The sequence below is a fragment of the Bacillus sp. PAMC26543 genome (assembly GCF_014250375.1).
Taxonomy (GTDB): domain Bacteria; phylum Bacillota; class Bacilli; order Bacillales; family Bacillaceae; genus Bacillus; species Bacillus halotolerans.
Map to the genome: position 1 here is coordinate 3,457,984 of NZ_CP060193.1, position 57,671 is coordinate 3,515,654.

The 57,671-nt window shown below is 43.4% G+C and carries 48 protein-coding genes, 2 tRNA genes, 3 rRNA genes, 1 pseudogene and 2 riboswitches (2 of these 56 only partly in view); of the genes and pseudogenes, 13 read left to right on the forward strand and 41 right to left on the reverse strand.

Translation table 11 applies throughout. The features are described 5' to 3' along the window. The 12 genes from purS to H7F27_RS17485 all read right to left on the reverse strand — a co-directional run. Positions 1-61: the 5' portion of a phosphoribosylformylglycinamidine synthase subunit PurS gene (purS, locus tag H7F27_RS17430; RefSeq protein WP_010333246.1), read on the reverse strand. Its footprint begins 194 nt before the window's first position; 61 of the gene's 255 nt are visible here — the first part of the coding sequence; it begins with the start codon at positions 59-61; its stop codon lies off the left edge, out of view. Further along, positions 54-779: a phosphoribosylaminoimidazolesuccinocarboxamide synthase gene (gene purC, locus H7F27_RS17435; RefSeq protein ID WP_095714332.1), complete on the reverse strand. Its 726-nt coding sequence runs from the start codon at positions 777-779 to the stop codon at positions 54-56. Before purC ends, purS begins: the two co-directional genes overlap by 8 nt. 74 nt (positions 780-853) lie before the next feature. Then, positions 854-2,149 (reverse strand): adenylosuccinate lyase, encoded by a 1,296-nt coding sequence (gene purB, locus H7F27_RS17440; RefSeq protein WP_024120441.1) that lies wholly within the window; start codon positions 2,147-2,149, stop codon positions 854-856. Further along, positions 2,146-3,288: a 5-(carboxyamino)imidazole ribonucleotide synthase gene (gene purK / locus H7F27_RS17445; protein ID WP_185848218.1), complete on the reverse strand. Its 1,143-nt coding sequence runs from the start codon at positions 3,286-3,288 to the stop codon at positions 2,146-2,148. The genes purB and purK overlap by 4 nt, the downstream gene beginning before the upstream one ends. After that, positions 3,281-3,769, reverse strand: coding sequence for a 5-(carboxyamino)imidazole ribonucleotide mutase (purE, locus tag H7F27_RS17450; RefSeq protein ID WP_024120439.1), 489 nt, complete (start codon positions 3,767-3,769; stop codon positions 3,281-3,283). The genes purK and purE overlap by 8 nt, the downstream gene beginning before the upstream one ends. Before the next feature lie 140 nt (positions 3,770-3,909). Continuing rightward, positions 3,910-4,011: riboswitch (purine riboswitch) on the reverse strand. A 79-nt stretch (positions 4,012-4,090) separates the two neighbouring features. Then, positions 4,091-4,288, reverse strand: coding sequence for an NETI motif-containing protein (locus H7F27_RS17455; protein WP_044152785.1), 198 nt, complete (start codon positions 4,286-4,288; stop codon positions 4,091-4,093). Further along, positions 4,288-4,842: a DUF2179 domain-containing protein gene (locus tag H7F27_RS17460; protein WP_024120437.1), complete on the reverse strand. Its 555-nt coding sequence runs from the start codon at positions 4,840-4,842 to the stop codon at positions 4,288-4,290. Before H7F27_RS17460 ends, H7F27_RS17455 begins: the two co-directional genes overlap by 1 nt. A gap of 214 nt (positions 4,843-5,056) precedes the next feature. Beyond that, entirely contained in the window at positions 5,057-5,224 is a 168-nt protein-coding gene (locus H7F27_RS17465) for a Fur-regulated basic protein FbpA (RefSeq protein ID WP_010333239.1), read from the reverse strand. A gap of 129 nt (positions 5,225-5,353) precedes the next feature. Further along, a complete protein-coding gene (locus tag H7F27_RS17470) occupies positions 5,354-6,151 on the reverse strand; it encodes a hypothetical protein (RefSeq protein WP_024120436.1) in 798 nt (265 codons plus the stop codon). A gap of 215 nt (positions 6,152-6,366) precedes the next feature. Further along, positions 6,367-7,689 carry a hypoxanthine/guanine permease PbuG gene (gene pbuG, locus H7F27_RS17475; RefSeq protein WP_024120435.1) on the reverse strand — a complete coding sequence of 441 codons (1,323 nt, stop codon included), beginning with the start codon at positions 7,687-7,689 and terminating at the stop codon, positions 6,367-6,369. A gap of 135 nt (positions 7,690-7,824) precedes the next feature. After that, positions 7,825-7,926: riboswitch (purine riboswitch) on the reverse strand. A 121-nt stretch (positions 7,927-8,047) separates the two neighbouring features. Beyond that, a complete protein-coding gene (locus H7F27_RS17480) occupies positions 8,048-9,538 on the reverse strand; it encodes a DUF4179 domain-containing protein (RefSeq protein ID WP_185848219.1) in 1,491 nt (496 codons plus the stop codon). Continuing rightward, the gene (locus H7F27_RS17485) at positions 9,520-10,053 is read right to left on the reverse strand and encodes a sigma-70 family RNA polymerase sigma factor (RefSeq protein WP_010787821.1); all 534 of its coding nucleotides are present in this window, start codon (positions 10,051-10,053) and stop codon (positions 9,520-9,522) included. Before H7F27_RS17485 ends, H7F27_RS17480 begins: the two co-directional genes overlap by 19 nt. A 174-nt stretch (positions 10,054-10,227) precedes the next feature. Between H7F27_RS17485 and H7F27_RS17490 the strand changes: the two are divergent. After that, positions 10,228-11,379, forward strand: a pseudogene (locus H7F27_RS17490) (IS3 family transposase). A 71-nt stretch (positions 11,380-11,450) separates the two neighbouring features. Here H7F27_RS17490 and guaA read toward each other — a convergent pair. From guaA to mneS, 5 genes are all read right to left on the reverse strand, one after another. Further along, positions 11,451-12,992, reverse strand: coding sequence for a glutamine-hydrolyzing GMP synthase (gene guaA, locus H7F27_RS17495; RefSeq protein WP_010333236.1), 1,542 nt, complete (start codon positions 12,990-12,992; stop codon positions 11,451-11,453). A gap of 162 nt (positions 12,993-13,154) precedes the next feature. Then, complete coding sequence (locus H7F27_RS17500; protein WP_185848220.1) at positions 13,155-15,359, reverse strand: DUF4129 domain-containing transglutaminase family protein; 2,205 nt, start codon at positions 15,357-15,359, stop codon at positions 13,155-13,157. A gap of 20 nt (positions 15,360-15,379) precedes the next feature. Further along, positions 15,380-16,576: a DUF58 domain-containing protein gene (locus tag H7F27_RS17505; protein WP_101861360.1), complete on the reverse strand. Its 1,197-nt coding sequence runs from the start codon at positions 16,574-16,576 to the stop codon at positions 15,380-15,382. Next, entirely contained in the window at positions 16,576-17,538 is a 963-nt protein-coding gene (locus tag H7F27_RS17510) for an AAA family ATPase (protein WP_024120431.1), read from the reverse strand. The genes H7F27_RS17505 and H7F27_RS17510 overlap by 1 nt, the downstream gene beginning before the upstream one ends. Before the next feature lie 159 nt (positions 17,539-17,697). Next, complete coding sequence (gene mneS / locus H7F27_RS17515; RefSeq protein ID WP_024120430.1) at positions 17,698-18,570, reverse strand: manganese transporter MneS; 873 nt, start codon at positions 18,568-18,570, stop codon at positions 17,698-17,700. Between the two features lie 414 nt (positions 18,571-18,984). Here mneS and gabP point away from each other — a divergent pair, with 414 nt between their 5' ends. The 6 genes from gabP (at position 18,985) to H7F27_RS17545 (ending at position 24,576) form a co-directional block, all read left to right on the forward strand. Further along, positions 18,985-20,394 (forward strand): GABA permease, encoded by a 1,410-nt coding sequence (gabP, locus tag H7F27_RS17520; RefSeq protein WP_185848221.1) that lies wholly within the window; start codon positions 18,985-18,987, stop codon positions 20,392-20,394. A gap of 86 nt (positions 20,395-20,480) precedes the next feature. Next, complete coding sequence (cotA, locus tag H7F27_RS17525; RefSeq protein ID WP_185848222.1) at positions 20,481-22,022, forward strand: outer spore coat copper-dependent laccase CotA; 1,542 nt, start codon at positions 20,481-20,483, stop codon at positions 22,020-22,022. 103 nt (positions 22,023-22,125) lie between these two features. Further along, the gene (locus H7F27_RS17530; protein WP_185848223.1) at positions 22,126-23,112 is read left to right on the forward strand and encodes a DUF4003 family protein; all 987 of its coding nucleotides are present in this window, start codon (positions 22,126-22,128) and stop codon (positions 23,110-23,112) included. A 13-nt stretch (positions 23,113-23,125) separates the two neighbouring features. Next, positions 23,126-23,941 (forward strand): alpha/beta fold hydrolase, encoded by an 816-nt coding sequence (locus H7F27_RS17535; protein WP_024120426.1) that lies wholly within the window; start codon positions 23,126-23,128, stop codon positions 23,939-23,941. A gap of 82 nt (positions 23,942-24,023) precedes the next feature. Beyond that, entirely contained in the window at positions 24,024-24,233 is a 210-nt protein-coding gene (locus tag H7F27_RS17540; protein WP_003234008.1) for a cold-shock protein, read from the forward strand. Between the two features lie 184 nt (positions 24,234-24,417). Beyond that, a complete protein-coding gene (locus H7F27_RS17545) occupies positions 24,418-24,576 on the forward strand; it encodes a hypothetical protein (RefSeq protein ID WP_038954158.1) in 159 nt (52 codons plus the stop codon). Positions 24,577-24,608: 32 nt separating this feature from the next. Here H7F27_RS17545 and H7F27_RS17550 read toward each other — a convergent pair whose 3' ends face one another. Continuing rightward, positions 24,609-25,655, reverse strand: coding sequence for a PD40 domain-containing protein (locus H7F27_RS17550; RefSeq protein WP_101861365.1), 1,047 nt, complete (start codon positions 25,653-25,655; stop codon positions 24,609-24,611). 65 nt (positions 25,656-25,720) lie between these two features. Beyond that, complete coding sequence (gene walM, locus H7F27_RS17555; RefSeq protein WP_081638245.1) at positions 25,721-26,092, reverse strand: cell wall metabolism protein WalM; 372 nt, start codon at positions 26,090-26,092, stop codon at positions 25,721-25,723. Between the two features lie 441 nt (positions 26,093-26,533). On the opposite strand from walM, the gene bdhA reads away from it, so the two are divergent. After that, entirely contained in the window at positions 26,534-27,574 is a 1,041-nt protein-coding gene (gene bdhA, locus H7F27_RS17560; protein WP_024120423.1) for a (R,R)-butanediol dehydrogenase, read from the forward strand. A gap of 49 nt (positions 27,575-27,623) precedes the next feature. On the opposite strand, the gene H7F27_RS17565 is transcribed toward bdhA, so the two are convergent. After that, the gene (locus tag H7F27_RS17565) at positions 27,624-29,045 is read right to left on the reverse strand and encodes a sugar porter family MFS transporter (RefSeq protein WP_185848224.1); all 1,422 of its coding nucleotides are present in this window, start codon (positions 29,043-29,045) and stop codon (positions 27,624-27,626) included. 637 nt (positions 29,046-29,682) lie between these two features. Here H7F27_RS17565 and H7F27_RS17570 point away from each other — a divergent pair. Then, positions 29,683-30,678: a potassium channel family protein gene (locus H7F27_RS17570; RefSeq protein WP_101861367.1), complete on the forward strand. Its 996-nt coding sequence runs from the start codon at positions 29,683-29,685 to the stop codon at positions 30,676-30,678. Between the two features lie 64 nt (positions 30,679-30,742). Here the strand turns inward: H7F27_RS17570 and H7F27_RS17575 are convergent, their stop codons facing one another. The 3 genes from H7F27_RS17575 to gutB all read right to left on the reverse strand — a co-directional run bounded on the left by H7F27_RS17575 (position 30,743) and on the right by gutB (position 34,351). Next, positions 30,743-31,711, reverse strand: a complete 969-nt coding sequence (locus tag H7F27_RS17575) for a carbohydrate kinase family protein (protein WP_024120420.1) — start codon at positions 31,709-31,711, stop codon at positions 30,743-30,745. A 106-nt stretch (positions 31,712-31,817) separates the two neighbouring features. Further along, entirely contained in the window at positions 31,818-33,206 is a 1,389-nt protein-coding gene (locus tag H7F27_RS17580) for a glycoside-pentoside-hexuronide (GPH):cation symporter (RefSeq protein ID WP_101861368.1), read from the reverse strand. 83 nt (positions 33,207-33,289) lie between these two features. After that, complete coding sequence (gene gutB / locus H7F27_RS17585; protein WP_185848225.1) at positions 33,290-34,351, reverse strand: sorbitol dehydrogenase; 1,062 nt, start codon at positions 34,349-34,351, stop codon at positions 33,290-33,292. A gap of 233 nt (positions 34,352-34,584) precedes the next feature. On the opposite strand from gutB, the gene H7F27_RS17590 reads away from it, so the two are divergent. Then, positions 34,585-37,071, forward strand: coding sequence for an NB-ARC domain-containing protein (locus H7F27_RS17590; protein WP_185848226.1), 2,487 nt, complete (start codon positions 34,585-34,587; stop codon positions 37,069-37,071). A gap of 189 nt (positions 37,072-37,260) precedes the next feature. Here H7F27_RS17590 and H7F27_RS17595 read toward each other — a convergent pair whose 3' ends face one another. From H7F27_RS17595 to groES, 4 genes are all read right to left on the reverse strand, one after another. Then, the gene (locus tag H7F27_RS17595) at positions 37,261-37,650 is read right to left on the reverse strand and encodes a hypothetical protein (protein ID WP_024120416.1); all 390 of its coding nucleotides are present in this window, start codon (positions 37,648-37,650) and stop codon (positions 37,261-37,263) included. A gap of 1,295 nt (positions 37,651-38,945) precedes the next feature. Beyond that, positions 38,946-41,261 (reverse strand): glycoside hydrolase domain-containing protein, encoded by a 2,316-nt coding sequence (locus H7F27_RS17600; protein ID WP_024120414.1) that lies wholly within the window; start codon positions 41,259-41,261, stop codon positions 38,946-38,948. Positions 41,262-41,760: 499 nt separating this feature from the next. Continuing rightward, complete coding sequence (gene groL, locus H7F27_RS17605; RefSeq protein WP_185848227.1) at positions 41,761-43,395, reverse strand: chaperonin GroEL; 1,635 nt, start codon at positions 43,393-43,395, stop codon at positions 41,761-41,763. 46 nt (positions 43,396-43,441) lie between these two features. Beyond that, on the reverse strand, positions 43,442-43,726 hold the full coding sequence (gene groES / locus H7F27_RS17610; protein ID WP_003155970.1) for a co-chaperone GroES: 285 nt from the start codon (positions 43,724-43,726) through the stop codon (positions 43,442-43,444). A 238-nt stretch (positions 43,727-43,964) separates the two neighbouring features. Between groES and H7F27_RS17615 the strand changes: the two genes are divergently transcribed. Together H7F27_RS17615 and H7F27_RS17620 are read left to right on the forward strand one after the other, a co-directional pair. Continuing rightward, positions 43,965-44,699 (forward strand): CPBP family intramembrane glutamic endopeptidase, encoded by a 735-nt coding sequence (locus H7F27_RS17615; protein ID WP_024120411.1) that lies wholly within the window; start codon positions 43,965-43,967, stop codon positions 44,697-44,699. Then, positions 44,696-44,887, forward strand: coding sequence for a DUF4305 domain-containing protein (locus H7F27_RS17620; protein ID WP_024120410.1), 192 nt, complete (start codon positions 44,696-44,698; stop codon positions 44,885-44,887). The genes H7F27_RS17615 and H7F27_RS17620 overlap by 4 nt, the downstream gene beginning before the upstream one ends. A 44-nt stretch (positions 44,888-44,931) precedes the next feature. Here the strand turns inward: H7F27_RS17620 and tatC are convergent, their stop codons facing one another. From tatC to moaC, 4 genes are read right to left on the reverse strand one after another with little or no spacing between them, the layout of a single operon-like run. Then, positions 44,932-45,690: a twin-arginine translocase subunit TatC gene (gene tatC, locus H7F27_RS17625; RefSeq protein ID WP_081638244.1), complete on the reverse strand. Its 759-nt coding sequence runs from the start codon at positions 45,688-45,690 to the stop codon at positions 44,932-44,934. 6 nt (positions 45,691-45,696) lie between these two features. After that, the gene (tatAY, locus tag H7F27_RS17630; protein ID WP_010333210.1) at positions 45,697-45,870 is read right to left on the reverse strand and encodes a sec-independent protein translocase protein TatAY; all 174 of its coding nucleotides are present in this window, start codon (positions 45,868-45,870) and stop codon (positions 45,697-45,699) included. 21 nt (positions 45,871-45,891) lie between these two features. Then, positions 45,892-46,539, reverse strand: coding sequence for a redox-sensing transcriptional repressor Rex (locus H7F27_RS17635; protein WP_010333209.1), 648 nt, complete (start codon positions 46,537-46,539; stop codon positions 45,892-45,894). Beyond that, positions 46,536-47,048, reverse strand: coding sequence for a cyclic pyranopterin monophosphate synthase MoaC (gene moaC / locus H7F27_RS17640; protein WP_010333208.1), 513 nt, complete (start codon positions 47,046-47,048; stop codon positions 46,536-46,538). Before moaC ends, H7F27_RS17635 begins: the two co-directional genes overlap by 4 nt. Positions 47,049-47,174: 126 nt before the next feature. On the opposite strand from moaC, the gene H7F27_RS17645 reads away from it, so the two are divergent. Continuing rightward, positions 47,175-49,103: an ABC-F family ATP-binding cassette domain-containing protein gene (locus tag H7F27_RS17645; RefSeq protein ID WP_185848228.1), complete on the forward strand. Its 1,929-nt coding sequence runs from the start codon at positions 47,175-47,177 to the stop codon at positions 49,101-49,103. A 227-nt stretch (positions 49,104-49,330) separates the two neighbouring features. On the opposite strand, the gene tsaD is transcribed toward H7F27_RS17645, so the two are convergent. The 10 genes from tsaD to H7F27_RS17695 form a co-directional block, all read right to left on the reverse strand. Beyond that, positions 49,331-50,371, reverse strand: coding sequence for a tRNA (adenosine(37)-N6)-threonylcarbamoyltransferase complex transferase subunit TsaD (gene tsaD, locus H7F27_RS17650; RefSeq protein WP_059335927.1), 1,041 nt, complete (start codon positions 50,369-50,371; stop codon positions 49,331-49,333). Next, positions 50,364-50,819 (reverse strand): ribosomal protein S18-alanine N-acetyltransferase, encoded by a 456-nt coding sequence (rimI, locus tag H7F27_RS17655; protein WP_024120406.1) that lies wholly within the window; start codon positions 50,817-50,819, stop codon positions 50,364-50,366. The genes tsaD and rimI overlap by 8 nt, the downstream gene beginning before the upstream one ends. 9 nt (positions 50,820-50,828) lie before the next feature. Continuing rightward, positions 50,829-51,518, reverse strand: a complete 690-nt coding sequence (gene tsaB, locus H7F27_RS17660; protein ID WP_024120405.1) for a tRNA (adenosine(37)-N6)-threonylcarbamoyltransferase complex dimerization subunit type 1 TsaB — start codon at positions 51,516-51,518, stop codon at positions 50,829-50,831. After that, a complete protein-coding gene (gene tsaE / locus H7F27_RS17665) occupies positions 51,499-51,975 on the reverse strand; it encodes a tRNA (adenosine(37)-N6)-threonylcarbamoyltransferase complex ATPase subunit type 1 TsaE (protein WP_101861374.1) in 477 nt (158 codons plus the stop codon). The genes tsaB and tsaE overlap by 20 nt, the downstream gene beginning before the upstream one ends. 14 nt (positions 51,976-51,989) lie before the next feature. Then, positions 51,990-52,967, reverse strand: coding sequence for a thiamine-phosphate kinase (thiL, locus tag H7F27_RS17670; protein ID WP_185848229.1), 978 nt, complete (start codon positions 52,965-52,967; stop codon positions 51,990-51,992). A gap of 180 nt (positions 52,968-53,147) precedes the next feature. Beyond that, positions 53,148-53,224: transfer RNA gene (locus H7F27_RS17675), tRNA-Asp, on the reverse strand. Between the two features lie 54 nt (positions 53,225-53,278). Then, positions 53,279-53,355, reverse strand: a tRNA-Met gene (locus H7F27_RS17680). 22 nt (positions 53,356-53,377) lie between these two features. Next, a 5S ribosomal RNA gene (gene rrf / locus H7F27_RS17685) occupies positions 53,378-53,493 on the reverse strand. Positions 53,494-53,547: 54 nt separating this feature from the next. Further along, a 23S ribosomal RNA gene (locus tag H7F27_RS17690) occupies positions 53,548-56,475 on the reverse strand. 169 nt (positions 56,476-56,644) lie between these two features. Continuing rightward, positions 56,645-57,671 (reverse strand): 16S ribosomal RNA (locus tag H7F27_RS17695) (it continues 523 nt past the right edge of the window). Together the 16S, 23S and 5S rRNA genes with 2 tRNA genes alongside form the textbook arrangement of a ribosomal RNA operon.

Genomic DNA, 57,671 nt, shown 5'->3' on the forward strand with positions numbered 1-57,671 from the left:
CGCTCCCTTGTGGATCCAGTACACTTTCTTTTAAGCTGACATAAACTTTTACTTTATACATGATGAATGCCTCCCAGTCTATTGAAAATCTCTTCGTATGCGTCGGTTAAGCTTCCCAGATTGCGTCTGAATAAATCTTTGTCCAGCTTTTCGTTCGTGTCTTTATCCCACAAGCGGCATGTGTCAGGTGAAATTTCATCCGCCAAAAGCACTTTCCCGTCTGCATCTAAACCGAATTCAAGCTTGAAATCTATTAATCTGACGTGACAATCGTCAAAAATGCTTTGAAGCTCTTCATTTACTGTTTTTGTAATGGACTTAATGGTTTCTACCTGTTCAGGAGTCGCCGCTTTCAGCAGCCAAATATGATCTTCTGTGATGAGCGGATCACCCAGCGCGTCATCCTTGTAGTAAAACTCGATAATCGGCTGTTCAAGCTTCGTGCCTTCTGGAATGCCGAGACGTTTGGACATGCTTCCTGCCACCACATTTCTGACAACGACTTCCAGCGGCACAATCGTTACCTTTTTAATGAGCTGCTCTGTTTCCGAAATGCGCTCGATAAAGTGGTTGTTAACCCCTTTTTCGTGAAGGTGTTTGAAAATCAGGCTTGAGATCTCATTGTTTAAGCGCCCTTTGCCGCTGATTTCCGCCTTTTTTTCTCCGTTAAAGGCAGTTGCAGAATCTTTATACACCACATACAGCGTGTTTTCGTCGTCGGTTTTGTAAATCTTTTTCGCTTTTCCTTCATATAAAAGTTCATTCTTCACAATATTCACGGAAGGCCTCCTAACCCGAATGTTGGGAATTTTCAAACTAAGGCAGCAGGGAAGAAGCCGCCTAAAAGCTTCTTCTATGCTAAACCTAAACGTTCAAAGATCAGATCCACATTTTTCAGATGGTAATGATAATCAAAGCAGTCAGCAATTTTTTCCGGAGAAAGACGGGAAGTGATTTTCTCTTCCGCTTCCACAAGCTCACGGAACGGTACTTGCTTTTCCCATGCCTCCATTGCTTTCGGCTGCACTGTGTCATAAGCTTCTTCACGAGTCAGGCCTGTGTCAATCAATGCCAGCAGCACGCGCTGAGAGTAGATCAGCCCCAATGTGCGGTCCATGTTGCGCTTCATGTTTTCCGGGAAGACCGTTAAGTTCTTCACGATGTTGGAGAAGCGGTTCAGCATGTAATTCAGCCCAATTGTCGCATCCGGAAGAATAATCCGCTCCGCTGAAGAATGAGAAATATCGCGCTCATGCCATAATGGAACATTTTCGTAAGCTGTCATCATGTAGCCGCGAATGACACGCGCTATACCTGTCATGTTTTCAGAACCGATCGGATTCCGTTTATGCGGCATAGCTGATGAACCTTTTTGCCCTTTCGCAAAAAATTCCTCGACCTCGCGTGTTTCACTCTTTTGCAGTCCGCGAATTTCAACCGCGAATTTCTCAATGCTTGTCGCAATCAAAGCAAGTGTCGCCATATAATCAGCATGGCGGTCACGCTGAAGCGTTTGTGTTGAAATCGGTGCGGCTTTCAGGCCAAGTTTCTCACAAACATACTGCTCTACAAACGGCTCAATGTTCGCATATGTGCCGACAGCACCGGAAATCTTACCAACCTCGATGCCTTCCTTCGCTTGTTTAAAGCGTTCCAGGTTGCGTTTCATTTCTTCGTGCCAAAGCGCCAGTTTTAAACCAAATGTTGTAGGCTCTGCGTGTACGCCGTGTGTACGGCCCATCATGACGGTGTATTTATGTTCTTTCGCTTTTTCTTTTATAATGTCAACAAATCTCTCAAGGTCCTTGAGCAGAATGTCATTTGCCTGTTTTAATAAGTAAGAAAGAGCGGTATCTACGACGTCAGTTGACGTTAAGCCGTAATGCACCCATTTTCTTTCTTCGCCCAGTGATTCGGATACAGCGCGCGTAAAAGCAACTACGTCATGGCGCGTGTCCTGTTCGATTTCTAATATGCGGTTGATATCAAATGACGCATTTTCGCGCATCAGCTTTACGTCTTCTTTTGGAATAACGCCAAGCTCCGCCCACGCTTCACAGGCAAGAATTTCAACCTCTAACCATGCTTGAAATCTGTTTTCATCCGTCCAAATCGCGGACATTTCAGGTCTTGAATAACGTTCGATCATTCTGCTTGTCCTCCGTCTCTATTTCTCCATTTATTTGTGATCTCCTGAATCCATTCGTCTTCAGGCTGCTTCATAAAAGTAATATGCCCCATTTTGCGGCCTTTTTTGATTTCATGTTTTCCGTATACATAAAGCTTTGCTTCTTTTAAAAGCTCTGGCTCTTCCTCTGGGATCTTCACTTCATCGCCGAGAAGATTCACCATCATGCCAGGCTTCAGCAGCTCCGTTTTTCCAAGCGGAAGGCCGCAGACCGCTCTGATATGCTGTTCAAACTGGCTTGTTTCGCAAAGATCCAGCGTGTAATGTCCTGAATTGTGCGGTCTTGGCGCCAGTTCATTAACCAAAAGCTCATCGCCCTCTGTCAGGAACATTTCAACAGCAAGCGGTCCGACAAGGTTCAGCTCATCTGCGAGCTTAACGGCCAGCTCATCAGCCTTTTCCTGAATCCTTTCTTCAACCCGTGCAGGCACGATGCTTTGGAACAGAATATTATTGTGGTGAATGTTTTCTGCGGCCGGGAACGTCGAAATTTCTCCGTTTACCGATCTGACAACAATCACGGACAGTTCCATTTTAAAAGAAACCCAGCTTTCGAGAATGCAGGTTCCGTGCTCTAAAAGAGCTGAAGCCTCTTCTATTTGTGACGTTTCCTTGATGACAAATTGGCCTTTGCCGTCATATCCGCCGCGGCATGTTTTCAGCACTGCGGGAAGCCCCAGCGACTGAACCGCCTCTTTCAGCTCATCCTTTGTTTTGACGATGCGGTAAGGTGCAACTTCACAGCCTGCGGATTGAATCGCTTTTTTCTCTGTTTCACGGTTTTGGGTAATGAGCAGCAGCTCACTTCCTTGCGGGAGATACGCATGATCTTTCAGCCAATGCAGCGCATCATAATCGATGTTTTCAAACTCATACGTGATAATATCGCTGATCTCAGCCAATTTCCGAATCGCTTCGCGGTCGTTGTATGAAGCGGTGATTTCAATATCCGCCACCTGCCCGCACGGCGAGTCTTTTACCGGATCGACGACCGCGACTTTATACCCCATTTGTTTTGCGGAGACAGCCATCATTTTTCCAAGCTGTCCGCCGCCGATAATGCCGATGACGGCTCCCGGATAGATGATTTGATTAGACAAGCTGATCACTGCTTTCTAACACTGTTTGTTTTGTATTTTCTCTTCTTTCATCTAACTTTCTGGCCAGATCCTCGTCAAAAGCTGACAAAATTTGCGCCGCTAACAGACCTGCGTTCACAGCGCCCGCTTTTCCGATGGCTGTTGTGGCAACCGGCACGCCTCCAGGCATTTGCACGATGGAAAGAAGTGAATCGAGTCCGTTCAGCGCCTTGGATTGAACCGGAACACCGATGACCGGCAGCGTCGTTTTAGCAGCTGTCATCCCCGGCAGGTGCGCCGCTCCTCCAGCACCGGCGATAATGACCTTGATGCCTCTTTCTCTGGCTGTTTCAGCGTACTCAAACATGAAATCAGGCGTCCGGTGAGCGGAAACCACCTTCTTTTCGTACGGCACTTCAAGTTCTTCAAGTATGTCGCATGCGTTTTTCATTGTCTCCCAATCGGAAGTGCTTCCCATGATGATTCCTACTAGCGGCTGCATTCTGTTCCCACCTTCTAATGCTTTAGTTTTCAGAAAATAAAAAATACCCGGCTTTGTATTGTCTTATGAGGAAGCAATACAAACCGGGCATGGTGCATGTATCGGCAGTCGTTCGCTTCTGCGATATATCCATGTCAGTTTTATCGATCACTTTCCTGCATAGTCCGGCAATTTACGGTTGCCGGGTAGAAACTTATGGGCCATATTCCCAAGATTATATGAGGTCGTGTTTTGATTTCATGTTTATCTTAACAACGGACTTGGATAATGTCAACGATATTATCGAACGATACAAAAATTCATTCTTCTAATGTTCGTGTTTTAGATCAATTTCCCTTCAAATACGATTTTTTTTCCGCACGGAACGATCTGAATTGACCCATTTTCCATCTTTTCCTTGAAAATCGGTTCTTCCATTCGACGTACAGGCATATATCCTTCTTCTTTCATTTGCTGAAGCACTGCTTCTATCGTTTGCTGTTCTGTCACTTCAAACTTTTTCTTCTTCGGCTTTGCCATTATTCTTTAATTCTCCTCTTCTTCACCGCTTTGACCCAGAAGCCGCCGTGGATCGTTTTTGGTTCATACGCAATAATAAAAGCTTTCGAATCAAGCGTTTTAATCGTATCATACAGCTGCAGCTCATATCTTCTCGGCGTCAAAATCTGCAGGGCCGTGCGGTCGCCTTCAAGCCCGCCGGCCACCCAATTCGTTACGCCGTAGCCTTTTTCACGAAGCTGCCTAGGAAGATCGAGGTCAAGCTCTTTTGTAATCACATTGACCATAATATAGCCAAGCGCCAGTTTTTCTTCGATTTTCATGCCGACAATAACGCCCAAACCATAGCCGAGTGCGTACGCAATCACGTTTTGAATCTGGTCTAAGTTATCAAGCACAAGGCTCAGCCCTGTCACATAAACCAGAATTTCAATGGTGCTGATTCCGGCCGCTAAATACCGCTGGCCTTTCAGTGTTAAAATCATTCTTATCGTAAAAAATGATACATAAACAACATTGATAATCAGAATAATGAGAACCATTGCTAATCCGTTTGATAATAAGGTTTGCATCATTTTATAAAACCTCCTTACTCATTCAACTTACGTAAAGCATTCATATTCTACTAGAGAAATGAACCCTTTACAATCAGCTATGGCCGTCATCGCAGGCAAAATTTTTCGACACACTCTCTTCATCACTCAGCAATAGTTTACCCTCTTTCTGTCCTTTTCAAAATCCAAACAAAAAAGCCTGCTTTTCAGCAGACTCATTTTTCTTTATCTATTGTCACATCTCTTTTTTCATTTTCCGAAGGGACTCATATTCTTTCTCAAGTTCACTCAGCGTATAATCAGCGAGCTGTTCCCCTCTTCCGCGATAAAATTCTGAGAGCATTAATTTGGTTTTTAAAAATTCCTTCTTTTGATAAATCGCCTGACGAAGTAAATGGGCCATGTCCATCATCCTCCACCGCATTTTCCTCATCATACACGGATTAATCCTACAATTCAACTGTGTTTTTTAGATATATTTGTAAAAACTGTGACATCAAAAAAACCGGCCTTTTCAGCCGGTTTTTTTACATTAAAGCGGGATAAGCGATGCCGTAAAATATTCAGAAATAAACGGCCAAGTCACTGCCGCAAACAGCAGCGCAACGGCTAAAACAGCAAACACACAATAGATATAGTCAATCGGTGCCTCGCTTGCCGCCTGATACAGACGCTGTACATATAACGCCATCATAAAGAAGATCGAAAACAGCATTAACACTGTAAAAAGGACAGTCAGCATCGGTACATTCACGATCGCAAATATCATCCAAATGATTGAAACGGCGATCACCGGAACAAGCAATGAGCCAAAACCAGCCGCAGCTTCCTTGAATGATACCTTTTGCTTCATCATATACCGAGACACGGCCCATATGGAGAAGACCATAACAGCAAAAAAGACGAGCATATACACAAGAACAACAAAAAATCCGTCATAAAACGCGTGATGGCGCTCTCCAAAACCAAGCGGCCTGTTCCAGCTCGCCTTTAACTGAAACCAGTTTCCGATTGAAAAAACGATACTGAATATGAGCATTGAAATAAGACCATATTTATAATGAGAGAAACCATCTGCCACAACAGTTTTCGCCGGAGACTTTAATATTGAAAAAGCAAAGCCGCAATATCTGTTAATGGCTGCCCAAACAGAGGATAGCTTTTCTTTCACAGACGATTCTACGCGTTCCTTATGTTGTTTCTGCTTTTGTTTCTGCTTTTGCTTGCTTTGGCGGCTGGCTTTTCTGGACATCCGCGAAAGCGGCTCTTCATCTATTCCTTCATTCTGGTTAACTTCTTCTTCAAACGTTTCTTTTCTTTCTTCCGTCATGTTAGCAACTCCTATCAAAAATATACGGCGGAATACCATTCAGTAAGAAAATAAAACACTTATATAAGGTACCGAAGCCTTCCTGAACAGTCAAGTCATTTCCATTTAAGTAAACAATGGCGGCACATCTACATGACGGTATATGATATGAAATGGTTTTGCCTTTCGCAACAAAATAAAAAACCAGCCGCAACATCGCAGCTGGTTTTCATTCATTATTTCAAGAAAATAAAGTAAAGAATAAATACAACAAACAGTCCGTACATGATCGGATGAACCTCTTTGGCTTTACCTTTGCACACCATTGTAATCGGGTAGAAAATAAATCCGATCGCAATCCCAGTCGCAATGCTGTACGTTAGCGGCATCATGATCATTGTAAGGAAAGCGGGAACCGCCACTTCGAACTTATCCCAAGCGATTTTGCCAAGCGGCGCTACCATTAGTGCACCGACAATGATCAGTGCCGGAGCTGTTACATTTGACGTAACGACTGATAGAAGCGGCGAGAAAAACATAGCGAGTAAAAAGAGAAACCCAGTTACAATTGCCGCAAATCCGGAACGAGCGCCCGCAGCAACACCCGAGCTTGATTCCACATAAGACGTTGTTGTAGACGTCCCAAGCACGGAGCCGATAACGATGGAAGTTGAGTCAGCTAAAAGCGCACGGCCCGCACGCGGCAATTTGTTTTCCTTCATTAAACCAGCCTGTGTTGCCACAGCAACCAGTGTACCAGCCGTATCAAAAAATCCGACAAACAAGAATGTTAAAATGACGATCAGCATTTGCACAGAGAAAATATCCGGCAAGTGAATCCAAGCTTGTCCAAAGGTCGATTCAAGGCTCGGCACACTTCCGACGATTTGAGACGGAACCGGAACCAAACCGAAAATCATCCCGGCAATCGCCGTTAACAGCATCCCGATAAACACGCCAGCGTTTACGCGAAGCACCATCAAAATAACCGTTACGATGACACCGAAAATCGTTAACAGCACAGGACCGCTGTGAATGTTTCCGATTGTGACAAGGGTTGAAGGATTCGATGCAATGATTCCTGAGCCCTGCAAGCCGACAAATGTAATAAATAGGCCAATCCCCGCTCCGACTGCCAATTTCAGCTCAGGCGGAATAGCGTTAATGATTTTTTCACGAAAACCTGTTAAAGAAAGAGCAACAAAGATCAGTCCTGAAATGAAAACACCAGACAAAGCGGCCTGCCAGGAAATCCCCATACCGAGAACGACAGAAAACGCAAAAAACGCGTTCAGCCCCATACCGGGCGCAATGGCAATCGGATATCTCGCAATCAATCCCATTAAGATACAGCCTGCTGCAGACGCCAAAGCTGTCGCCGTAAAGACCGCGCCTTGATCTATTCTCAATGCTTCCGGAAAATCTTTTACACTTTCCAAAGCAAGCGTAATCGGATTGACGAACAGGATATACGCCATGGATAAAAAGGTCGTTAATCCGCCGATGATTTCGTTGCGATAGCTGGTACCCAGCTCATCAAACTGAAAAAACTTTTTCAAGCTATATGACTCCCTTCACTCTTTGCTATTTATCCTGCCCTGAAATCGCCAAATAAAAAACGCCCCAATACATTTTGGGACGCTTGACTACAGACGGATTTCAGTTTGAATAAATAAACCTGTTTTATTTATATCAAACGAAAGAAATGTTTACGTAGTCAAGCCATTTACGGTAGCTTGGTAGAAACTTGCGAGCCATATCCCCGCGATTATACGAATTCATCTTATTTGATTTCTGAGTCTATTGTACCAACTTCAATTTGAAATGACAATATAAATAACGAACATTACTTATTAAAAAAATTGGTTTATTCGTCTATTGACTAATGGGCAACAAAGATAAAAACCGTATGCATGACTACATACGGCTTTTCAACTTTTGATTATTTTTTTCGGCAGGCTGACTCACTTGATGCACTGGTACAGTAAACGAGAATGGCTTTAGTTGAATCAGGTGATTTAAAACGCCGTTATCAATATACAGACCGTACTCACTAAACTCAAAATGCTTTAAAGACAGCTTATCATTATAATCATCATCCAGTTCAAAAGTAGATACCATTTCGGCTGTGTTCATATTTTTCACTTTAGCTATATTTGTTTTCAAATAATAACCTTCTTCATAATCACCCACTGGATCAGGCCAAGATTGCATTTTTTTCGTATCACCAAGGCCAATCGTTTCACCTATATTCACTAAATCATTTTCATTCATGCTTGAGGTATCAATTCCAGTGAAGCGGTAATGAACCATTACTTTCCTCCCTTTTTGGTTAATGTTATTGATTTCAATCCCTATGTTTTGATGGTTTGTTTCTGAAACATGAAATGGCATCTCTGCATTTAGCGGGACGATTTCACTGACCTCTGCCTCAGATTTAATGTTTGCTATTAATGTTAGCTTTTTCGCTTTTGAATTGATTGGTGATTCTAGCAGTGTTTGTCCTTTTGCTCTTACCGTTCTCTCGTTTACTTTTTTGCGGTCTCCAAGTTCGATGTTTGACGATGTCATCTCATATGTGTTTCCTAAATCATCTTTGACTTCGTTAATTTCAACCGTATCATGCTTTGCTATGCCTTGATAATCTATTGTAAATTGAAGGACAGAACCGAGCTTTCCGTTCTCTACTTGAATATTGGAAAATTGATAACGATTGTGATGCACTGATACCACTTTTGAGCTTTCTAAATAACTCGCATTCTTTTTGGTAATAGGCAGTTTGAAACTCCAATTCCCCTGTATTTCATTGATATGAGTAATCACAAAAGGCGTGGTATCCCCATTTTTTATTTCGGCTCCTTTTGTATAAAGCCTTAATTGACCAGCGTATTGTTTGTTATTTAATTTTTTGAGCATTAAGGAATCAAAGTCGATTGAAAAATTATCGTTAAAACTCGCTTTGCTCACATTATAGCTGAGCTCTTTTTCATCAGACTGGAGGTTATCAACAGTAAAGTTATAGACAAGCTGTCCGGCATCGTAGTATGAACTGTTCACAGATATAGTAATGCCTCGCGACTCCGCTTTTTCATTCAGATTTGTGACCAAATTGCTTTTAAACAATGATAGGCCAACTTTATCTTGAAACTCCTTATAAATTTGGCCGACAATGGGTATGCTTCCCATCGCTTTGTTTACAGAAGGCAGAAAAAGACCGGACGTTAAATACAGTATACCTACCACAGCAGCAACAGCCATTCCATTTGTAATGGTTCGTCCCCATTTAAAACGGCGCTTTGTGTTACTTTCATTTTCAGCACGAACGACAGCTTGATGTATTGCTTTTTTGAGTGCTTTCTTTGGCACTTCTATGTCATCATACAACTGCTTTACTTGGTGTTTTTCCATATTTTTTTATCCTCCTTTTCCAGCTCCTGTTTTAGTGATTTTCTTGCTCTATGTAAATGTGTTTTAATTGTGCCTTCTGCCATTCCTGTTTGTTCAGCTATCATTGAAATCGAATAATCTTGAAAATAATAGAGCTGAATTGTTAACTGAACATGTTCATCAAGTGTATCCAGCGCATTGCGCAAGTCTATATATTCTTCAATATTCCTTTGGTCCGTGCCAGTGTCATGATGGCTTTCAAACGGAACCAATTCTCCCTTCTTTTTCTTCATTGCAAAAATTGAATTAATAAGAATTCGGGTGAGCCACGTTAAAAAGTACTTTGGCTCTTTTAGTTTTTCTATACCTATAAAAGCTTTATAAGCCGTTTCCTGTACAGCATCAAGTGCATCTTCTTTATTTCTTAAATAGAGATAGGCTGTTTTATATAGAGTCTCCTGATGTGCCAGCATAAGCTTTTCAAAGGCTCGAGTATTTCCTTTTCTCGCCTTTGTAATCAATCTTTCTTCCTTCACCTTATCCACCTCCTATGTTGTTAGATATAAGAACTGCCAAAACGGTTTCAAAAAGTTAACAAAAAAACGCCCCTTTTATGGGACTGACCCCATAAGATGAGACAAATAAAAAACACCTTCAAATTTGAAAACGGATAGTTGTTATCCGAAATAAGACTTGGAGGTGTTTTTTGTATGGGAACAAGAATGAGTTATCCGATTGAAGTCAAACAGAAGGCTGGAGAAATGAGATTGGCAGGCGTGCCTATGAAAGAGATCATGCAGGAATTGAATATCAAGAATAAGACGCAGGTTCAGACATGGGTTAGATGGCATAAAGCTGGGGATACACATCGATTTGAACAGCCTGTTGGTAAGCAATACACTTACGGAAAAGGTCCGGAGTATTCTTCCGAATTAGAGAAACTGCAGGCAGAGAACCGTTATCTGAGACAACAAAATGAAGTTTTAAAAAAGTACAACGAATTGGAAAGGAAGTTGATAGCCAAACGTCAGTCGAACTTGTAGAAGTATTGCACGGCACAATGACCGTACAGAATATCTGTGTTCATTTAGGTATCTCACGAGCGTCTTATTATCGTTGGAAGAAGAACCTGATGAAAGATCATCCCAAGCGCCATTTGGAAAAACAAATCGGCACGTTGTGCCGAGAGCACAAGTATCGATATGGATATCGAAAAATTACAGCTATATTAAAAAAGGGAATGCGTATTAACCATAAAACGGTTCAGCGTATCATGCAGAAAAATCAGTGGCAGTGCCGGGTTAAGGTGAAAAAACGCAAGAAGAATGGGCAGCCATATGCCGTGGTCGATAACATATTGAATCGGAACTTTCAGTCCGATCATCCTCTTGAAAAACTAGTAACGGATATCACGTATTTGCCTTATGGACAGAAACAATTGTACCTTTCCAGTATATTGGATGTATACAATGGAGAAGTAATTGCTTTCACGATTGGAGATAAGCAGGACACAGACTTTGTCTTAAACACACTTGATCAACTGCCAACACTGCCTCAGAACTGCGTGTTACATAGTGACCAAGGATCTGTGTATACATCTTATGAGTATCAGAAAGCTGTTAAAACAAAAGGCATTACCATGAGCATGTCCCGCAAAGGGACGCCCGCTGATAATGCCTCCATCGAATCGTTTCATTCCTCACTAAAGTCTGAAACGTTCTATCTTAACAGCATTGATCGAACCACGACCGCCATCGTAGAACGCACTGTCAAAGAATACATTTATTATTATAACAACAGTTCGTATTCAAACGAAACTAAACAGCCAATCACCGATAAGCTATCGGCAATTGGCTGTATAAAAGGTGTTTTGATCCCTGTCTCAAAAACAGGGGTCAGTCCCTATAAAGGGACGTTTTTCTTAGGTATTTACTTATTCCCACTCAATCGTCGCAGGCGGCTTACTTGTAATATCGTACACCACGCGGTTAATGTGCTTCACTTCATTTACGATACGTGTAGAAATCACTTCAAGCACATCCCATGGGATACGCGCCCAGTCAGAAGTCATGCCGTCAATTGAAGTAACGGCGCGAATTCCGATTGTGTAATCATATGTTCTCGCGTCACCCATAACACCAACGCTGCGGATGTCAGGAAGAACAGTGAAGTATTGCCAGATATCACGCTCTAACCCGTGATTTGCTACTTCTTCACGCAAAATGGCATCTGATTCACGAACGATTTCCAGTTTTTCTTCTGTTACTTCGCCAAGAACGCGGATGCCGAGGCCCGGTCCTGGGAAAGGCTGGCGCCATACGATTTCATCCGGAATGCCGAGCTCTGTGCCAAGCGCGCGCACTTCGTCTTTGAAGAGCGTGTTTAACGGCTCGATCAGTTCAAACTGCATGTCTTCAGGAAGCCCGCCGACATTATGGTGAGATTTGATCGTTTGCGCCGTTGCAGTACCGCTCTCGATGATATCAGTGTAAAGCGTTCCTTGTGCAAGGTAGTCGATGCCTTTGAGCTTGTCCGCTTCATCGTCGAACACATAAATGAATTCATTACCGATGATTTTGCGTTTTTGCTCAGGATCAGAAACGCCTTTCAGTTTATTTAAGAATCTGTCTTTTGCGTCTACTTTAATCACGTTCATGTTAAAGCCTTCGCTGAATGTTTTCATAACACCTTCAGCCTCGCCTTTACGGAGCAGGCCATGGTCTACAAAGATACAAGTCAGCTGGTCGCCGATCGCTTTATGAATCAAAACAGCAACAACAGAAGAATCAACGCCGCCGCTAAGCGCACATAGAACCTGCTTGTCTCCGACCGTTTCACGGATTTTTTGCATTTCGATTTCGATAAAGTTCTCCATTGACCATTTGCCTTCGCATTCGCAAACGCCGAATACAAAGTTTTTCAGAAGGTCATTGCCGTATTCAGAATGGCGCACTTCCGGATGGAACTGAACACCGTACCATTTTTTATCCGCTTTGCTCATCGCTGAGTTCGGGCAGTGATGGCTTGTCGCATCAACAGTGAAACCTTCAGGCACTTCTACAACCAAGTCACCGTGGCTCATCCAAACCACTTGTTCATTCGGAAGATCTTTGAACAAATCAGGTGTTCCTTCGATGTGGATGTTCGCTTTACCGTATTCACGCTGGCTGGCAGCTTCTACTTTACCACCAAGGTAATGAGTCATCAGCTGCATGCCGTAGCAAATTCCCAATACAGGAACATCTAATTCGAAGATTTTCTCGTCACAGCGGAAAGAGCCTTCATCATATACACTGTTCGGACCGCCGGATAAAATAATTCCTTTTGGATTCATTTCTTTAATTTCTTCAGCCGTCAATGTATGGGGATGCAGCTCACTATATACACCAAATTCACGGATGCGGCGTGTAATCAGCTGATTGTACTGACTGCCGAAATCAAGGACAAGAATCATTTCATTCACTAACTTTGTCATGGTTGTCACCTAATCTCCTCTAAGTTTTTTGACACAGAAAAAAACGAGGACAGATATGAAACACGCTCCGCCCTCTTTTGGCAAGGCCGTTTGCCGGAGTCAGGCAACTCGCTCCCAGACTCCGATAATATTCACTAATTCTAACAACACGTCGATAAGCGGTCAAGACCATCTTCTTTTAATTAAATTTTCCCATAACTCTCTGGAATCATTCCAAAGCTTTGCCGCATCATCATTTCTGTACAGCGCCCGCTCATAGTTTGCTGTCAGCTTTAACATGTCTTCAGAATGATATGTTTCGTCAATTCGTTTTGCATATTCCCGCAGCGTTTCGCTGTCACGTTTGGGCAAGCCTCTTCTTTTCATCTGTTTCAGAAGCGCGCCGTATGCCTCAAAAAACACATGCTGATCGCTGCGGCGCTTCAATTTTCTCACTGTGAAAACAGGCAGCCATAACGAACGGAATACATACAGCAACACCGCTGCCAAAAGTACCGCAGCAATGGCGACATACCAGCCTGTACTAACACTTGCATGCGCAGACGGCGTTTTTTTAGAAACGGCAGGCTCACGTTTTTCCTTTTGTTTTTGCTCTTTCTCCGGCTGTTTTCTCTTTTCTTTCTGTTCCTCTTTTGCTTTCTCAGGCGAACTGCTGCTTTCGCTGCCGGAATCCTTTGTATCGGAGGAAGCAAACTCAGCCGGATTTGTGAACCCTTTTGTCGGCTCAAAAGTGACCCATCCCTGCTCTGGAAAATACACCTCTACCCAGGAATGGGCGTTGTTATTTGTCACTTCATAGATGCTGCCGTTTTTGTTCCCCGCTTCTTTATATTCACCAGACGTATATCCTTTTACCCAGCGTGCCGGAATGCCGGCCGAACGCAGGAGCACCACCATCGAGGACGAAAAGTTATCACAATAGCCCATCTTTGTTTCAAACAGAAATTGATCCACATAATCTTCATCATCTTTAGGGATGGTGACGTTTTCTGTTTCATAGGTGAACTCGTTTGATCCTAAATAGTCCTCAACAGCTTTGACCTTATCAAACATATTATCGTGATCCTGAGTCAGCTTGATCGCTAGCGTTCTCACCCGCTCAGGCAGAGTATCCGGCAGCTGCATATAGCGGTCGCTGAATGTGTACTCCTCACTGTTTTGTCTCACTTTCACCTTTTTCAGCTCATCCTGTTTATAGACCGGGGAGTTGTACGTCACTGTATAACTGCCCATGTTCCGAATATCACCGGCCTGCTCACTGATCGGAGAAATTTGTTCAGTGTTCCCGTTCATTTCAAGCGAGACAGCCTGCTTAGGCTTAATATTTTGCGCACCAATCGGATACATTACATGGTTATATCCATAATGCTCATCGACCTTCACACGTACAGTGTTCCGCTCTGTGGAAACCTTATGATCAAACCACAGATTTTCAACGTTGCCTCCGCTAAGCTGATACGACATGCCCGTGTCTGTTTCAATCCAGCCTTTTCCCGTATACGTATCCTTTGTTTCCACGCGGAAATATGTGCGCTCTTTTCCCTGCCACGTGAAAACAGGGGTAGCGTCCTGCTGAAACGGACCGCCAAGCGATTCATCGTGATTCCCGTATCCGATTTTGCTTTCTCCTGCCGGCACACGATCATGATTGGTGACTTTTTTGAGAAAAGGAACGGGATCCGGCCAATTCGGATCTGATTTCGGCGCGGCAAGCCCAAATCCCACCGCGGCCAAAATCAGCACAGACAGGGGGAGAAACCATTTCAGAACAGCCGCTTTCGGTAACGTTATTCGTTCCATCAGCTTAATGCGTTCCAAATACAGAAGGCCCAGCATAAAGAAGCCAATCAGCACGATACGGATAACAGCGTAAGCGGCGTCATAAGGCGTAAATGTATCAAGAATCGTAATATACGCCACTGTCATCATAAAGAAAAATAAGATCCTCCTCTGGTAAATCACCCAGTAATGAAGGAGATAGACCAGCAGCCACAGCAGCACAAAAAACAGCAGGGTCCGAAAAGAAGGAATCATATTATCCCATTGTCCTGTCTGAATAAACGTGATATTCAAATAGACATCCTGTAAAAAAGAGCTGACCCAGCTTAAGTCAAAAATAGACCCTTGGTAAAACAGAATGTGTATCGAAATGAATGTAAATAAGACACAAAAAGGAACGGTGACAAACCACCTCATCCTGAAAAAAGTCAGCAGAAACGTCAAGCCGATAAAGACAATAAAAGAGCCTGTATGCTTCGTGTCTGTAAAATGGTCCAGCGGCCTGAGCCACTCCCACAGCAATAAAAAAGCCAGAAAATAAAATAACAGCAAGCTCAAACGGCTTCCCTTCTGGTCATCAAGCGGCATGTACACCGTCACCTCTCTTTCTAAACAACACGCGAAGCTCGGCCGCCTCTCATGATTTGAACTCTGATTTGGTGTTTCAGCATGCGTTCGATCATCATATGCTCACCTTGGGAAAGATCGGCGTCTTTCTCTTTTGCCAGTATAATGGTAACCGGACCGATCCCTGCTTCTGACGTTTTCATCAAATCCTCCGTGATCTGTCCCGTGACAATCACTTTATCAGCCTGGCGAACAGACGGCTTCCCAAGCTCCTCAGCCGCAAAACGGCTTACGCGGTCAGCAGCATCACAATCACAAACGGCTAAGTGATGGAGCATGTGTTTAAAATGCCGCTCTCCCTCCTGAATCGGAAAAATGGACCTTTCCTTTCCGACTGAAGCCAGACCTGCTCCTGCGCCATTTTTCAAAACAGAATGAAGAATCGAAGCTGTCACGGAAACGACCTCTTCGAATGCGTCAGAGCTAAAACGGTCCATCAGAAGAAACAGGTTTTTGCTTCTCGACGGTTCAAATTCCTTCGTCATCAGCTGGCTCCGTCTCGCCGAAGTCTTCCAGTCTAACGCCGCAAAACGGTCACCCGGCTGATAGTTCCTTACACTCGCTGCGACAGAAGAATGGTGCTGATGAACAGGTGATGCCCCGCTTACGCCATCTTCCTGATATCGCTCATTCAGCTGATATTGAAGAGGCTGAAAGAACGGGTAAACAAACACCGCATCGTCTGCCCCATAAAACGCCGTTTTTTCAATCAGTCCGAGGACATCCCCGGTCCGCACCCTGACGGCATGAAAATGATGCTCTCCACGCGGTACTGGCGTTATTTGATATGACATCGTGATGCTCCGTTTGAACCACGGGAATACCAGCTGTTTGGCCAAAGCTTCATCTCCGTTTAATGGCTCTAACCCTGACGGCAGACAATCTTCAATTACCATATACATCAGGGGAAACGGCAGTTTTCTTTTAAGCGTAATCGAAGCTTCCAGCCTGTCTCCCGCATGCAATTGCGTTTTGACGATATGCCGCGACACCTGAAAGGAGCGGAGCGGGTACATCGCCAGCAGCCCGGCGTATACAACAAAAGGGAGACATGCATAAAACAAAAACCAGCTGACAAAGCCGCCCTGAAACATTGCATAAGAGAAAACAGCACCCGTCAATAACGTTAATACGAGCAGTTTCCACCCGTACATCAACCATTGAAATTTCTTTTTCATCAGCGGACCGACGACCTTTGAACCGGAACTTTCACGCCAGACATGATCTCCCGTATGATTGTTTCTGCCTGGATCCCTTCAAATTTTGCTTCCGGCTGCAGGAGCATCCGGTGCGGCAGTGTATAAGGGGCAAGATATTGAATATCATCCGGAATGACATAATCGCGGTCATGAAGCAGCGCAAATGCCTGGGCCGCTTTCATAAGAGCGATGGATCCGCGCGGACTGACGCCTAAGTGAACAGAGGCATGCTGTCTCGTCTTTTGCACGATTTCGACAATATATTCCTTCATGCTGTCATCAGCACGGACATCCTGCACTTCTCTCTGCAGGCGGATGAAATCTTCTTTTGAAATCACAGGCTCGAGTGTCTCAATCGGATGGCTTTTTTCCTGAAGAGATAAGACATCCAATTCCTCTTCAAAGGACGGATAGCCCATGCGAAGTTTAAATAAAAAACGGTCAAGCTGGGCTTCCGGCAAAGGATATGTCCCTTCATATTCCACAGGGTTTTGCGTTGCCATAACAAAAAATGGAGCGGCAAGCGGCATTGTGTTGCCATCTACCGTGACGCTTCCCTCTTCCATCGCTTCAAGCAAGGCAGACTGTGTTTTAGGGGATGTTCGGTTGATTTCGTCAGCCAGCACGATATTCCCCATAATCGGGCCCGGCCGGTATTCGAACTCCATTGTTTTCGCATTATAAATAGAAACACCCGTTACATCGGAGGGCAGCAAATCCGGTGTGAATTGAATTCGTTTAAAATCTGCGCCGATCGATTTCGCCAGAGCGCGAACCATCATCGTTTTCCCTACGCCCGGCACATCCTCAAGCAGCACATGTCCTTTGGCAAGAATAGCTGCTAAGCTGAGTTTTGCGATGTCCCGTTTTCCAACCATTACTTTATCAATATGTTCAACTGCTTTTCCCAGCAAAGGATGCAGGTCTTCTTGGTATGACATTCTCTTCCTCCTAGTCATCTACAAAAATCATCATATAGTAACCTAACTTTACCACAAAAAACGACCTGTATAAAAAAACGATTCTAGCAAATTACTGCCAATACATACAGAGCATTCAAACAAAAAAGCCTCCCATGACAGGAAGCTCTCATTACCCAGTTATTTGTTTTGCAAAGGCTCCATATGAACATGCGAATAATCAATCGCATGCTCCTCCTTCATTCTCCGCTCAATTTCATTCGCAATATCATGGCTTTCTGTAATATTTAACTCTGATGACACTTCAACCACTACATCTACGTGCACAGAGCTGCCCAAATATCTCGCCTTGATGTCTTTTAACCGGCTGACACCGGAGATTTTTTCGATCGTCTGTTTATAATCGGACATGTCCTTTACGTCAAAGCCATCAGTCAATGAATGCGATGATTCCTTAAAAATATCCCATGCCGTTTTGCAAATGAGAAGGCCGATGACAAATGCAGTCACCGTATCAATCCATGCAAGATGGAATTGCGCGGCCAAAATACCGATAAACGTGCCGACACTGACGAATGCGTCCGATTTATTATCAGCCGCCGCCGCAAGCAGCGCTTGGCTGTTCACCTTTTTGGCAAGCCTTTTGTTGTACTGATAGACAATCAGCATCATGACTGCCCCGCCTGCAGCCGTCCAAGCCGCAATCATATCCGGTGTTTCTTCTTTCACAGAAAAAATAGATTCACCGGCGCTGAAAAGCACTTGCAGGCCGACAACCATCATAATAAACGATGCGATAAGTGATGCAATTGTTTCCGCCCGAAAGTGGCCGTATGGATGATCTTCGTCAGGAGGCTTTTGAGAGATGCGGAGACCGATCAGCACAGCAACAGAAGCAATAATGTCTGTTGTGTTATTTAGCCCGTCTGCCGTAAGAGCTTCCGAGTGAAATACATAGCCGATGATCAGCTTAATCGCGGACAGCACAAGATACGCGGCAATACTGACCAGCGCCCCGGATTCTCCCTTTTTCAGTTCATCATATCTCTCCATAAAAAACCTCCTCTCCGCTCATGTTTTCCTATCATTATGATACAAAGCTGACCCGCAGTGGGTCTATAGAAACATGATTCACTCACCACAGAAAAATAGTGACGATAGAACATTTTTTACCCAATACAAATTATTTTCATTTGTAAAAAGTGTTTCAAATCCAATGATACCAATACTTCTAGCCATCCAACACTTTTTCAAAAATATAACAAATCAAAAAAAAACGGATAATTGACGGAAAATTTTTTCTTTTATTTCGAACATATTCACTCCAAAAACAGCAAACAAAACCCTACAAATTTGAAATAAACTGTTATATTTTCTGACATAAATTTTCGACAAAATGTATATTTATGTTACAGTTTCAATTATCATAATATTCAGTAACAACTCTAATTTTCAAGGAGGTAACATATGAACCAGTCTCAATCAGGATTAAAAAAAGAATTAAAGACCCGACATATGACGATGATTTCTATCGCCGGCGTCATCGGAGCCGGATTATTTGTTGGCAGCGGTTCAGTCATTCACTCGACCGGGCCCGGTGCCATTGTCTCTTATGCATTAGCCGGATTATTGGTCATCTTTATCATGCGAATGCTTGGTGAAATGTCGGCTGTAAACCCGACAAGCGGATCATTCTCCCAATACGCTCATGACGCTATCGGACCGTGGGCAGGATTTGCAATCGGCTGGCTCTACTGGTTTTTCTGGGTTATTGTTATCGCTATTGAAGCAATCGCGGGAGCAGGCATTATCCAATACTGGTTCCACGATATTCCGCTGTGGATGACGAGCTTAATTTTGACGATTTTACTCACACTGACAAACATCTACTCTGTTAAATCATTTGGTGAGTTTGAATATTGGTTCTCCCTCATTAAAGTTGTTACAATCATCGCATTCTTAATCGTTGGTTTTGCATTTATTTTTGGCTTCGCCCCAGGCAGTGATCCAGTCGGTTTCGCAAATATTACGGGCCAAGGCGGATTTTTCCCGGAAGGCATAGGCTCTGTATTGCTCGGAATTGTTGTCGTGATCTTCTCCTTTATGGGAACGGAAATTGTTGCGATTGCTGCCGGTGAAACATCAAACCCGGTCCAATCTGTAACAAAAGCGACCCGATCCGTTGTATGGCGCATCATTGTCTTTTACGTTGGTTCAATCGCCGTTGTCGTTGCGCTTCTGCCATGGAACTCAGCGAACATTTTAGAAAGCCCTTTCGTCGCTGTTCTCGAACATATTGGAGTGCCGGCAGCCGCGCAAATTATGAACTTTATCGTCCTCACAGCTGTACTTTCTTGCCTGAATTCAGGTTTGTACACCACATCCAGAATGCTGTATTCACTCGCAGAAAGAAACGAAGCGCCGCGCCGCTTTATGAAACTGAGCAAAAAAGGAGTTCCCGTACAAGCAATTGTCGCCGGAACATTTTTCTCTTATATCGCGGTCGTAATGAATTACTTTTCACCTGACACCGTCTTTTTATTTTTAGTCAACTCATCAGGCGCAATCGCCCTGCTCGTTTATCTTGTTATCGCTGTTTCCCAGCTGAGAATGAGAAAAAGCCTCGAAAAAACAAACCCGGAAGCATTGAAAATCAAGATGTGGTTCTTCCCGTTCTTAACCTACCTGGCCATTATTGCCATCTGCGGTATTTTAGTATCCATGGCATTTATTGAATCTATGAGAGATGAACTGCTGCTGACAGGCTTTATCACAGGCATTGTATTGCTTTCTTATCTTGTGTTCAGAAAACGCAAGGTGACTGAAAAAGCATCAGCCAAACCGGTCACTCAGCAGCAGCCCGATATCCTGCCTTAACGGCAGGATTTTTTTGTCACCTTCACGTCCTTAATGTCATTAACTATAGTACCAATTAGGGAATATTTAGATAAGGACAGATGAAAATGACACTTGAAAAATTTGCGGATGCTCTCCCAATCCCAGATACACTAAAGCCGGTACAGCAGTCAAAAGAAAGCACATACTACGAAGTAACCATGGAGGAATGCTATCATCAGCTTCACCGCGATCTCCCTCCAACCCGTCTGTGGGGTTATAACGGTTTATTCCCCGGTCCCACCATTGAGGCCAAAAGAAATGAAAACGTTTATGTGAAATGGATGAATAACCTTCCTTCAGAGCATTTTCTTCCGATTGATCACACCATTCATCACAGTGACAGCCAGCATGCCGAACCCGAGGTGAAAACCGTCGTTCATTTACACGGCGGCGTCACTCCAGATGACAGCGACGGTTATCCTGAGGCCTGGTTTTCTAAAGACTTTGAACAAACAGGCCCTTATTTTAAACGAGAGGTTTACCATTATCCAAATCAGCAGCGCGGAGCTATTTTATGGTATCACGATCATGCTATGGCGCTCACGAGGCTGAATGTGTATGCCGGGCTCATCGGTGCTTATATCATCCATGAACCAAAGGAAAAACGCCTAAAGCTCCCATCAGGTGAATACGATGTGCCGCTTTTGATCACGGACCGTACGATTAATGAAGATGGCTCTTTATTTTATCCGAGCGGACCGGAAAACCCTTCACCGTCACTGCCTAATCCGTCAATCGTTCCAGCCTTTTGCGGAGATACGATTCTCGTCAACGGGAAGGCATGGCCATACATGGAGGTCGAACCGAGAAAATACCGCTTCCGCGTCATCAATGCCTCTAATACGAGAACATATAACCTGTCACTTGATAATGGCGGAGAATTTATCCAGATCGGTTCTGATGGCGGACTTTTGCCGCGTTCCGTCAAGCTAAACTCCTTCAGTATTGCGCCGGCTGAGCGCTTTGATATTCTCATTGACTTCGCCGCGTTTGAAGGACAATCGATCATTTTAGCAAACAGCGAGGGCTGCGGCGGTGACGTTAATCCGGAAACAGACGCAAACATCATGCAATTCAGAGTCACAAAACCGTTAGCCCAAAAAGATGAAAGCAGAAAACCAAAATACCTGGCATCTTACCCTTCGGTACAGCACGAAAGAATACAAAACCTCCGAACATTGAAGCTGGCAGGCACTCAAGACCAATACGGCAGACCCGTCCTTCTTCTTAACAACAAACGCTGGCACGATCCTGTCACTGAAGCACCGAAAGCCGGTTCTACCGAAATATGGTCGATTATCAACCCGACTCGCGGAACACATCCGATCCATCTTCATTTGGTCTCCTTCCGTGTATTGGACCGGCGCCCATTTGATACAGCCCGTTTTGAAGAGCGCGGAGAACTGGCCTACACCGGACCCGCCGTTCCGCCGCCACCAAGTGAAAAAGGCTGGAAAGACACGGTTCAGTCCCACGCCGGTGAAGTTCTCAGAATCGCCGTAACATTCGGGCCGTACACTGGGCGGTACGTATGGCATTGTCACATTCTTGAGCATGAAGACTATGACATGATGAGACCGATGGATGTGATTGACCCCCATAAATAAGGCCCAAAAAACTTGCCTGCTGCAGGCAGGTTTTTTTATCTATGAAACTTTTTCTTCCATAAATCGTATAACTTAGAAACAGCGAAGAAAGGAGCTGCTTTTTATGCTGGCAAACGATCTCAAAGATAAAACAAATCAATACATTTCAATTTATGACGAATTAAAATCAAAATTAAGATGGAAAGTTGCTCATAATCAGATATTAATGCTCATCTCATCTGCATATATTGTGAATAAAAGAGATTTTGATTTTCAGCGCTTTTATGATTTAAGCAGCTATATAAAATCAAACATCGGCAGCTTCTCAACACTCAATTCTCACCACCGCTTTACTGTCGCTTCAATTCTGGATATTCATTTTCAGCATGAGGCGAAGCAAGCGTTTCTTACTTTCATCGATGTGTACAGCCAAATGGTGAAGCTTGGATATAAACGGGATATTTTCACGTACCTTTCCGCTCTGATCATGCTCACCGGCAAGACCGAAACGATAAACCAAAGAGAACAGATGAACATGGGGCTCTCTGTTTATCAGCAGATGAAGAAAAATCACTATTTCCTCACTTCAACTCAAAATGTTCCGCTTGCCGTATTGCTTGCCCAAAACGAAAATAGTTTGCGGGCGCTGAACAAGGCAGAAACATGTTATCAGCTGCTGTCCGCTAACGGCTTTAAAAAAGGCCAATACTTACAACACGTCAGCCATATTCTTGCCCTGCAAAGTGAAAAAGACCCTGAAACCCTTGTTTCCCAATGCAAACTGATCTTTCAATCCATTACTGAATCTCATAAAAAGCCAAAAGATTTTCATTATCCCGATCTCGCCCTTCTCACATTCTTGGAAGATCCGGACATCAAAACCGTTTTAGGCATCACTCATGAGCTGAACCAAGAAAAAGCATTTAAATGGGAAAAGGATATGAACTTCAAAATTGCTGTCAGCTTATATCTCAGCGAGTATATGGAGAAAAATCTGCTGATGGAATCAGGCCTATACACAGCAATTGAAACGGCCATCCAAGCACAGCAGGCAGCCGCGACAGCTGTGATCATCAGTTCATCAGCCATTCATTCACATGACGGAAACTAAAGGAGGAGAAAACATGCCATATATCACATTAGACGATCAGACCCGCCTATACTACGAAACTCACGGGAGCGGGACACCGATCCTATTTATACACGGCGTGCTTATGAGCGGGCAATTTTTCCACAAACAACTTTCAGCGCTATCTGCCAATTATCAATGTATTCGTCTTGATCTTAGAGGGCACGGCGAATCCGACAAAGTTCTTCATGGACACACCATTTCCCAATACGCCCGTGATATCAAGGAATTTATGTGCGCGATGGAGCTTGAGCCTGCCGTCCTTGTTGGCTGGTCAATGGGCGCTTTTGTGGTATGGGATTATATCAATCAATTTGGGAATGATAACATACGAGCCGCTGTTATCGTCGATCAATCGGCTTCTGACTACCAATGGGACGGCTGGGGACACGGCCCGTTTGACTTTGACGGCTTGAAAACAGCGATGCACGCTATTCAAACTGAGCCGCTTTCATTCTACAAAAGCTTCATCAATAATATGTTCGCAGAGCCGCCAGCATCAACAGAAACAGAATGGATGCTTGCCGAAATTCTGAAACAGCCGACAGTCATTTCAAGTACGATTTTATTTAATCAAACGGCAGCTGATTATCGCGAAACCATTCAAAACGTTCATGTGCCGACATTGTTATGCTTCGGAGAAGACCGCAAATTTTTCTCAATAGAAGCCGGAGAACACCTGCGTGAACATATTCCAAACGCAAAGCTCGTTACATTTTCGAAGAGCAGCCATTGCCCGTTTTTAGAAGAACCGGATGCTTTCAACAGCACGCTCCTGTCCTTTTTAGATGAGCAGATTGGAAAGTCATAAAGAAAAAGGAATTAGGAGATTAGGGCAAAGTATGAGACAATAAGAAATGTGCAGTAAAATACATGAGGGAAGAAGTGACTTTATGTCTTACTATAACAAACGAAATCAAGAACCGCTGCCAAAGGAAGATGTGAGTACTTGGGAATGCACAAAAGAAGACTGCAACGGCTGGACCAGAAAAAACTTCGCCAGCAGTGACACGCCATTGTGCCCTTTGTGCGGAAGTAAAATGGTCGACGGCATCCGTTCATTAGTGAATCTCCAAAACAACAGCCAAACGAAAACAAGTTAGCTCTTCCCTTTTTTAAAAGCAGTCTCTATCAGCAAACAATCCTCGATCAGAGATACGAATTTTATATCCAATAGCACGGCCTCCCGATTTGACGAGAGGCCGAGATAATGAAGCCCAAAACTGTAAACGTTTCGGGCTTTTTCACTTTCTATTATGGTATAATATGGATATTAGGGATGATGATGTGATCAAAAACCAACAGCAGGCTGACCTGAAGAAACGAGCTTCAGTCAAAAAGTTGAATTTGGCTATTAACTCATGTGCGGAACTTATGAATTGGTCAATACCGATCATCCGTTTCTTTAAATGGCTCGGATCATTTGCCCTGCACCTCGTCCATTAAAAAAATCACTCAGCATTTGCTGAGTGATTTTTTCAGTTGATGACAGAAAAGCTGTTGATGATGCCATTCGGATTTTCCCATACTTTTTTGAACGTCTTCGTATCAAGGTCATAAGAATAAATTGTCCGAACCTTGGCTTCACGCCCTGTTTCGTCCTTCAGCTTTTTAGCCCCCTTGGCTTCGGCAAGGAAATAAATCTTCTTTCCGTCCTTGGAGAACTGCGGCTGCGCGTCAATTAACAGCTTAAATGTTTTCTGGTTTGAAATGATTTTTTCATAGGTTTTCGTGTCTGCATTCAGCATTTGAATAGAAGCCGTTTGCTCCGTTCCTTTTTGTGTATATGACGTAAACAGAATACGTTTATCGTCATCAGAAACAGCAATATCACTGATAAACTGCTCCAGGCTCTTAAGCTCATGAAGGCCGCTTTCATTACCGGCCGAAAAATGAATCTTTGTCGGTTCAGGATCGATTCCCTTCTCATTGGCTTCATCCGTTTTTTTGTAATCTTCTTCTACAGAATAATGAAGCAATGCAAATGAATCTGTTTTTTGGTTATAAAAGAAGCTGCTGACGCTGTCATCCTGGTCATTAGCGGCAGGATACAGGTTTTTATACTTCTTCGTTTTCAAATCAAAGGATGCGATACGAAAATTGCTTTCGTCCGCTTTCCCTAAACGAAAATAGATTTTTGAGCGATCCTTTGATAAAAACAAGCTGTCCGCGCTTTCCGGACCTTTATAAAGCATAGTTTTCTTATCAGATTTAAGATCAAGCTTAAAAAGCCTCATCTCATTTTGATCGTTATTGCTTGTATAATAGAGCGCCTGCTGCTCTTGGTCCAAGGCAAATGCCGGATAGCTGGTCAGCTTCGCCTCGTGGATCACCTTATCATTTTCATAATACTTCGTCAGAAGATCGGTATCGGTAATCGAAACCAGAAGCTTCTCACTGTTCTCCGTGTTCACGGAAACATCGGCGGCACTCTCACTGCCTTTATCTTTAAAAGAATAAAACATAAAACCCGCAGCTGCCGCCAAAACAACGACGATTGCCAATAAAACGATTCCTTTTTTCATCTCTTATCTCCACCAATAGAAAAAGCAAGAATGCGACTTCTTGCTTTACAGATTTAAACTATGTATTAATAGCTGTAATGTCCCGCTACTTTTCCTTTGCTTAATGGGTATCCCAGCGCTTTAAACGCTTTAGGGCTTACATCCAGCACTGCATGAGGCATTCTGCCAACATCATTTTTATAAACCGTAATCACCTTTTTAGGCTTCGCTTTAGCATAAGCTCTGATTTTTGTCCCATTTCTAGGTACGTCAAATCCGATCTTTGTCGCACAGTCCCAATGTCCAAGTTTTTTACCTGAAGAGCCTTTTTTCCCAACTCCGTTATACCAAGTAATATTTCCGTTCACATGTTTTGCACTGGCATCTGCTGAAAAACTGAAAGCTCCCAAAGTACTTCCTACTAAGATAAAAGCGGCTAAAATGACTTTCTTCAACATTTCGTCCCCCTGTTTGTTAACATCTAGGAAAAATTATACACGATCAACCAGGGATTTTTTATTTCAATATCCTTACAGTAATGTTACAAAGTCGAAAAAAATCCCCTCTGCTAAAATAAACCATGGAAGATTATCCTATTATAATTACAGCATTAGCGTTATAATTGTTGATAGAGTAGTTGTCGCATTCAATATGAACGAACCATTACCGTATTGTTCAAGCCAAATTCATAGTTATGTAAACCAATCATACTCTCTCATCATAAAGAAAAAAGAGTGTGCGAGACTCTTTTTTCTTCAAAGTTTCTTATTTCAAAAAACGTAGATTATATTATATATAAGTTTTATCTTTTTTTGGTTTTAAAAAATGGCGATTTTGTGAACAGTTCATATTGATCGGTGCGGAATTACTCATATCAAAAGATATAGGAGTGGTAATCCATGAAGGCAGCTAGATGGCATAACCAAAAGGATATCCGTATTGAAAATATTGAAGAGCCAAAAGCGGAACCGGGAAAAGTCAAGATCAAAGTCAAATGGTGCGGCATCTGCGGCAGTGATTTACACGAGTATTTAGGAGGCCCGATCTTTATCCCGGTGGACAAACCCCATCCTTTAACAAAAGAAACAGCACCTGTCACAATGGGGCATGAATTCTCCGGTGAAGTTGTTGAAGTCGGGGAAGGCGTTGAAAACTATAAAGTCGGAGACCGAGTCGTTGTGGAACCGATTTTTGCAACACACGGACATCAGGGTGCGTACAACCTTGATGAACAAATGGGATTCCTCGGGTTAGCCGGAGGCGGCGGCGGATTCTCTGAATACGTTTCTGTAGATGAAGAGCTGTTATTCAAACTTCCTGAGGAATTATCATATGAACAAGGCGCACTCGTTGAACCTTCTGCGGTCGCTTTATACGCTGTCCGCTCAAGCAAAATCAAAGCCGGTGACAAAGCGGCTGTATTCGGCTGCGGCCCGATCGGACTTCTTGTCATTGAAGCGCTGAAAGCTGCGGGTGCTACTGAAATATATGCTGTTGAGCTCTCACCTGAACGCCAGCAAAAAGCTGAGGAGCTCGGCGCCATTATTGTGGATCCGTCCAAAACAGACGATGTAGTGGCACATATCGCAGACCTTACAGGAGGCGGCGTTGACGTAGCCTTTGAAGTAACCGGGGTTCCAGTCGTTTTGCGCCAAGCGATCCAATCTACAACAATCGCCGGTGAGACAGTGATCGTCAGCATCTGGGAAAAAGGCGCTGAAATTCATCCGAACGATATCGTAATCAAAGAGCGTACAGTGAAAGGAATCATCGGGTACCGTGACGTATTCCCAGCTGTATTGTCATTAATGAAAGAAGGCTATTTCTCAGCTGATAAACTCGTTACGAAAAAGATTGTCTTAGACGATTTAATCGAAGAAGGCTTCGGAGCTCTGATCAAAGAGAAAAACCAAGTGAAAATTCTTGTCAGACCAAACTAAACATACAAAAAAAGAATCCGCATTCAAGTGCGGATTCTTTTTATTCCACTTAGCCAATCACTTCAGCGCCGGACTCTTCTTTAACCTCACTGCGATCATGAGCACGGAAGCTTTCCTCAAGCTGCTCAAGCGAAAGACCTTTTGTTTCCGGTAAAAACTTGTTCACAAACAGAATCGAGCAAATTCCCAGCGCAACGAAGATGAAGAACGTTGTTGATAACCCAATGCCTGCCATCAAAATAGGGAAAGTCAGACTGACTGCGAAATTGACCATCCACAAGCAGAATACCGTAACACCCATTCCCAGACCGCGAAGGCGCAGCGGGAAAATTTCTGAAAGCATCAGCCATGTCACTGGTGAAATCGCACCCTGCTGAAACGCCAGAAACGAAACCGTTAATGACAGAACCACATACGGAAGCGCAGGCGATCCTTCCAGCACAAGTGAAAATATCCCGATCAGCAGCAATGCCGTTGTCGTTCCGATCAGCCCTGTAATCAGCATCGGCCGGCGACCGACTTTACCGAGCAGCCAAATTCCGACGAACGTAGCCAGGACGGAGATCACACCATTGGCAATATTCCCGATCAGTGCTGCTTCCGTTTGAAATCCGGAATCTCTTAAAATTTCAGTGCCATAATACATGATGGAGTTTACACCCGTAATTTGCTGTACAATCGCAATTCCGATTCCTATGAATACAATTCGGCGCACCCACGGCACTGCAAGATCTTTAAACGTAGCTTTCTCAAGCTTATCCTCTTTTTTGAAAGCGGATTCAATTTCAGCCAGCTCAGAAGCAGCGCGTTTTTCATCCCTGATTTTCTTCAAAACCCCTAAAGCATCTTCATTCCTTCCTTTTGAAACAAGCCAGCGAGGACTCTCAGGCATTCTGATCATTCCAAAGAACAGGAATACGGCCGGAAGAGACGCTATCACGAGCATAAATCTCCATACATTGGAGCTGTCTCCCATTGTCGTCCCGAGGATGGCATTAAAAACAAAGGCCAACAGCTGTCCGGATACAATCATTAATTCATTCTGGGTCACCATCCGTCCTCTGCTTTCCACAGGTGACATTTCCGCTAAATAAGCAGGCACCGTCACTGATGCGCCCCCGACGGCAATTCCAAGCACAAAACGGGAGATGATCATGATTGTTACATTTGGAGCCAGTGTACACCCAATCGTTGAGATAAAAAATATAATGGCGAGGAAAAGAATATTTTTACGGCGTCCGTTAAAATCAGACATTCTTCCGCCAAGCACAGCTCCAAGTGCAGCTCCCAAAAGAAGAGAACTGGTGACGAGCCCCTCTGTGAAAGCATTGAGATTAAGCTGATCAGGCTCACCCATATATGGTAAAGCTCCATTTAATACCCCGGTATCATAACCGAAGAGAAGCCCGCCGAAAGTCGAAACTAAAATAATTGTGCGTAAAAATGACATTTGACTGCCTTTTGTATTCATACCGTTTCCCCCAGTCTTTTTCAAAATCGGTCACTGCGTATTTCAAAAACGTATTCTAGGGTGCCGCCTTCCTCAAATGCCGTGAGCAGGCCGCAGAAAAAAGTTCAAAATGTCTTTTTTCACTGGCTTCATAACCTTCCCTTCTTTTCAGCATGTGATGAAGTCAATTGATTTGGAAGCGATTTCATTTATTACTAAACAACAATGGGTATATTTTTGATGTCTGACTTAATGAATTGTCATCTTATAGTCACTTTGTAGTGTTGTTATAGTAATTTCATAGTGATATATTTGTCACTTCTGATATTATCATAATTTCAAAAACGCTTTCAGTCAATAAAAATTTCTGAAAATTCCTTAACTTCATGTCAGTAAACTGACCACTTTAAGAGGAAATTGAACTTTTTTCTTGCCGGAAATGTGGAATCAGTATGTATTATATGTAAATTTCTGTTTCGTTTCTGTCTTCATCAAAATGAGTAAGTGTTGGGTAACTTCTCCTGCACAAATCTTCTCTGCATGATTCGCTGCTCAAACATTCAAATGATTGTTTCAGATTCAAGACAAAAGGAAATAGAAGAGGAAAATAAAGATGGCTAAATGGCTGGCTCTTATTGAATAGGAGGAGGCAATAAAATTGAATGAGATTTATATCTTTGCAGGAATTTTATTGTTGGCAGCGGGGATGATTGATTTTATATGGACAACATTATGGCTTGAGAGCGGAGCCGGTCCGATCACAAGATGTTTGTCTGCATGGCTGTGGAAAGGCTTCCGTAAGATCAGCGGAGATCACGCAAAGGTTCTCAGTACGGCAGGGCCGCTGCTGTTATGCATGACATTATTGGTGTGGATCGGTTTATTTTGGAGCGGCTGGACTTTTATCTTCTCAAGTGATCCTCACTCTCTCGTAGTTACTCAAAGTAAAGAACCAGCCTCCTGGTCAGACCGGGCTTATTTTTCTGGATATGTGATGTTTACATTAGGAAATGGTGACCTTACACCGAACGGTGACCTTTGGAAGCTTGTGACAGTCGGTGCTACAGCTGAAGGTCTGCTCACGATTACTTTTTCTGTCACGTACTTGATTTCTGTCTTGAGTGCGGTTAATCAAAAGCGCTCATTCGCCCAGAGCGTACTGAGTCTTGGGCATAACGGAACAGTGATTGTCCAAACTGCGTGGAACGGAAGACATTTTCACGACATGGATTTGCTTCTCGTCACATTTTCTTCAGAGCTGGGAAAGCTGACCGCTCAGCATAACGCCTTCCCCATTCTTCATTTTTACCATAGCACACAGCGCGAGGAATCTTCCGTCATTGCAGTCACTGTATTGGATGAAGCGTTAACCATTTTGACGTATGGCATTCCAAAGCAGTACCTTCCGAATCAGCTGCACATAAAAGAAGCGCGCTCAAGTGTCAAAAACTACTTAGACACCGTTCATACAGCATATATCCATCCGGCTGAACAAGAACCGCCGGAGCCCAGCCTCTTGAAGCTAAGGGATTGCGGCATACCAACCCTATCGGAGCAAACATTTCGAACAGCGGTCAAATCTTTAAAAGAACGGCGGCAATTGCTTTTGGGCATTGTTCAAGCGGGTGCGCGTAAGTGGCCTGCACAAGAGTAAGGGGTAAAAAAGAGGATGCCTCCCAAAAGTCAAAAAGACTTTTAAGAAACATCCTCTATTTTTATTACAAAGGTAAAGAAGCTTCAATCTCTTCCATATGCGGCAGTGCATCAATCGCTCCAATTTTAGTGCAGACAAGAGCGCCCACCTTATTGGCAAAAGACACGATATCACGCAGCTGCTCAAAATCAGTTTCTGCCGATTGAATCTTATCTGTACCAGCTAATTTGAACAAAGCCGCTCCGACAAAAGCGTCTCCCGCTCCTGTAGAATCAATCGAAGTGACAGGAATACTCGGAATGATTTCATGTTCCTTGCCATTAGACAGCAATGTTCCGTTTTTCCCAAGGGTCACGGCAACCATCTTGGCTCCGATACCATGGAGAATATTGACGCCCTCTTCATGATCCTTCGCCCCAGTGATGATCTCCAGCTCCTCGTCACTCACCTTAACAAAATCACTTAAAGCAATGGCTCTTTTTGCAGCACTAACAAACTCAGAGACTCTTCCCTTCCATAAATCCCCTCGATAGTTAGGATCAAATGAAAGAAATTGCCCTTTATCCTTCGCAATGGACATAAGCCGTAAATAGGCTGTACAAAATGGATCAGATAACAATGCCGTCGCTGAGCCAAAATGAAGGATTTTCGCTTGATTCATTTTATCCTGATCGACATCTTCGATCGTAAACAGAGCATCCGCGCCTCTATTGAAAACAAAATCGCGCTCTCCATTATTCTTTAATGAAACAAAAGCAAGCGTTGTAGGTGCTTTCTCATCCATCACCAGCATAGAGGTATCCACATGAACAGCATCTAACGTTTGCTTCAGAAAATACCCAAAGGGATCCTTCCCTACTTTTCCTGCAAAAGCAGCGTCCCCTCCCAGCTTGGCAATCGCCGCTGACACATTTGCCGGGGCGCCGCCGGCACTTTTTAAAAATTGACGCCCTTTCTTTAAATCAACGTCCACATCGGTACAAAAGAAATCGATCAATAACTCCCCAATACAAACAACAGACTGACTTCGCATGTTATCACACTCTTTTTACATATTCTATATTACAGTCTCAGTATATTACTTTCAGTCATAAATACAACCTTCTACATCGAATATTAGAAATATTAAATATATTCACTTACCTGGATTTCTTCTCAAGCTCAGTAATGATCTGTTTATATCTTTTTTCAGTTAAAGGATAAAAGGCTATGATGATGATAGAGAGTAAAATAAATAGACCCGGAATTAAGGCATTCATATGTTTAATCGCATTCAGTGACGTCACGGTTTGATCAGTATTCGCCACATATCCTGCGATTCCTAAATAGATGGCAGAAAACGAACCGGCCAGTGCAACACCTAACTTATTGATAAAACTCATACTGGAAATCACCACTCCGTCGGCACGAACCCCTGTCTTCCATTCCGCATAATCAACACAATCGGCAACCATTCCCCAAGCAAGCGTATTTAAAGGGGTTGTAAAGAACCCTGAAGCAAATAGCCAGATGAAAATGAGCGTCACCGAAGAATACGCCGTAAAATGCAGACCTGCATACGAGATCAGTGACAAAGCAGCCGATATGACCATCACATTTTTCCTGCCCCACTTCTCAGAAAAGTATGGAATAAACAAGTTACTGATGAGGGCTGCGCCAAAAAATAAAACGGTTCCAAAGAACACTAATTCCTTTTGATTCACGTTATACGTAAAGTAGTACACCATTGTACTGATTTTAATATTAAACCCGATTGCAAATGCTAAAAATGATGACGTTAGAATCAGCAAAGGTTTGTTTTGAAACAAAACGGATAATGTCTTTTTCATTCCCTGTTTCTTTGTTTTCTTAGGCGCAATCCGCTCACGCACAGTAAAGAAACTAAAGAGATTCAAAGCGATGCTTACAATGGCATAGACGAGAGCTGTCATCTGAAACCCAAATGCCTGGTTCTCTCCTCCCAAAGCTGTTGCAAGCGGTGTTGCGCAGGAGATGGATAGAAGGATTCCGACATAAACCAAGATCATACGAGTCGTTGTTAATACCGTTCTTTCTTTTACAGAATTCGTCATCCGTCCCGTTAAGCTGTTCACTGGAATCGTTTGCATACTAAAGGACATGCCGAGCAGAATATAGGTAATATACGCATATACGATGTTTCCCGTTGCTCCAAAGTGAGGAGTGGTGAAACACAGGACAGTAAATAATGCGAAAGGAAATGCCACCCACAGCAGATAAGGCCTTGCCTTTCCCCACCTTGTGTTCGTTTTATCTAAAATAACCCCCATAATCGGGTCAAAAATAGCATCCAGCACCCGCACAACAAGAAATAATGTAGCGATGACCGCAGGCTGTATGCCGCCGATGTCCGTGTAATAAAACAGCAGGTATGCGTTTACAAATTGAAACACAATATTATACGACATATCACCGAAGCCGTATCCGATTCGTTCAAGCCAGGACAGACCGGCACTGGATTTTGTTTGATGTTTCGCCTTCATTACCGTTGCTTTTTCTGTTTGAATCATCTTTTCCACCCCAAGAATCCGTTTTCAATATTGAATACAAATCTAGTAAATAAGAGGGAGAATACGAGATTCTCCCTGTTCACTCAGCTATTCGGATAAACCATCACTTTTAAACATTCATTCTTAAATTGCAGTGCCCGCTCCAGCGCCTCTTGCGTATGCTCCAGCGCATATTGATCCGTCACAAGGTGCTTCGTGTCAACAATACCCGAAGCAAGGAATTCAATTCCTTTTGGATACGTATTGGCATAACGGAAGATGCCGTATATATCAATCTCATTGTCTGCGATAAATGGCACATTTAGCGGAATTTCATTCTGAGAAGGCAAACCGACAATCGCAAGCTTTCCGCCGCGTCGTACAGAAGCCAATGCAGATTGCAGTGCCGCAGGATTCCCCGCTGTTTCCCAAGCAACGTCAACGCCTCTATCATTTGTGATTTTTTTAATTTCTTCAAGAGCATCCTGTTCACGGATATTGATCACATGAGTAGCTCCCATTTTTTTCGCAGCTTCTAACCGCAGCGGCTCTAAGTCGGTCACAATAATTTTGCCTGCCCCAAATGCTTTAGCTGCCGCAACAGCCATTAACCCAACAGGGCCCATCCCCATAATCGCAATCGTTGATCCTGGCTGAAGCTTCGTTCTCGCCGCTGCATGAATGCCGACAGAAAACGGTTCAATCAAGGCAGCATGCTCATAGGAAAGTGAATCTGGAATTGAGAAAACAAAGTCCTGTCTGATTTTGATATATTGTACAAACGCGCCGTCTACCGGCGGTGTGGCCAAAAACTGTACATCCGGACAAAGGTTATAACGCCCTTCTTTGCACGCTTCACAGCGCCCGCACGTAACACCAGGTTCAACAGCGACGCGGTCACCGACTTTGAATTGATCAACAGACGAGCCGACAGCTGCAATTTCTCCCGCGCACTCATGTCCGAGGATAAATGGCTTCTCCACTACATAATTGCCTATTCTGCCGTTTGTATAGTAATGCAGATCCGATCCGCAAATCCCGACAGCCATCACCTTAATCAACACTTCATCCTGACTAATGTCAGGTACAGGCAATGTTTCAATTTTGATCTCTCTTGTGTTATGCATAATAGCTGCTTTCATGGTTTTAGGTACTGTGTGAGTCATTACGGCAAATTCCTTTCTTTATGAATACTTCTAACGACATATGGCCGCTTCATCAAGAAATGTAAGTGCATACATTTTTGCGTTTTCTGTTACTGTCCTCATTTTATCTGCTTTTCAGAATGTTCAACAGCTTTTCATGCTGTATAAAAGGACAGCCGCACTGTACTTTTTGATTTTTCATATACAAAACTAGCAGGATTGATAAAATAGTACTAATAGGAGGTGCAGGTTTTATGGCTGAACTTGAAGATCGAAAACAATTTGCGGAATTGCTGGCATCTGGCGTAAAGTCATTAAAACTTCATCCAGATTATAAAGTCAGAAGGAATAAGAACGAAAAAACAAGACAGTCTTATTTAGACAACATTTCACACCAGCTGGGAGTTTCCCCAAACACGATTAAAAGCTGGATCGGACAGATGGGTGTGAACTATGTTCCCGGAAGAATAGAAAACGGAAAACTGTTCGGAATGATCTGGATCATTCTAGAAAAAACCGATATGAATATACAGTGGTTTACTGACCTGCTTGAGACCACCACTATACCGGTAATCAAACCTGCACTGCCTGTATGGGCGGCCTCATGTCTTAAAAAAGCAAAAATAGTACGGCAGGACAACTCATTCGGAGCACCGCTTGATCAAGATATTGAAAAAACAGTCAAACGTTTATTTCCCGATATTCTCGACCATAAAACGAATGCGCTTACAGAACAGATGCCTTTGACACACAACTTACCGTCACGCTGGTCGGGTCACTTTATAGGACGGAGATTTGACATCGAGGCGATACGGCAATGGATGCTTTCCCCATCACCCGTCTGTTTAATTACCGGATGGGCAGGCACGGGAAAAACGACAACTGCTCTAGAAGCAGCCTATTCCTGTATCGGCGATTCCTCAGATTGGCCGGCATTCAACAGCATCATCTGGCTCAGTGCTGATTGGAAAGGATTAAGCTTTAGCGATTTTTTAAATACGATTGCATACCAGCTCGGACGCGCTGAACAAATCGATAAATCAATCAATGAAAAACGATTCGTCGTCCGCAATGCGTTAGCCAATTACACCAGAGAAAAACCGATACTGCTGATCGTGGACAGCATAGACACTGCTGAAAGAGACATTCACGAATTTATCACCAGCCTGCCCCAAGGCGTGAAAGTCCTCCTCACAGCACGTGAAAACTTGAAGCAAACCTATCGGGAAGGCTTCGGAGAAATGGTAACTATCCAGCTGAGCGGACTTGAACAAACAGATGCCCTGGAATATTTTCATCAAGAAGTGAACCGCTGCCTGCAAATGGGCAACGACCCAACTAAACGAGAAAAGCTAGCGCAGTTGCTGGAACTGTCTCCAGAACTGAAGAGCGAGTTCATTTCAGCAACTGCTGGAAACCCGAAAGCCATGGCACTCAGCATCGCCTATATGTCAGACGATGACATGCCCGCTCAGCAGCTGATTCATGAGCTCGGAAAAGCAGGCTACTCACTATTAGATCTGTTTGATTTTCTATTTGGGCGCACATGGCACAGATGCAATGAAGACACCCGGAAGCTATGGCAGGCGCTATGCTTTTTCAGCAAGCCGCCAGATGAAAAAAGCCTGGCGGCAGCGGCCGGATTAGACGCTCGCCGTTTCCATTACGCAGTTGAACAAATGCGGTCTTTTGCTCTGATTCAGCCCGAACGAAGCAAAGGAAGTACACAGTACTTCGCCCATCAAACCGTTGTCGCATACGGAGAACAGCACTTATCCGAAAATCAGAAGTATGAAAAAGAAGCCCGCAGCCGCTGGGCGCACTATTATATTCATTATGCGGAAACCCATTTAAAGCGGGAACAGCCAAACTCTATCTATTGGAGCTATCTCCTGGGACGTGATTTAGACCCAATCAAAAAAGAATGGCCAAACATCCTAAAGGTGATCAAATGGTCAAGCGAAACCGGACAAAATGAAATCTTAATTGAACTCATCACCCGCATCAGCCATTTTCTAAGCAGAATCAACCTGCCCTTACGAATCGAATACGGACGTAAAGCCGCCGACGCCGCCCATCAATTAGGCCAACACACACGAGAAGCCTTCTTCCGAATCGACACAGCAGGCTGGGCACTCATGGAAGTCAATGATTTAGACAGGGCGCTTCAACAAATTGAAGCCGGCCTGAAAACTCTGGAACAATCAGACACTGGAGAGCAAGACGTTCACGATCTAAAGGTATGGGGACTCGCACTGCAATCGAGGCTGTATTTAAAAGCCGGAAGTCATGAAAAAGCAGAAGCGATTTTAATCGAAATCAAAGATGAACCGATTTCCCCTGCGATTCAGCACAGAGTTCTATTGGTTCGCGGAGATCTGAGCTTTGTGAAAGGTCATAATGAAGAAGCCATTCAATTATACGAAGCGGCAAATCAAATCAGTTCCATGTATGGGGGCGAAAAAACGATAGAAGCCTACTTCAATTTGGGTGTGGCTTACGTGAAATGTGATCTGTTTGAGAAAGCGGAAGAAGCCTTTGAGCAGATGCTCTATGACAAACATAACGCGAATCAGGTTGAGTTGATCTATTATTATTATGGGATGGCTCAGCTGTTGTACCGTAAAGGAGATCATGCGGAAGCTATGGAATCTAATCAAAAGGCGATTCGTCTGATTGATTCGTGGGAGCCTGCGATTGGGATTCGGGGTGAGGTGGAACAATTGGGTATTGTCATTTAAAAGACAACTACAATTGTAGCTAGAGGTATAGCTTTGAAAAATACCCATGTACTTGTTGTTATTAAAGATAAAAAAGGTATCTTATCAGTACAGTAAACTGATTAAGCTACCTTTTTTGAATAAATATTTCACAGAAGACAGAAAGTTAAACTTTTTAACAACAAAAGGTTAATACTTATTACATCCGCATTAATGCTGTACTGTAATATAATGTTTTAGTTCACCTGACCAATATCTTCCTCCCCAATCCTGTGCAACATGCACATCATACTTTCCTGCAGGGAGATTTCTCGTTGAAAAACTCACACGAAAATTGCGTGAACCAATACTATGCCAAAAATCCTTTCTGGTTATTACTTTTCCTTTATTGTTTGATAAAATTACTGCAAAACCATTATCTAAATCCCTAGCCAAAGTACCAGTAACCACAATTGAAGTAGCTCTTTTCGTATATGTATTAGCATCTGTTTTAAATTTGATTGTACCTTTCGAATCCATAGCTAATGCTTCTGACCCACCTGCGAAAATGACAACTCCCAAAAGAGCTGCTGTAAACAGTGTCATTACTAACTTTTTCATCTTTAGAATTCCTCTTTTCTTTTTACTATTTTAAATCCACAATTATAATAACATATTCTCCTAAAAAAACGAATATTTTTCCATACTTTTCTTCTAAGAGGTGAATAAGTTTGATAGAAATATATTAATATTAATGTAAATTTAAGATTCTTTTGAAAAAAAATCTGCTTTTAATCTAGTTGAAATGAAGCTTAAAATTTGATGTATCATCTATAAAACCTTTGCCAAGGTGTCCAATAAATCCATATACACAAATAAAAGATTTATAAATCCCGAATTTATCCATTACTTCCCATGTTCTCTATTGAAAAAATAATTAAAATTTATAAGTTTCTTATATTTCATGAACCTTAATATAGAGTGTTTTCTGAAAGGTAAGTGAAGTCAGTGAATAAGACACGTCCGCCTAATATACTATGATTGATGGCCTGAAGCACAATTTCATCAAAAATATCTTGGAAGTTGGGTATTTTTATAAAGCTAACGCATCTTTCCAGTTTATAGTGAGTGTGTAGAATATTATATCGTTGATATTTGATCCAAGAAACCATCTGTTACGCCCTATCATATAAATTTATCTTTCGAGCTTTCTATCTAAACCGGATACCATGAAGTTATCCGTGAACTTCATTTGAATAAAATCAGCGGAGTCCTTTATTTCACCATAGTAGGGTTTAACTTAATAATGATGAAAAAGAGTCTTTGTACGATTTGCTCAAGCAAATCAAATGCAGCTTCTGCCGGGAGAATTTCTTGTGTGTAATATTAAAAAAGACACCGGCAATGGAATATCCATTTTGTAAAAATAGTAGCCTTCAAAGCTGTCGAGTTTTTGAGAGCCTAGTCTTACTTTTAGTAAACTTTTATAGCTTTGGAATACTTCTTAAATTTTAGTTTTGGCCAAATGTAGTATGGTTATACATAAAGGTTACTTCCCCACTAACCCCGCCATCAAAAGGCCTGCTACAATCAATAATAAGAGTAAAAGAATACAAAGTGCCAGAATAAAAATTGAAAGATACTTAGCCATCCCTTTAGGTGCAATGATTGTTAGAATACTCCCCAAAACAATTCCTAGAATTCCAAGTGCCCAATGGGTGCGGGGCAAATAATACAATGTTATTATAAGGATGATAAGCGACACTATCCCCAAATACTTCGTCATTTCTCTCCCTTTCTATTTCCTTCCATTAAATAGAAAGGAAATTTTCAATTTATAAATTTTATTTTTTTAAAACCTTTAAACATAGAGTACCATAATTTTTTAAAATGTATGGTACTCTACTCTAAATTTTCTATTCACTTGCTACAAGGTCTAGTATTTTATCAGCAAAAGCATTTGCAATAATTTCTCCCTCTTCTTCCGTATAATAAGGGACTTCCATTTGCATTGAACCCCTTAGGGCTACCCTTGCCGCTGTAATATCAGGATTATCTCCAATCATGATATTACTTGCATTCAGTCTCAAATTATTTTCATTACTATTAAATTTATTTTTATAAAATAGTTTATATCTTGAGAAAACAAGACTATTATAATACTCTTGAACTGCATTTAAAATTGGCTTAGTGTTATTATTTAATAAGATCTGTGCGATGTTAATAGCATCGATATCTCCAAGGAAATCCGAATTATCAAAGTTACCAGCCGATGCTTTTGTACCGATCAAGTCGTAAGCAGCTTTATATGTTCTTGTTTCCTTGTCGCCACTATACTTATCTCTATCTTTATATACATCTGCAGCAACAGTAAATAAATCACCACCCCACCCTGCTAAATCTTGCTGTGTAGTTCCAACTAACGGAAGATTTGCATACAATAGAGCAGATAATGTAGCCATAAGATGAGGAAAATCAATAACTTCAGATTTTGAAACGGGATCAGTTGCATAAACAAAACTATTTTCTCCTACAGCATTAATAACATACTCCTCAAAGTCTTTATCAAATTGGCCAGAAGTTAATGTCCATATTAGTGATTCATATCTTTTGCGACGATAATAGTTGGTTGTAAGCTTATTCGCTTGATTAATATCATTGTTTGTATATTGAAGTCCTAAAAGTTGAATTTCATATAATTGCTTGTATAGCTCTTGATTGAGATCAGTTGAGAAATCAAGACTTGAAGCTCCATTATCAAGTCCGGACTTAATATTATTGTCTATTTCAATTTTACTGTCTCCTGAACCAACATTAATAGTTGAAATTTGATCGAATGCCCAATTTTTTGGCAATGGGTAGCCTAAATTTGCACTAAATCCCGTGGACATATCACTTACAAAACTGGTTGTTGCCCAACCTTTCTCCGATACTTGATTGCAAACATTCCGGGCTCCATATATTCCAACTTTGTAACGGTTCCCCAGATATTTCATTTGTTCATTAATACCCTTAAAGTGTGGAAGAACTTTGTTAGTTATATCATCTCCTAAAGCGTCAAAATCCACGGCAAAATATATTGTTGTTCCATTTTTAAAACCGTAATTTTTAGCAGCCGTAAAAGCATCTTGAGCATCTCTTTTCCCTTGAGCTTCACTGAAATGTCTTGAATTATTCCCATAAGTTTGATATATCGGAAAAACAGTTAAACCAGCATTAAAAATAGTTTTTAATTCACCAGGTTTTATTTTTTTCTCCAATCCCCCTGGAATGTCTACAAGATAACGACCAATAGTTTCATAGCCTGCATTTTTTAAAGCTTTAGCTCTAGCAGACGTAACTTCTGTTATACAATCACAAGCTGTTCCTTTACGATTAGGATCTCCTTTACTCTGCAACAAAGAAAGCCAAGTTTGTTTTCCTGTAACTCCATCAGCTGGTAACTTAACAAATTGTTGAAATTCACTTACTACATTTTTTAATAGTGTACTGTACTGGCCATTGAAATCTCCTGGATTAAAATTATTTACATATAATGCATATTGAAGAAGCTTAACAAAGTTTGCATTAGTACTCCCTATGCTCAGAGTTGGTAAAAGGTTGGTCGTAGAAGGCCCAATTGATCCCGTTTGTAGAGAGGAAGCAATTCCCTCTTCTGTTTGAATACCGTATATTAAAGCTTTATTAGTCCCTCTTTGGTAGTAACCATCACATGGTTGGACTCCAGATGTTTTGTAATATTTTGAATTAAGATCTCTTTGCATTTCTCTAATTCTAGAATTACCACCAGATGTGAGCACATAAGCATCCATAGTTAAAAATGCTTTAAATATATAGGAATAAACTTTCCCGTCACGAATAGGCAGTCCCGCATCAGTTTGTAATTTAATTACTGCAGCTTTAGTCCCTTCCCCAAAGGTTCCTGTAAATCCAGTTGGATTGTAACCTTTACAATACATTGCTCCTTGAAGGATTAGTACAATTCTTTTTCCTTTGTCATCAGTAGGAACACGCCCGATTTCCATTTCCCCCCAGGATTGGTACGCTGCTTCAGTTCCTGGTCCAAAATTATCAGCAGGTGTAGAGATTCCAAGTTCAATTTGCAAAGCTCTAGTTAAAGCATACATCGTGGACCAACCAGTTTTCCCACTTTCAGGAGCTGGAACGAAGCCAGGCTTTCCAGAGTAAGCAGCATTTACCCACAGTTGTACTTTCTGAATCATTTCATCCATTATGGTCACCTCTTTTATAGTATTCATATCTAGGTGGCAAGCGTATGACAAGAAAACCCTTCTCAGTTGAGAAAGGGTTCATTCATAAGATGATAAACTCCATCAATAGGCTTTTTTGCATTAAAACACTTATAAATGCAAAATTAGGATATTTTAAATTAATATACAAATAAAGAACAATCTTTAAGAAAGTTTTTGTTTTCAAAAATATAATCTACTTTTATCAAATACCCGAATATAAAGAGAAAATTAATCAAACGTCGTAGTACTACTCTAAAAACTGATATTTTACCATGCAATTATTGAAAAAGGTAAGCGGAGTCAACGTTAAAATATATACCTACTTTTCACCTCATAAATAAAAAAGGATGCTTCCTCTAAAGTCCAGTAGACTTTTGGAAGCATCCTCAATGAATATTATCTTTTTGTTATTCTTTCAGCTAATCGGGTGATGAAAAACGGTAAAACCCCTAATATATCAAAGGTTTTCGCCGTTTGATTACATCATGCCGCCCATACCGCCCATGCCGCCCATATCAGGCATTCCTGCGCCGCCGGCATTTTCTTCCGGTTTGTCAGCGACAACAGCTTCAGTTGTTAAGAGCATTGCTGCTACAGAAGCTGCGTTTTGCAGTGCAGAACGTGTAACTTTTGTTGGGTCAACGATACCTTTTTCAATCATGTTTACCCATTCGCCAGTTGCAGCGTTGAAGCCTACGCCGATTTCTTCGTTTTTGAGGCGCTCAACGATGACAGATCCTTCAAGACCAGCGTTGTGCGCGATTTGACGAATTGGCTCTTCAAGCGCGCGAAGCACGATGTTGATACCTGTTTGCGCATCACCTTCAGCTTCAACTGCAGCCACTTTGTTATATACGTTGACAAGCGCTGTACCACCGCCGGATACGATGCCTTCTTCAACAGCTGCGCGAGTTGAGTTCAGGGCGTCTTCGATGCGAAGTTTACGCTCTTTCAGCTCAGTTTCAGTCGCAGCGCCGACTTTGATGACAGCTACGCCGCCAGCAAGTTTAGCAAGACGCTCTTGTAATTTTTCTCTGTCGAACTCAGAAGTTGTTTCTTCCACTTGAGTGCGGATTTGAGTGACGCGTGCAGAAATTTTATCTGTTTCGCCAGCGCCTTCAACGATTGTTGTGTTTTCTTTTGTAACGACAACTTTAGAAGCGCGTCCCAATTGTCCGATTTCAGTAGATTTCAGGTCAAGGCCAAGATCTTCTGTGATGACTTCTCCGCCAGTAAGGACAGCGATGTCTTCAAGCATTGCTTTACGGCGGTCACCAAAGCCAGGAGCTTTAACAGCAACTGCGTTGAATGTGCCGCGAAGTTTGTTCACAACAAGTGTTGCAAGAGCTTCACCTTCAACATCCTCAGCGATCAGAAGCAATGGTTTGCCTTGCTGAACAACCTGCTCAAGCACAGGAAGGATTTCTTGAATGTTTGTGATTTTTTTGTCTGTGATTAAGATGTAAGGATTGTCAAGAACCGCTTCCATCTTATCAGAATCAGTTACCATGTAAGGAGACGCATATCCGCGGTCGAACTGCATACCTTCAACAACTTCAAGCTCAGTTGTGAAGCCTTTAGACTCTTCGATTGTGATAACGCCGTCGTTGCCTACGCGCTCCATTGCTTCAGCGATAAGGCTTCCGACTTCCTCATCAGCAGCAGAGATCGCAGCAACCTGAGCGATAGATTCTTTGCCTTCGATTGGCTTAGAAATTTCTTTCAGATTCTCGATCGCAACGTTTACAGCTTGTTCCATACCTTTACGCACGCCTACAGGGTTAGCGCCTGCTGTTACGTTTTTAAGGCCTTCACGAATCATTGCTTGCGCAAGAACTGTCGCAGTTGTTGTACCGTCACCGGCAACGTCGTTTGTTTTGCTGGCTACTTCAGCTACAAGCTTAGCACCCATATTTTCAAACGCGTCTTCAAGTTCGATTTCTTTAGCGATTGTTACACCGTCATTAGTGATTAACGGAGAACCGAATTTTTTCTCTAGAACCACGTTGCGTCCTTTTGGTCCTAAAGTTACTTTTACAGCATCAGCAAGTGCATCGACACCGCGAAGCATTGCGCGGCGAGCTTCTTCACTAAACTTAATATCTTTTGCCATGTGTACGAAACCTCCTCGAATTTTTAAGTATTTGTTTATTTAAGAATTAGCCGATAACAGCTAAAATGTCGCTTTCACGTAAGATTAAGTATTCAGTACCTTCATATTTCACTTCAGTACCTGCGTATTTTGAGAAGATAATGCGGTCGCCCTCTTTTACTTCTAAAGCAACGCGCTCTCCGCTTTCTAACACGCGACCTGAACCAGCTGCCACGATTTTGCCTTCTTGCGGCTTTTCTTTTGCAGAATCCGGTAACACAATTCCGCTGGCAGTTTTTTCTTCAGATTCTACGAGTTCAATGACAACGCGATCACCTAATGGCTTTAACAATGTAATAACCTCCTCAATAGTATGAATATGTAATTTTAGCACTCAGCACTAAAGAGTGCTAACACAATTCTTATAATAAAGAATCTCACTTCCAATTTCAAGTGATAAGATAAAAAATTTTTCACGCTTACATCATTCTTTTCAGCTCAGATATCCCTTGGCTTTTTCACCCCCGATTCAATTATGTTACAATAGCTGTAGACAAAAGAAACCCACTTAACAAAGGAGTACATACCATTTGAGAAAACAGTATTGGTTTATTATTTTGACATATATCATCATGCAGTTTTCAGCAGTAATCGGGATTCCCTTGTTATTTAAATTCGGTTATGCGGGAGGACAGCCCACAAAAGAAAATCTGCTGTACGCGCAGGGATTATGGTCCGTCATCAGTTTTATTGCCTGTCTGATTGTTGTATTGCTCATTCTCAGAACTGTGCCTAAAACTACGCTGCGAAACGAAAAGAAAGACTCGGTCGGACTTTCGATCCTTTGGGCGATAGCCGGTTTTTTCATAGCCCTTTTCTCTCAAGGAATAGCCGGTTCTATTGAATATTATGTGTTTGGCATCGGGAGAGAATCAGAAAATACAAAAGCCATCCTGGATGTGATCCAGGCAGTCCCGCTCATGATTATCGTTTCTTCTATCATCGGGCCTATATTAGAAGAAATCATCTTCAGAAAAATCATTTTCGGCGCGCTGTACGAAAAAACAAATTTCTTTATCGCCGGACTGATCAGCTCCATTATTTTCGGAATTGTTCATGCTGATTTGACGCACCTTCTGCTGTATACGGCAATGGGCTTTACCTTTGCATTTTTATATGCGAGAACCAAACGGATTTGGGTGCCGATTTTCGCCCATGTAATGATGAATACATTCGTCGTCATTATGCAGCTTGAGCCTGTTCAGAAATACCTTGAACAGCAAAGCACACAAATGCAATTGATTATTGGAGGATTATTTTCATGAGAAACCCGATAGTGTGGGGAATGATCTACTTTGCCGTAGGGTGCATCTTTACTTATCTCGCCGCAAGCTCGCCAGGCAGCATGTGGTCATTTTACTCCATCCTGCTGATGGTCTTCGCTGCATACAACATCAGCATTTCTTTTAAGATGTTCGCCTTTTCATTTAAAATAAAGAAGAACCAGAAATAAAGAAAATCCATTTCTCTCTATGAGAAATGGATTTTTTATGTTGGCTAAGAAGAAACGTCCTGATCGGCAGCACTGTTTTTCTGCGCTTTCCGATAGGCAGCCTTCGATATTAAAATACTGATTTCATACAAAATCAAGAGCGGAACAGTCACCATCATATGAGACAAAAGCTCAGGTGGTGTGATCAGAGCAGCAATCACAAGCAGCGTAAAGTACGCATACTTTCTGATTTTCGCTAAGAACATCGGTGTCACAATTCCAAGCCTTGTCAAAAACATAAGGATGACCGGCATTTGAAACAACAGTCCAAACGGAATCGTCAGCTGCAGAAGAAAATGAAAATATTCATTAATTCCAATCACCTGAGTGACATTCAAATCCTGAGATATCCGTTTCATAAAATCGACAACAAAAGGAAATAAAATATAATAGGAAAAAGATAAACCCGCTAAAAACAGCAAAATAGAGATCGGAATGTAGCTGAGCGTTACTTTGCGCTCCTTTTCATAGAGGCCCGGGCTCACAAAAGCCCAAAGCTGATAAAGAATAACCGGCGAAGTCAGGACAATCCCGATGATAAACGCAAACTGCATAAACACATAAAGCGGGTCTGTCAGATTAAACGCATTGAGCGTGAGCTCCTTCGCTTCATCCGTTTCTTGCAGATACACTATAATCGGCTTCGCTAAAAAAAATCCCGCGATAAAGAAAACGACAAACGCCAGCGCCACAACCAGCAATCGTTTTCGAAGCTCCGCAATATGCTCCAGCAGCGACATTTGATTCACTTTCATTTGTGTCATCCTAACTTACTGATTCTCTTTCTTTTTTTCCTCATCATCACTCGCTAATCCTTTAGTAGCGTTTTTGAATTCACGAAGTGTGTCTCCAGCCGCTTTTCCCAACTCAGGCAGCTTTTTGGGGCCAAAGATAATCAGAGCAACGATTGCGATAACAGCAAGGCTTCCAGGACCGATCGGCATATTTGGGCTCCTCCTTTCCGGTTACTCGATTTCCTCTAAAACAGAATAATGCTTCAAGAAATAAACCAGTGACTGAAGCTCTACAGCTAAATCTATATGATGAATTCGAATGTGTTCCGGCACATTCAAACGGGCCGGCGTAAAATTAAGAATACCCTTGATCCCTAACGCAACCAATCTGTCGGTAATCGATTGGGCCGCAACTGCGGGCACTGTCAAAATGGCAACTGATTCGCCTTTTACATGCTTTTCAAGATCATCGAGGTTAAAGACGGGCACACCGCCTACCTCAGTTCCTATTTTACTCTCATTTATATCAAAAGCCATAGAAATTTTTGTGTTATTATTTTTTGTGAAATTATAGTGAAGAAACGCTGTTCCTAAGTTTCCGACACCAATCAGGATAACGTCTGTCATTTCATCCTGATCCAGCGTTTTTCGGAAAAATGACAGCAAATAATCGACATTATATCCGTATCCTTTTTTGCCAAGAGCTCCAAAATAGGAAAAATCCCTGCGAATCGTGGCAGAATCAACCTTTACGGCATCGCTGAGTTCAGCGGATGATACACGCTGTTTTCCTGACGCATGCAGATTCTTTAAAAAGCGATAATAAAGCGGCAGCCGTTTTGCCGTCGCCTGCGGAATTTTTGATTGATCCTTATTCATTTTTGGTCCTCCAAATTATACTCGGATAGTTCTCTTTTAAAGTCACCGTTTTTTCCGCCTGTCTTTTCCAGCAAGCAGGTAGGGCCGATGACCATCCCCTTATCAAGCGCCTTGCACATATCGTAAACAGTAAGGGCACATACCGATGCAGAAGTTAGCGCTTCCATTTCCACACCTGTACTCCCTTTCGTTTTGACCTGTGCTTTTATATGAAGTATAACTTCTGTTTCTTTTATTTTCCAGTCAAACGAAATATCGACCCCGCTCAAGGATAGCGGATGGCACATCGGGATGATATTTGATGTTTGTTTCGCAGCCATAATACCCGCCACCTGAGCGACAGCAAGTACATCTCCTTTGCCGATATCATGGCTTTTTATTTTCTCGTACACTTCACTCTTCATGTGTACGCTTGATACAGCCGCCGCAGTACGGACAGTCGAAGATTTTTCGCTGATATCCACCATCTGGGCTCTGCCCTGTTCATTAAAATGAGAAAATCCATTCATAGTAAAAACTCTCCTTAAACAGATCATACACTATTTTCTTCTCTATGTCTTATTCGGCCAATGTATTGTTTGCTGAGTTCTGGTTCATAAGCTACACTTAACTTATTATAGCAGAGGTGAAATAATATGATGATCTTACAAATTAATCAGCTTTCCAAATCATTTGGTGCTGATACTATTTTAAACAATATAAAGCTGGAAGTCAGAAACCGTGATCGCGTCGCAATTGTAGGAAGAAACGGCGCTGGGAAATCTACACTCCTTAAAATTATCGCAGGTCACCTTTCATATGAAAAGGGTGAAATGATCAAGCCGAAAGATATCACAATGGGCTATTTGGCCCAGCATACCGGCTTGGATTCTAAGCTTACCATAAAAGAAGAGCTGCTGACTGTTTTTGATCACTTAAAAGCAATGGAAAAAGAAATGCGAAACATAGAAGAAAAAATGGCGGCAGCTGACCCAAGTGAACTGGAAGGCATCATGAAAACCTACGACCGCCTTCAGCAGGAATTTAAAGATAAAGGCGGCTATCAATATGAAGCAGATGTCAGATCTGTGCTGCACGGTCTCGGCTTCAGCCATTTTGACGATTCAACACAGGTGCAAAGCCTGAGCGGAGGTCAGAAAACAAGACTGGCCTTGGGTAAGCTTCTGTTAACACAGCCTGACCTTCTCATTCTAGATGAGCCGACCAACCATCTGGACATTGATACGCTGACCTGGCTTGAACATTATTTACAAGGCTATTCAGGCGCGATTCTGATTGTTTCTCACGACCGCTACTTTTTAGACAAAGTGGTGAACCAGGTGTACGAGGTATCAAGATCAGAAAGCAAAAAGTATCACGGCAACTACAGCGCTTATCTAGACCAAAAAGCTGCCCAATATGAAAAGGATCTTAAGCTGTATGAAAAACAGCAGGATGAAATCGCCAAGCTGCAGGACTTTGTAGACCGAAATCTGGCGAGAGCCTCAACGACAAAAAGAGCACAAAGCCGCCGGAAACAGCTTGAACGGATGGACGTCATGTCAAAACCGCTCGGCGACGAAAAATCAGCAAATTTTCATTTCAATATTACAAAACAGAGCGGGAACGAGGTCCTGCGGGTTCAGGATCTGACCATCAGCTATGAAAACCAGCCTCCGCTTCTGACAGATGTGTCGTTTAGGCTTACAAGAGGAGAAAGCGCCGCTCTTGTAGGTCCCAACGGAATCGGAAAATCAACCCTGCTGAAAACATTAATAAACACATTGAAGCCGGATCAAGGAACAATAGCGTACGGTTCAAATGTCAGTGTCGGTTACTATGACCAGGAACAGGCTGAGCTGACTTCCTCTAAACGCGTCATTGATGAGCTGTGGGACGAGTATCCGGAGCTTCAAGAGAAAGAAATCAGAACGTGCCTCGGAAATTTCTTATTCTCCGGGGATGATGTGCTTAAACCCGTCCATTCCCTAAGCGGGGGCGAAAAAGCAAGAGTGGCCCTGGCAAAGCTGATGCTGCAAAAAGCTAACTTTCTCATTCTTGATGAGCCGACGAACCATCTAGACTTAGACAGCAAAGAAGTTCTCGAAAACGCTTTGATCGATTATCCGGGCACATTGTTATTTGTCTCACATGACAGATATTTTATTAACAGAATCGCAACAAGGGTATATGAGCTTTCTCCAAACCATATTGAAGAATATCTCGGAGATTACGATTATTATACAGAGAAAAAAACACAGCAGCTGGAATTGGAGAAAATGAAACAGCAAGAGGAAACTGAAAAAGCAACGGCTGCAATGAAATCCGACTCTAAGCGTTCTTATGAGGAAGAAAAAGAATGGAAAAAGAAAGAACGACAACGACTCAGACGCATAGAAGAAATTGAAACGACAGTTCAAGCCATAGAAGAAAAAATCAGTCACAATGATGAATTACTTTGTGATCCGGAAGTATATCAGGACCACGAAAAGGTACAAACCATCCACGCTGACAACGAGAAACTCAATCAAGAATTGGAAAACCTATTATCAGAATGGGAAGAACTATCCACAGAAGAAGATTAAAAAAAGTCAAGCACCTCTTTTTTAGAGGTGCTTTTTATCCACAGAAAATAGCCTTATAAGCAAACGAAGAAAGCGGTTTATACACAGTATCCACAAAATATTCTGAATTTATCCACTTTATTAACAGCCTCTCAACCCCTTTATCCATCTATATCTCTATAATTACTCACAGATATGTGGATAAATTGAGAATTATCTGTTAATAACAATAAAAAAGCCTCACTCCATTATGTCGTGAGACCCTGGTAAGAAGTCAGTTCAAGACCAGGCTGGCCATTCATATCATATGATCCGCGAATCCCTTTTTCAAAAGCAATTGTACCGGCCGCAGCAATCATTGCAGCATTATCCGTACATAAGGATAGCGGAGGAATGATGAGCGCCGTCCCCTCATGCTGGGAAAATTCCTTCTGTAACGCAGCTCTGAGTCCTCTGTTTGCAGCTACTCCGCCGGCCAAAAGAACCTGTTTGACACCATATTCTTTTGCAGCGCGTGCCGTTTTTGTCACTAAGACATCAATGACGCTATTCTGAAAACTGGCAGAAAGATCTTCCGGCGCAATTTCCTGTCCTTTTTGAGCCGCATTATGAAGCGTATTGATCACAGCTGATTTCAGCCCGCTGAAGCTGAAATTATAAGAACCTTCTTCAAGCCATGCGCGAGGCAGAGGAATAGTGTCATTCCCTGATTCCGCAAGCTTGTCAATCTGCGGTCCGCCTGGATACGGGAGACCCATTGTTCTCGCCACTTTGTCATAAGCTTCCCCTGCTGCATCATCGAGTGTTTCCCCGATTACTTCAAATGAACCGTGTTCTTTCATATAAACCAATTCAGTATGGCCGCCAGAAACGACCAATGCAAGCGCTGGAAAAACAATCTCTTCTACTAAACGGTTTGCGTATATATGGCCCGCTATATGATGGACTCCAACTAACGGAATATGATGCGCAAAGCTCAATGCTTTAGCGGCGTTTACCCCGATTAGCAGTGCTCCCACCAATCCCGGGCCTTCAGTAACTGCAATCGCATCTATGTCACGATATGTCATGTCTGCTTTACGGAAAGCCTCTTCGATCACTAAAGTGATTTGCTCCACATGATGTCTTGATGCTATTTCCGGCACAACCCCTCCGAATCGTTTATGGCTTTCAATTTGAGAGGCCACAACGTTCGAGACGATTTCTGTTCCGTTTTTGACAATAGCTGCTGCCGTTTCATCGCAGCTCGTTTCGATTCCTAATATATAAAGATCTTTTTGCTCATTCATTTATCGTCACCCACATAATTAACGCATCTTCCCCGTTATCAGTATAATAGTTCTTTCTTATTCCGCCGGGCTGCATCCCGAACTTTTTATATAAACTTTGAGCAGGGTGATTGGAAACCCTCACTTCAAGCGAAAGCCGCCTCGCCTCTTTTTCTTTACAAAGCTCGAGAGCTGAACGAAAAAGTGCTTCTCCTAAAGACTGGCCCCTATACTCTGGTTTAATCGCTATATTTGTGATTTGGGCGTCGTCCATCACAATCCAAATCCCGCAATAACCCGCGATACAATCGTCCTTTTCAATCACGAGATAGTGGGCATACGGATTTTCAAGCAATTCATGATAAAACGAATCCTTCGTCCAGGGAGACGTAAAGGAGGATGTTTCAATTTCGTATACGTGATCAACATCATCAAGCTGCATTTTTCTGACTGCTGCTTTTGTTTTCATCCTATCACCCTACTTTTGACTTTCAATCCATTTCGCTTCAGCTTCTGCAAGCCGCAAATAATCCGGCACAAGCCCGTGAATATCAGCAGCTTCCCTATCCGCACCCAAGTAAGCCAATTCTGAAGGGCGGGGATTATGCTGAACCGCAGACCCTATGATTCCTTTTGTTCCTAATACATCCAGTATCGTCTCCTTGTGTATGGATGTATCATGTCCTAAAAACAAAACAGGGCGATCCTTCTCTTTTAGCATCTCCAGCCACTCTGTCAGCATCACATTTTGATCCGGCACAGCCTGTTCTAAAAGCCCGTTTTTATATTCATAAAGACCTGTATACACCTGTCCGCGTCTCGCATCAAATATAGGGCTGATCAGACCGTCAAAGTGACGTCCATTTGCCGCGAGCGCTTCAAGACTTGAAACAGCAGAAATCGGAATGTTTAAAGACCAGGCAAGTGTTTTGGCAATGGTTACACCGATTCTCACCCCTGTGTACGAGCCAGGACCTTTTGCGACAACAATTTTAGAAAGATCCTGCGGGGTTGTATCACAATCATTCAGCAAAGAATGAACAGCAGGCATCGCTCTCACAGAGTGATTCTTTTTTAAATATGTCATGTATTCTGCTATGACAGTGTTGTCCCGAAGCAGCGCTATGCCTAAAGTATAATTCGATGTATCAATTGCTAATATTGTCATGTCTACTTATCTCCTCACAAAGCATTTCATACCGATTCCCCACAGCTGTAAAGGTGATCTCTCTTTCATCATCACCAGCTCTTTTAATGACAATTTGCAGTCGCTCCTGCGGAAGCTGCTCTTCAACTAAATGTGCCCATTCCACTAAGCAGACACCTTGTCCATGAAAATATTCATCAAGTCCTAAGTCTTCACTCTCGTCTTCCATTCTGTATACATCCATATGAAAAAGAGGAAGTGAACCATCGTTATATTCTTTTATGATCGTAAACGTCGGACTGTTTACAACACGTGTAATTCCAAGTCCTTCAGCAAAACCTTTTGTAAAGGTTGTTTTCCCAGCTCCTAAATCGCCCTCTAATGTCAGGACGTCCCCAGGCTTTGAAAACGATGCAGTCAGCTTAGCAATCGCTTTTGTTTCTTCAGGATTTACAGTTCTCCATTTTAATTGCTTCACACGAGTCACCCGTCTTATTTAAAATGATTATATCCTTTTTTCTCTAAAGTCATTGTTTCTTCATCTGTCTTTAATACGACATTGGATTCTGTCTTTTCACGGACACATCCAATCTTTGTAATTGGCAGTTGAAGTCTGCTGCACTCCTGCTGTAACACTTCCCAGTCTTCCTTTGAGATCGTCCCAGTCAGCTCAAAATCCTCTCCGCCAAACAAAGCCCATTCCTTCCATTTGGAATTTAACTTAGGCAAGTCCGGATGAACTGGAAGAAGGCTCTCGTCAATTTCTATTGAAACAGAGCTAGATTCAGCAATTTCATGCAATTCACTTGCCAATCCGTCACTAATATCATTAAGAGCCACACGCTGAGCGTTCGAGCATAGTCTGCCAACACTCACTCTTGGGTGAGGTCGTTTATGCCTATTGATAAAGTAATCTGTTTCAAATGATGTTTCCGGTTGGGAGGTCTCTTTTAGCAGCAATGAAAGTCCAGCGGCAGAAGAACCGATTTCACCAGTGACAAAGACAATATCATTCGGCTTTGCCAAACTGCGCAAACAGGCACGTCCCTTTTCAACTTCCCCAATCACAGTCACTGTGACGACTAGTTTATCGTTAGTAGAAACTGTATCACCGCCAATCAGGTCCATACAGTATAGTTTCGCCAGTTCATTCATTCCTTCATACATTTCCTTGATTTCTGATGCCGTCCATTTTGAAGGCACCGCAAGAGACACTAAATAAAACTTAGGAATACCTCCCATTGCGGCAATATCACTTATATTTATAGCCAACGCCTTATATCCAATGTCCTCCGGCGAAGAATAGCACAATTTAAAATGCACGTCCTCTACCATTGTATCGACACAGACAATTTCCTGCACACCGTTTTTCGCTGTGTAAAGAGCGGCATCGTCTCCAATTCCTACATCAACGGAAGAATGGTGAATGGTCCGCGGAGTAATACTATTAATTAAATCAAACTCATCCATTAACCAAACCTCCTTTTGGTCTGATTATGTTTTATATGTACTGTATCTAGTGTATCGGATTATGGTGAAATATCCAAGATGTTGCCGATATAAAGAAAGCTTGGCTATCATACCAAGCAAAAGATGTAATAAAAGAAAACACAAAAAAAACGAAAACATGATCGTTTCGTTTACAATAAATGGCGGTCCGGACGGGACTCGAACCCGCGACCTCCTGCGTGACAGGCAGGCATTCTAACCAACTGAACTACCGGACCATTTTAATTTGGTTGCACCCTTTGGGCACTCCTTATTTTAAAGGATATTTTTTTTGGTTGCGGGGGCAGGATTTGAACCTGCGACCTTCGGGTTATGAGCCCGACGAGCTACCGAACTGCTCCACCCCGCGATGATATAATTATGATAAAACTGCTTGGCGGCGTCCTACTCTCACAGGGGGAAACCCCCGACTACCATCGGCGCTGAAGAGCTTAACTTCCGTGTTCGGCATGGGAACGGGTGTGACCTCTTCGCTATCGCCACCAAACAATTTGAGAGTGTTCTCTCAAAACTAGATAACAGGTGTGACATCATTAGAAATTAGGTTAAGTCCTCGATCGATTAGTATCTGTCAGCTCCATGTGTCGCCACACTTCCACCTCAGACCTATCAACCTGATCATCTTTCAGGGATCTTACTTCCTTGCGGAATGGGAAATCTCATCTTGAGGGGGGCTTCATGCTTAGATGCTTTCAGCACTTATCCCGTCCGCACATAGCTACCCAGCGATGCCCTTGGCAGAACAACTGGTACACCAGCGGTGCGTCCATCCCGGTCCTCTCGTACTAAGGACAGCTCCTCTCAAATTTCCTGCGCCCGCGACGGATAGGGACCGAACTGTCTCACGACGTTCTGAACCCAGCTCGCGTACCGCTTTAATGGGCGAACAGCCCAACCCTTGGGACCGACTACAGCCCCAGGATGCGATGAGCCGACATCGAGGTGCCAAACCTCCCCGTCGATGTGGACTCTTGGGGGAGATAAGCCTGTTATCCCCGGGGTAGCTTTTATCCGTTGAGCGATGGCCCTTCCATGCGGAACCACCGGATCACTAAGCCCGACTTTCGTCCCTGCTCGACTTGTAGGTCTCGCAGTCAAGCTCCCTTGTGCCTTTACACTCTGCGAATGATTTCCAACCATTCTGAGGGAACCTTTGGGCGCCTCCGTTACCTTTTAGGAGGCGACCGCCCCAGTCAAACTGCCCACCTGACACTGTCTCCCCGCCCGATAAGGGCGGCGGGTTAGAAGGTCAATACAGCCAGGGTAGTATCCCACCGATGCCTCCACCGAAGCTGGCGCTCCGGTTTCCAAGGCTCCTACCTATCCTGTACAAGCTGTACCAACATTCAATATCAGGCTGCAGTAAAGCTCCACGGGGTCTTTCCGTCCTGTCGCGGGTAACCTGCATCTTCACAGGTACTATAATTTCACCGAGTCTCTCGTTGAGACAGTGCCCAGATCGTTGCGCCTTTCGTGCGGGTCGGAACTTACCCGACAAGGAATTTCGCTACCTTAGGACCGTTATAGTTACGGCCGCCGTTTACTGGGGCTTCAATTCGCACCTTCGCTTACGCTAAGCGCTCCTCTTAACCTTCCAGCACCGGGCAGGCGTCAGCCCCTATACTTCGCCTTACGGCTTCGCAGAGACCTGTGTTTTTGCTAAACAGTCGCCTGGGCCTATTCACTGCGGCTCTCTCGGGCTTGCACCCTAACAGAGCACCCCTTCTCCCGAAGTTACGGGGTCATTTTGCCGAGTTCCTTAACGAGAGTTCTCTCGATCACCTTAGGATTCTCTCCTCGCCTACCTGTGTCGGTTTGCGGTACGGGCACCTCTCACCTCGCTAGAGGCTTTTCTTGGCAGTGTGGAATCAGGAACTTCGCTACTATATTTCGCTCGCCATCACAGCTCAGCCTTATGGGAAACGGATTTGCCTATTTCCCAGCCTAACTGCTTGGACGCGGATATCCAATACCGCGCTTACCCTATCCTCCTGCGTCCCCCCATTGCTCAAATGGTGAGGAGGTGGTACAGGAATATCAACCTGTTGTCCATCGCCTACGCCTTTCGGCCTCGGCTTAGGTCCCGACTAACCCTGAGCGGACGAGCCTTCCTCAGGAAACCTTAGGCATTCGGTGGAGGGGATTCTCACCCCTCTTTCGCTACTCATACCGGCATTCTCACTTCTAAGCGCTCCACCAGTCCTTCCGGTCTGGCTTCACAGCCCTTAGAACGCTCTCCTACCACTGTTCGAAGAACAGTCCGCAGCTTCGGTGATACGTTTAGCCCCGGTACATTTTCGGCGCAGAGTCACTCGACCAGTGAGCTATTACGCACTCTTTAAATGGTGGCTGCTTCTAAGCCAACATCCTGGTTGTCTAAGCAACTCCACATCCTTTTCCACTTAACGTATACTTTGGGACCTTAGCTGGCGGTCTGGGCTGTTTCCCTTTCGACTACGGATCTTATCACTCGCAGTCTGACTCCCAAGGATAAGTCATTGGCATTCGGAGTTTGACTGAATTCGGTAACCCGGTAGGGGCCCCTAGTCCAATCAGTGCTCTACCTCCAAGACTCTTACCTTGAGGCTAGCCCTAAAGCTATTTCGGAGAGAACCAGCTATCTCCAGGTTCGATTGGCATTTCACCCCTACCCACACCTCATCCCCGCACTTTTCAACGTGCGTGGGTTCGGGCCTCCATTCAGTGTTACCTGAACTTCACCCTGGACATGGGTAGATCACCTGGTTTCGGGTCTACGACCACGTACTCATGCGCCCTATTCAGACTCGCTTTCGCTGCGGCTCCGCATCTTCTGCTTAACCTTGCACGGGATCGTAACTCGCCGGTTCATTCTACAAAAGGCACGCCATCACCCGTTAACGGGCTCTGACTACTTGTAGGCACACGGTTTCAGGATCTCTTTCACTCCCCTTCCGGGGTGCTTTTCACCTTTCCCTCACGGTACTGGTTCACTATCGGTCACTAGGGAGTATTTAGCCTTGGGAGATGGTCCTCCCGGATTCCGACGGAATTTCACGTGTTCCGCCGTACTCAGGATCCACTCTGGAGAGAACGAAGTTTTGACTACAGGGCTGTTACCTCCTATGGCGGGCCTTTCCAGACCTCTTCATCTACCTCGTTCCTTTGTAACTCCGTATAGAGTGTCCTACAACCCCAAGAGGCAAGCCTCTTGGTTTGGGCTAATCCCGTTTCGCTCGCCGCTACTCAGGGAATCGCATTTGCTTTCTCTTCCTCCGGGTACTTAGATGTTTCAGTTCCCCGGGTCTGCCTTCTCATATCCTATGAATTCAGATATGGATACCACTCCATTACGAGTGGTGGGTTTCCCCATTCGGAAATCTCCGGATCAAAGCTTGCTTACAGCTCCCCGAAGCATATCGGTGTTCGTCCCGTCCTTCATCGGCTCCTAGTGCCAAGGCATCCACCGTGCGCCCTTTCTAACTTAACCGTTAAAAAGAATCACTATGTGATTTCTTGTGTTACTAATTGAATGTGATGTCTACTGTTATCTAGTTTTCAAAGAACACGTTTCGAAGGAATGATCCTTCAAAACTAAACAAGACAGGGAACGTTCTGTTTATAAGACCCAAGGTCTTATATTCCGTAAATATCCTTAGAAAGGAGGTGATCCAGCCGCACCTTCCGATACGGCTACCTTGTTACGACTTCACCCCAATCATCTGTCCCACCTTCGGCGGCTGGCTCCATAAAGGTTACCTCACCGACTTCGGGTGTTACAAACTCTCGTGGTGTGACGGGCGGTGTGTACAAGGCCCGGGAACGTATTCACCGCGGCATGCTGATCCGCGATTACTAGCGATTCCAGCTTCACGCAGTCGAGTTGCAGACTGCGATCCGAACTGAGAACAGATTTGTGGGATTGGCTTAACCTCGCGGTTTCGCTGCCCTTTGTTCTGTCCATTGTAGCACGTGTGTAGCCCAGGTCATAAGGGGCATGATGATTTGACGTCATCCCCACCTTCCTCCGGTTTGTCACCGGCAGTCACCTTAGAGTGCCCAACTGAATGCTGGCAACTAAGATCAAGGGTTGCGCTCGTTGCGGGACTTAACCCAACATCTCACGACACGAGCTGACGACAACCATGCACCACCTGTCACTCTGCCCCCGAAGGGGACGTCCTATCTCTAGGATTGTCAGAGGATGTCAAGACCTGGTAAGGTTCTTCGCGTTGCTTCGAATTAAACCACATGCTCCACCGCTTGTGCGGGCCCCCGTCAATTCCTTTGAGTTTCAGTCTTGCGACCGTACTCCCCAGGCGGAGTGCTTAATGCGTTAGCTGCAGCACTAAGGGGCGGAAACCCCCTAACACTTAGCACTCATCGTTTACGGCGTGGACTACCAGGGTATCTAATCCTGTTCGCTCCCCACGCTTTCGCTCCTCAGCGTCAGTTACAGACCAGAGAGTCGCCTTCGCCACTGGTGTTCCTCCACATCTCTACGCATTTCACCGCTACACGTGGAATTCCACTCTCCTCTTCTGCACTCAAGTTCCCCAGTTTCCAATGACCCTCCCCGGTTGAGCCGGGGGCTTTCACATCAGACTTAAGGAACCGCCTGCGAGCCCTTTACGCCCAATAATTCCGGACAACGCTTGCCACCTACGTATTACCGCGGCTGCTGGC

Excerpts from the sequence above, each read along its gene's own strand:
- purB (WP_024120441.1), bottom strand. The coding sequence starts at position 2,149 with ATGATCGAACGTTATTCAAGACCTGAAATGTCCGCGATTTGGACGGAT.
- purE (WP_024120439.1), bottom strand. The coding sequence starts at position 3,769 with ATGCAGCCGCTAGTAGGAATCATCATGGGAAGCACTTCCGATTGGGAG.
- H7F27_RS17455 (WP_044152785.1), bottom strand. The coding sequence starts at position 4,288 with ATGGCAAAGCCGAAGAAGAAAAAGTTTGAAGTGACAGAACAGCAAACG.
- H7F27_RS17460 (WP_024120437.1), bottom strand. The coding sequence starts at position 4,842 with ATGATGCAAACCTTATTATCAAACGGATTAGCAATGGTTCTCATTATT.
- H7F27_RS17465 (WP_010333239.1), bottom strand. The coding sequence starts at position 5,224 with ATGGCCCATTTACTTCGTCAGGCGATTTATCAAAAGAAGGAATTTTTA.
- H7F27_RS17470 (WP_024120436.1), bottom strand. The coding sequence starts at position 6,151 with ATGACGGAAGAAAGAAAAGAAACGTTTGAAGAAGAAGTTAACCAGAAT.
- H7F27_RS17480 (WP_185848219.1), bottom strand. The coding sequence starts at position 9,538 with ATGGAAAAACACCAAGTAAAGCAGTTGTATGATGACATAGAAGTGCCA.
- guaA (WP_010333236.1), bottom strand. The coding sequence starts at position 12,992 with ATGACAAAGTTAGTGAATGAAATGATTCTTGTCCTTGATTTCGGCAGT.
- H7F27_RS17500 (WP_185848220.1), bottom strand. The coding sequence starts at position 15,359 with ATGCCGCTTGATGACCAGAAGGGAAGCCGTTTGAGCTTGCTGTTATTT.
- H7F27_RS17505 (WP_101861360.1), bottom strand. The coding sequence starts at position 16,576 with ATGAAAAAGAAATTTCAATGGTTGATGTACGGGTGGAAACTGCTCGTA.
- H7F27_RS17510 (WP_024120431.1), bottom strand. The coding sequence starts at position 17,538 with ATGTCATACCAAGAAGACCTGCATCCTTTGCTGGGAAAAGCAGTTGAA.
- mneS (WP_024120430.1), bottom strand. The coding sequence starts at position 18,570 with ATGGAGAGATATGATGAACTGAAAAAGGGAGAATCCGGGGCGCTGGTC.
- gabP (WP_185848221.1), top strand. The coding sequence starts at position 18,985 with ATGAACCAGTCTCAATCAGGATTAAAAAAAGAATTAAAGACCCGACAT.
- cotA (WP_185848222.1), top strand. The coding sequence starts at position 20,481 with ATGACACTTGAAAAATTTGCGGATGCTCTCCCAATCCCAGATACACTA.
- H7F27_RS17530 (WP_185848223.1), top strand. The coding sequence starts at position 22,126 with ATGCTGGCAAACGATCTCAAAGATAAAACAAATCAATACATTTCAATT.
- H7F27_RS17535 (WP_024120426.1), top strand. The coding sequence starts at position 23,126 with ATGCCATATATCACATTAGACGATCAGACCCGCCTATACTACGAAACT.
- H7F27_RS17540 (WP_003234008.1), top strand. The coding sequence starts at position 24,024 with ATGTCTTACTATAACAAACGAAATCAAGAACCGCTGCCAAAGGAAGAT.
- H7F27_RS17550 (WP_101861365.1), bottom strand. The coding sequence starts at position 25,655 with ATGAAAAAAGGAATCGTTTTATTGGCAATCGTCGTTGTTTTGGCGGCA.
- walM (WP_081638245.1), bottom strand. The coding sequence starts at position 26,092 with ATGTTGAAGAAAGTCATTTTAGCCGCTTTTATCTTAGTAGGAAGTACT.
- bdhA (WP_024120423.1), top strand. The coding sequence starts at position 26,534 with ATGAAGGCAGCTAGATGGCATAACCAAAAGGATATCCGTATTGAAAAT.
- H7F27_RS17565 (WP_185848224.1), bottom strand. The coding sequence starts at position 29,045 with ATGAATACAAAAGGCAGTCAAATGTCATTTTTACGCACAATTATTTTA.
- H7F27_RS17575 (WP_024120420.1), bottom strand. The coding sequence starts at position 31,711 with ATGCGAAGTCAGTCTGTTGTTTGTATTGGGGAGTTATTGATCGATTTC.
- H7F27_RS17580 (WP_101861368.1), bottom strand. The coding sequence starts at position 33,206 with ATGATTCAAACAGAAAAAGCAACGGTAATGAAGGCGAAACATCAAACA.
- gutB (WP_185848225.1), bottom strand. The coding sequence starts at position 34,351 with ATGACTCACACAGTACCTAAAACCATGAAAGCAGCTATTATGCATAAC.
- H7F27_RS17590 (WP_185848226.1), top strand. The coding sequence starts at position 34,585 with ATGGCTGAACTTGAAGATCGAAAACAATTTGCGGAATTGCTGGCATCT.
- H7F27_RS17595 (WP_024120416.1), bottom strand. The coding sequence starts at position 37,650 with ATGAAAAAGTTAGTAATGACACTGTTTACAGCAGCTCTTTTGGGAGTT.
- H7F27_RS17600 (WP_024120414.1), bottom strand. The coding sequence starts at position 41,261 with ATGGATGAAATGATTCAGAAAGTACAACTGTGGGTAAATGCTGCTTAC.
- groL (WP_185848227.1), bottom strand. The coding sequence starts at position 43,395 with ATGGCAAAAGATATTAAGTTTAGTGAAGAAGCTCGCCGCGCAATGCTT.
- H7F27_RS17620 (WP_024120410.1), top strand. The coding sequence starts at position 44,696 with ATGAGAAACCCGATAGTGTGGGGAATGATCTACTTTGCCGTAGGGTGC.
- tatC (WP_081638244.1), bottom strand. The coding sequence starts at position 45,690 with ATGACACAAATGAAAGTGAATCAAATGTCGCTGCTGGAGCATATTGCG.
- tatAY (WP_010333210.1), bottom strand. The coding sequence starts at position 45,870 with ATGCCGATCGGTCCTGGAAGCCTTGCTGTTATCGCAATCGTTGCTCTG.
- H7F27_RS17635 (WP_010333209.1), bottom strand. The coding sequence starts at position 46,539 with ATGAATAAGGATCAATCAAAAATTCCGCAGGCGACGGCAAAACGGCTG.
- moaC (WP_010333208.1), bottom strand. The coding sequence starts at position 47,048 with ATGAATGGATTTTCTCATTTTAATGAACAGGGCAGAGCCCAGATGGTG.
- H7F27_RS17645 (WP_185848228.1), top strand. The coding sequence starts at position 47,175 with ATGATGATCTTACAAATTAATCAGCTTTCCAAATCATTTGGTGCTGAT.
- tsaD (WP_059335927.1), bottom strand. The coding sequence starts at position 50,371 with ATGAATGAGCAAAAAGATCTTTATATATTAGGAATCGAAACGAGCTGC.
- rimI (WP_024120406.1), bottom strand. The coding sequence starts at position 50,819 with ATGAAAACAAAAGCAGCAGTCAGAAAAATGCAGCTTGATGATGTTGAT.
- tsaB (WP_024120405.1), bottom strand. The coding sequence starts at position 51,518 with ATGACAATATTAGCAATTGATACATCGAATTATACTTTAGGCATAGCG.
- thiL (WP_185848229.1), bottom strand. The coding sequence starts at position 52,967 with ATGGATGAGTTTGATTTAATTAATAGTATTACTCCGCGGACCATTCAC.